The organism is Elusimicrobiota bacterium (assembly GCA_041658405.1).
Taxonomy (GTDB): Bacteria; Elusimicrobiota; UBA5214; order JBBAAG01; family JBBAAG01; genus JBBAAG01.
In genome coordinates this window covers 1-57671 of the sequence record JBBAAG010000007.1, presented here as the reverse complement: position 1 = coordinate 57671, position 57671 = coordinate 1, and the positions used below count along the sequence as shown (strand labels likewise).

At 43.1% G+C, this 57671-nt stretch carries 28 protein-coding genes and 1 riboswitch (1 of these 29 running past the window's edge); of the genes, 12 read left to right on the top strand and 16 right to left on the bottom strand.

All coding sequences use genetic code 11. The annotated features are described in order from the left end of the window. Nucleotides 1-159, bottom strand: partial view of a YggS family pyridoxal phosphate-dependent enzyme gene (locus WC955_02580; protein MFA5857931.1) — the start only. Its footprint begins 555 nt before the window's first position; 159 of the gene's 714 nt are visible here — the first part of the coding sequence; it begins with the start codon at nt 157-159; its stop codon lies beyond the left edge, outside the window. A 72-nt stretch (nt 160-231) separates the two neighbouring features. Here WC955_02580 and WC955_02575 point away from each other — a divergent pair, with 72 nt between their 5' ends. Together WC955_02575 and WC955_02570 are read left to right on the top strand one after the other, a co-directional pair. After that, complete coding sequence (locus WC955_02575) at nt 232-2352, top strand: transglycosylase domain-containing protein (protein ID MFA5857930.1); 2121 nt, start codon at nt 232-234, stop codon at nt 2350-2352. Nucleotides 2353-2362: 10 nt separating this feature from the next. Beyond that, entirely contained in the window at nt 2363-2893 is a 531-nt protein-coding gene (locus tag WC955_02570) for a DUF2148 domain-containing protein (protein MFA5857929.1), read from the top strand. 8 nt (nt 2894-2901) lie between these two features. Here the strand turns inward: WC955_02570 and thiE are convergent, their stop codons facing one another. From thiE to WC955_02545, 5 genes are read right to left on the bottom strand one after another with little or no spacing between them, the layout of a single operon-like run. Continuing rightward, nucleotides 2902-3513 (bottom strand): thiamine phosphate synthase, encoded by a 612-nt coding sequence (thiE, locus tag WC955_02565; protein ID MFA5857928.1) that lies wholly within the window; start codon nt 3511-3513, stop codon nt 2902-2904. Between the two features lie 4 nt (nt 3514-3517). Continuing rightward, a complete protein-coding gene (locus WC955_02560; protein ID MFA5857927.1) occupies nt 3518-4837 on the bottom strand; it encodes a response regulator in 1320 nt (439 codons plus the stop codon). Beyond that, on the bottom strand, nt 4830-6011 hold the full coding sequence (locus tag WC955_02555) for an ATP-binding protein (protein ID MFA5857926.1): 1182 nt from the start codon (nt 6009-6011) through the stop codon (nt 4830-4832). The genes WC955_02560 and WC955_02555 overlap by 8 nt, the downstream gene beginning before the upstream one ends. Nucleotides 6012-6024: 13 nt before the next feature. Next, nucleotides 6025-7416, bottom strand: coding sequence for a LysM peptidoglycan-binding domain-containing protein (locus WC955_02550; protein MFA5857925.1), 1392 nt, complete (start codon nt 7414-7416; stop codon nt 6025-6027). Next, nucleotides 7413-13718: a gliding motility-associated C-terminal domain-containing protein gene (locus WC955_02545; protein MFA5857924.1), complete on the bottom strand. Its 6306-nt coding sequence runs from the start codon at nt 13716-13718 to the stop codon at nt 7413-7415. Before WC955_02545 ends, WC955_02550 begins: the two co-directional genes overlap by 4 nt. A gap of 178 nt (nt 13719-13896) precedes the next feature. Here WC955_02545 and WC955_02540 point away from each other — a divergent pair, with 178 nt between their 5' ends. Genes WC955_02540 through WC955_02495 form a run of 10 tightly spaced genes read left to right on the top strand, consistent with a single transcriptional unit; the run spans nt 13897 to nt 23644 of the window. Next, nucleotides 13897-14886: a MoxR family ATPase gene (locus WC955_02540; protein MFA5857923.1), complete on the top strand. Its 990-nt coding sequence runs from the start codon at nt 13897-13899 to the stop codon at nt 14884-14886. Nucleotides 14887-14924: 38 nt separating this feature from the next. Then, nucleotides 14925-15803, top strand: coding sequence for a DUF58 domain-containing protein (locus WC955_02535; GenBank protein MFA5857922.1), 879 nt, complete (start codon nt 14925-14927; stop codon nt 15801-15803). 8 nt (nt 15804-15811) lie between these two features. Then, a complete protein-coding gene (locus tag WC955_02530; GenBank protein ID MFA5857921.1) occupies nt 15812-16735 on the top strand; it encodes a hypothetical protein in 924 nt (307 codons plus the stop codon). Beyond that, on the top strand, nt 16719-17675 hold the full coding sequence (locus WC955_02525; GenBank protein MFA5857920.1) for a hypothetical protein: 957 nt from the start codon (nt 16719-16721) through the stop codon (nt 17673-17675). The genes WC955_02530 and WC955_02525 overlap by 17 nt, the downstream gene beginning before the upstream one ends. A gap of 1 nt (nt 17676) precedes the next feature. After that, nucleotides 17677-18663, top strand: a complete 987-nt coding sequence (locus WC955_02520) for a VWA domain-containing protein (GenBank protein MFA5857919.1) — start codon at nt 17677-17679, stop codon at nt 18661-18663. A 27-nt stretch (nt 18664-18690) separates the two neighbouring features. Then, complete coding sequence (locus WC955_02515) at nt 18691-19710, top strand: VWA domain-containing protein (GenBank protein ID MFA5857918.1); 1020 nt, start codon at nt 18691-18693, stop codon at nt 19708-19710. Next, nucleotides 19707-20381 (top strand): tetratricopeptide repeat protein, encoded by a 675-nt coding sequence (locus WC955_02510; protein ID MFA5857917.1) that lies wholly within the window; start codon nt 19707-19709, stop codon nt 20379-20381. The genes WC955_02515 and WC955_02510 overlap by 4 nt, the downstream gene beginning before the upstream one ends. 10 nt (nt 20382-20391) lie before the next feature. After that, a complete protein-coding gene (locus WC955_02505; protein MFA5857916.1) occupies nt 20392-22221 on the top strand; it encodes a BatD family protein in 1830 nt (609 codons plus the stop codon). Continuing rightward, the gene (locus WC955_02500) at nt 22218-22859 is read left to right on the top strand and encodes a L,D-transpeptidase (protein MFA5857915.1); all 642 of its coding nucleotides are present in this window, start codon (nt 22218-22220) and stop codon (nt 22857-22859) included. The genes WC955_02505 and WC955_02500 overlap by 4 nt, the downstream gene beginning before the upstream one ends. Next, nucleotides 22856-23644: a tetratricopeptide repeat protein gene (locus tag WC955_02495; GenBank protein ID MFA5857914.1), complete on the top strand. Its 789-nt coding sequence runs from the start codon at nt 22856-22858 to the stop codon at nt 23642-23644. The genes WC955_02500 and WC955_02495 overlap by 4 nt, the downstream gene beginning before the upstream one ends. 7 nt (nt 23645-23651) lie before the next feature. Here WC955_02495 and WC955_02490 read toward each other — a convergent pair whose 3' ends face one another. The 10 genes from WC955_02490 to WC955_02445 all read right to left on the bottom strand — a co-directional run bounded on the left by WC955_02490 (nt 23652) and on the right by WC955_02445 (nt 57559). Continuing rightward, complete coding sequence (locus WC955_02490) at nt 23652-24623, bottom strand: hypothetical protein (protein MFA5857913.1); 972 nt, start codon at nt 24621-24623, stop codon at nt 23652-23654. 104 nt (nt 24624-24727) lie between these two features. Further along, nucleotides 24728-27517, bottom strand: a complete 2790-nt coding sequence (gene ppdK / locus WC955_02485) for a pyruvate, phosphate dikinase (GenBank protein MFA5857912.1) — start codon at nt 27515-27517, stop codon at nt 24728-24730. 46 nt (nt 27518-27563) lie between these two features. Further along, nucleotides 27564-28307: an OmpA family protein gene (locus WC955_02480; GenBank protein MFA5857911.1), complete on the bottom strand. Its 744-nt coding sequence runs from the start codon at nt 28305-28307 to the stop codon at nt 27564-27566. A gap of 34 nt (nt 28308-28341) precedes the next feature. After that, nucleotides 28342-29136 carry a MotA/TolQ/ExbB proton channel family protein gene (locus tag WC955_02475; GenBank protein ID MFA5857910.1) on the bottom strand — a complete coding sequence of 265 codons (795 nt, stop codon included), beginning with the start codon at nt 29134-29136 and terminating at the stop codon, nt 28342-28344. A gap of 37 nt (nt 29137-29173) precedes the next feature. After that, nucleotides 29174-29407, bottom strand: coding sequence for a flagellar FlbD family protein (locus WC955_02470; GenBank protein ID MFA5857909.1), 234 nt, complete (start codon nt 29405-29407; stop codon nt 29174-29176). An 88-nt stretch (nt 29408-29495) separates the two neighbouring features. Beyond that, nucleotides 29496-30518 (bottom strand): DUF1646 family protein, encoded by a 1023-nt coding sequence (locus WC955_02465; GenBank protein MFA5857908.1) that lies wholly within the window; start codon nt 30516-30518, stop codon nt 29496-29498. Nucleotides 30519-30572: 54 nt separating this feature from the next. After that, complete coding sequence (locus tag WC955_02460) at nt 30573-33845, bottom strand: hypothetical protein (protein MFA5857907.1); 3273 nt, start codon at nt 33843-33845, stop codon at nt 30573-30575. Between the two features lie 33 nt (nt 33846-33878). Next, nucleotides 33879-35804, bottom strand: coding sequence for a FliG C-terminal domain-containing protein (locus tag WC955_02455; protein ID MFA5857906.1), 1926 nt, complete (start codon nt 35802-35804; stop codon nt 33879-33881). Between the two features lie 32 nt (nt 35805-35836). Further along, nucleotides 35837-37528 (bottom strand): PorV/PorQ family protein, encoded by a 1692-nt coding sequence (locus WC955_02450; protein MFA5857905.1) that lies wholly within the window; start codon nt 37526-37528, stop codon nt 35837-35839. Between the two features lie 322 nt (nt 37529-37850). Further along, nucleotides 37851-37946, bottom strand: a riboswitch (cyclic di-GMP riboswitch). Nucleotides 37947-38038: 92 nt separating this feature from the next. Next, nucleotides 38039-57559: a hypothetical protein gene (locus WC955_02445; protein MFA5857904.1), complete on the bottom strand. Its 19521-nt coding sequence runs from the start codon at nt 57557-57559 to the stop codon at nt 38039-38041. Nucleotides 57560-57671 lie beyond the last annotated feature (112 nt).

Genomic DNA, 57671 nt, shown 5'->3' with positions numbered 1-57671 from the left:
TATTTCAGGACACGTCTCTGCGGTTACTTGAATTTCATCAATCCCCACAGTTTTAGTTACGACGACAAGTTTAACGGTATCAGGTTTACGCCCAACTTTTTCAGTTGCTGCATTAATACGTATATTAATATTTCTTAAATTATTCTTTATATTATTCATTATTAAACAATTATTATACAACAATTTTTCTTTACTAAACTATTTTTCAATAATATGATAATATAACTGTTTATGAACAATAACAGCAGGAGCAGTAAGCCATCAAAATATGCGCGTATCATCTATTCATCAATACTGATATTGATGATACTAACAGGCATATTTCTGCGGCACTTAATCTCTGAACTTCCTCCGATAGAAAACATGCAACAGTACAACCCTAACCTCACAACCCGGTTTTATGATGTTAACAACAAAATTATCAGCGAGTTATACATTGAACACAGAGTATACGTACCTTTAAGCGAAATCCCTGTAGATTTACAAAACGCAGTTATTGCAACAGAAGACCATTTGTTTTATAAACACTGGGGCTTAAATTTTTCAAGAATTATTAAGTCAGCAGTCTTAAACATAATATCCGGACGAGTTGGCCAAGGAGGGTCAACTATAACACAGCAACTCGCAAAAGTTATGTTTCTTACCCACAAACGCACAATGACACGTAAAATCAAAGAACTTTTCCTTGCAATACGGCTGGAAATCGCTTTTACAAAACAAGAAATCCTTGAGATGTACCTTAACCAAATATACTTTGGCGCTAACTCCTACGGCGTGGAATCCGCCTCACGTGCATACTTTGGTAAACCCGTACAATCATTAAACCTTGCGGAATGCGCATTACTTGCGGGCTTAATCCGCAGGCCGGGAAGTTATTCACCGTTTAGCAGCGTCGACCGCGCAACAAAACGACGGGAGACCGTTCTTTACCGAATGAAAACCCTGAACTTGATAGACAAAAAAATGCTGGAAGATTCCAAAGCTTACCCCATTCAAACAGTCAACCTCGGTAAAACAGGCGGTATCGGCGCATACTTTATTGAATACCTCCGCCAGCAACTTGATGAACGGTACGGTACTGATATGATAAACCGCGGCGGCTTAAAGGTATATACCACTCTCAATCTTGAAGCACAGATGCTTGCGGAAACTGTTATGGAAGAAAAACTTTTAGAATATGAAGTCACTCACGGTACCGGAACTTTACCTGTACAAGGCAGCCTAGTAGTAATTGACCCTGTGACAGGCCAAATCCGTGCGATGATCGGCGGGCGTTCATTCAAAAAATCACAGTTTAACCGCGCAACACAGGCACGGCGACAAGCAGGATCGGCATTTAAACTATTTGTCTTCACTGCAGCGATAGAAAACGGCATCACCCCTGCGGATACAATCGACGATTCAGCGGCAACCTACAAATTCAACGGCCATGACTGGGAACCATTAGATATGACTGTTATACAAGACACCACTACTGTTGTTGATGAACCAATCAACCCGTTACTTGAAAATTTACCAAAAGATTTACAGAAACCGTGGTCGCCTAAAAATTACAGACGAAAATATTACGGCAAAATTACCGTGAGAAAAGCATTGGAACAATCTTTGAATGTCAGTGCCGTAAAACTTACACGCCAGATTAGCCCGCAGAAAGTTGTACAGGCAGCGCGTAAACTCGGGATAAAAAGCCACCTACAGGCAAACCTTTCAATCGCACTGGGTACCAACGAAGTAACCCTGATTGAACTAACCAACGCGTTCGGTGTTATTGCCAACCACGGTATCCGCGCGGAACCGTACGGTATTACAAAAGTTGAAACCCACGACGGACGCGTACTTGAAGAAAACGTACCTATGGAAACTGAAGTTTTATCCGCACAAACATCCTTTATTGTAGGCAACATGCTGAAAGGCGTGATTGACCGCGGGACAGGATACAAAGCGCATTATATTGAACGCCCCGCTGCGGGAAAAACTGGCACCACAAACAATTATACTGACGCATGGTTTGTGGGATTCACCCCGGACCTTGTCTGCGGTATCTGGGTGGGCTATGACGACTGCAGGTCATTAGGTTCAGGGATGACAGGCGGTGAGCTCGCATGCCCGATTTGGACAAAGTTCATGAAAGACGTATTAAAAGATAAACCGATCCAGAACTTTACGGTACCTGACCGCATAGTATTTGCGAAAGTCGACCCAAAGACCGGCTTACTCGCGTTACCAAATACACCAAAAGCGCACCTTGAATCCTTCCTCCGCGGGACGGAACCAAAAATGTTTTCATTAAATACAGACTTATTACAGAGCACAACAGCAGAAGATGAAATAGACCAAGAATTGGGGTTTTAAAAAACAAATTATGAAAAATTCCGGAATTGAAAAAAATGCAGCATCAACCATAGCGGAACTAATGTGCGCGGCAGCGCGTACCGCACCAAAAGCGCGGGGACGGGATAACCTGTTATACGCAATAATTACTGAAGATACGGAGAAAGAGCAAATTGCGAAGGTTATGGAACAAATCGCGGCAGAAGAACCCAACCGCGTAAAAGTAATGACCCGCGACGCACAGGGTATACGTAAATGTATGGCACTACTTTTATTTGGAACAAAATTTGCGTATTATGACCTTAACTGCAGTTTCTGCGGGTGGCCTACCTGCGAACAAGCAAAGCAACACCGTGCACAGTGTATATACGCCGCGCATGATCTTGGCCTGGCAATAGGATCAGCCTGTGCGATTGCCGGGGTACACCACATAGATAATCGTGTAATGTACAGCGTCGGTTACGCTGCAAGAAAAATGAAACTCCTTGGCGACGATGCTGGGATTATCTTTGGCATACCTTTATCTATAACCGGTAAAAACATTTTTTTTGACAGGGCATAACAAGGTTGTTATTTAAACAACCTTTGAAACTTAATGATCTCCACAGCAACATCGTTGGAAGCAACCACTGCCGAGATCGCGCATATCGCATCCGCACCTGCAGCAATGACTTCACTGGCATTACCAATACTTATCCCGCCGATAGCAACAATTGGAACTTTAACTACCCGCCGGATAGATCTTACGAGTTCAACCCCACCCGGCTTCCCGGCATCAACTTTTGTGGTTGTAGGAAACACAGGAGATACTCCCAGATAATCAGCACCTGCAAGTTCAGCAGCAACAGCTTCCTCAAGATTATGAACGGTAACACCAACAACTTTGTTTTTACCCATCAACACCCTAACTTCGCTGTAAATCATATCCATTTGACCCACATGCACACCATCAGCACCGATTTTAACTGCTAGTTCAACATCGTCGTTGATAATAAACAAACACTTCCCTGAGCAGATATTCTGCAGTTTACGCGCTTCATCCAGTTTTATGGAATTTGTTAATCCCTTCTCGCGGTACTGTACGACTCTGACACCGGCACAAACTGCTGCCGTTACATCCTCAAGATTACCTTTTTTACTCAATCCAGTGTCAGTAATAAAGTAGTATCCCTTTATTTCCACTACCCTACTTCTTTCCGTTTCTGTTTTTCTTCAACTTCTTATTAGCTGTTACCTTACCTTGTTTTGTATTCTTATCATTACCAATTATTTTTATGAATGAAACATTACTTCTCACCCACCATTGTGATGCAAACTTCATATACTGCTGTATCAAATTAACATCATATTTTAACTGAAATAACTTACCAACACTTTCATAAGTTATCCATACACTGTTATTAAACACTGTAAACCCGGAGATCGGCTGCATTATAATTGGTATTTTTTCCAGCCCGATGGTTTTAATAATAGCCATACGCTTATTTACGTCATGGATATACACTCTTCTATTTCCCGCATCAACAGACCATATGTTTTCACCGTCCCATCCGACCCCCACAGGCATCTCACCCGGGCTGCGGTATGAACCTATAAGCGTAAGGTCACTATCAATCCTATGACGGAATAATGCTCTCATTGACGTATCACATGACCACAGATCTGTACCATCAAACCCTAACCCCGTCGGACTATATCCCGGCAGGACATACTCATTGATCTTAGTAAACACAGGTTTTATGGTGTACTGGAAAACACGTTTTGACCATGAATCACAGATCCACAAAGAATTACGTGTCACTACCAACCCAACAGGATGCACACCGGGAAGTTCATAAATTTCAACATTAGCAGATACCATGCGTTCAGTGATGGATGTAACTTTGTAGCGGTACACTTTTTGGTTATACCAATCCGCCAGCCAAAGATATCCCCTAACTCCGGGTTCATTTCTGGTATTATCCTCCGTAGTTTCCCAAAACATACCTGCAATGTGTGTAGTGTTCACATCAAAAACAAACAACTTCTCTTTTTGGTTCATCACAGACACCGTAAAGTATGATACTGCGAGGAGAAACACCAGTGAGGTTAACCAAAAAAATATCCCTAATCTCCTGGGAACAGACACTTCCTTAGGCAATTCCTGCGGTTTTCTCAAAATATCGTACACAATTTTTATCAGTTTTGCATTCTCAAACGGTTTATTAATATAATCACTCGCACCTTTTTTCAGTAGTTTAACCGCAGTTTCAGTATCCGGATATCCGGTAACCATGATTACAGGCACCGTTTTGTTTTTCTCACGTATTTTTTCGAGTATCTGTTCCCCATCCATTATTGGCAAACGAAAATCCAAAAGGATAAGATCCGGCCGTTCTTTAGTTACAAGTTCCAACCCTGCAATACCATCATTCGCGACAAGTGTGCGGTACCCTTCGGCTTGCAGCAGTTTAGAGATTGACCACGTAAAATCCGGCTCATCATCGATAATAAGTATCTTAGCCAATCTTAACCCCTTTAACCGGCAGGCTAACACTTACCGTAGTACCTTTTTCTTTGTTCAGTTCAACTTTAATCTCTCCATTATGAAGATCAACCACCCATTTTGCAATGAATAAACCTAACCCCAACCTGTTTTGTTTTGTAGAAAAAAACGGGTGAAACATATTCTCAACATCACGCATACCCGCACCGGAATCTATCACTTTTATTACAATAACATCCTCTTGTTTAACATACATCATCATTACCGTAAGTTCGCCGGTATTATCAACTATCGCCTCCCGAGCGTTGAGTACAATATTTTCTACAAGTTTACGTATCATTTCAGGTATTGCACAGATAAGAGGCAAATCATCAGCGTTGTAGAGCTTGAATACCCGTATACCGGTATCCTTAACACTATCTTCCATATCCCTAACTATATCCTCAACTATTTTTGAGAGGTTACACTCCCGGAATGCAGGGATTGTTTTCGGCAGAATGTTATCAAGGTTAGAAAATAAACCCGCGATAGTTTCAGATTGCCGGACAACAGTTTTCCATGGTTCTGAATGTTTCTTCTCACGTACACTTTTTACCTCGCTCTGGCCAATAGTAAGTATAACCCCCAGGAAATTGCGCAACCTATGCTCTATCCCTTTCATATAGTCGCGGAGCAGTGTTACAGTCTCAACGTTTCGTTTATAGATAAGCTTCGCAAAACCATCCTTAATTGCAACATTTTTTGCTTCCATTGCCTGTGTCTGAGAATTCAATTCATTAACAATCTTTTCAAGTTCATTTTTCTGTACCTCAAAACGTAACGCATCCTTCTCCTTCTCTACCACCTTTGATTCCACCCTCTGTTCTACCAAACGTTCCATCTCAGAAAGTTTAGACTCCCACCACCGGCGTTCACGTTTGATAACTTCTTCTTCCAGTTTTTTTAATTCCTGCTCTACTTCCTCCTGTGTTCTCAACTTCCGTGTTTCAAGATATTTTAACTGGTGTTCCATTTCCAGCATACGAATTCGGATAGAAGCAAGTTCACCCTTAAGTTTTGCGTTTTCTCTATCTTTCTCCTGTATATCGAGCATAAAACGCATCTCCAGCCGTTTACGTTCTTCCCGTAATTCGGAAATAAGTTTTTCAGATCTTTCAACCTGCCTTGCGTTTATAGAATCCTTATCATCAACCATTTACATCCTATTTCTATGGTAATATCAAAACATCACCGGGCGTGATGTTCCCCTTAATAATCTTATCTTTATTCAATTCGTATATCTCCATCCACTTTTGCGGGTTATTATACAATTCTTCTGCTATTGACTGCAAAGTATCACCTTGCCGGACAACATACGTCCTTGGCCCGGAATCTGTTTCTCTAGGCCGTTCCACCTGCAAAACTTTAACCTTCCCCATTTGCTCCGCCTGTCTCTGCGCTTCCTCCGCCGCACGGGTAGCATCCTCAGCTGACTGCCTCGCTTTCTCTAACGCTTCCTTCAGGAACTGTTCACTTTCACGCATTTTAGCGTGGGCTGAAGATATCCCTTCCTCCGCGACTTTATTCCACGGATCAAGCTGTAAAACCCTGCGGTATTCAACAATTGCAAGTTCATACTCCTGGTTTTTGATATACTCTGACGCCATACCAAAATGATATTTTATCCGTTCTTCTATAGGTAAACGGTACCCGAAACTCAAAGTTACTGACAACAAATGTGTACCCATAACACCCTGTATACCGGCTAGCGGATAAGTAAACGCATAGTCGAACGACATAAGCGACGTGATATACCCGATCCCAGCGCTTACCTCGCGGTAATCACGGTTACCAATCCCCAATCCGGTACGTACCGCAAAATTATTGCCAATCCAGTTTTCGAACCCTGCGTTAAGCTGATAATTTCCCTGACGAACAACGACATCCGCACATGCGGTAATTATCATATTACGGTACGAAACACCTCCACGTATAGTCAACGGTACGCCAACAGTTTCTATAATTCCGATATTCGGCTGGTTAACATCAAGCAAGGATAAACCAAAACTAAAATTACTATCCATCCTGGACAATATCCCGAGATCCACCCCTACATTCCCGGCACCCATTCTTGTGTTACTATTAAACACAGGATCCCTTAACGTATAACCATCCTGTGCATAATCCACCCGTAAATACTTTAATGAGGCACCTGCAAAAAACGACGACCCTAACTTACGGCCATAAGAAAGTATAACCGTATTTTCCTGATACGCATCGGCTAACCCCAAATTTGCCCAGCCAACACCGTATGTACCTATATCTTCAAGATACTGTACATAACTTACCATCCCATGCCCGATCGAACTTCCCAACTGTGTCAATCCTGTATGCAACTGCCCATAAAATACCGTTATTTCCTTACGATGCATTTGCCCTAACCCCGCAGGATTTAACATCAACGAATTAATATCATCCCCTACTGCGCTATAAGCATTCCCCATTGCGCGTACACGCGCATTACTGCACGGATCCTCAAACGCAGCGTACACCAGTATTTTACCCGCTATTAAAACACTAAATGTTATTAATAATATAAAACTACTGTTTCTAAACCTCATCTCGCAATTACCATACTCCCATTAAAATTCTTATCTTCCCCTTGTACCTGATAAATATAAATCCCGGGTATCATAGGTTTGTTCTCAGAATCCCGCCCGTCCCACACAAGCGTATCCCCGATATTGTTAAAAGTTGCGATGAACCTGCTGTTTAGATCATAAACTTTCCCTGTGATTATCACCTGCCGCGGATTATTAACGTTAATACGGAACTCATCATTCCAGCCATCACCGTTTGGTGTAAACACTTTTCTTGGCTCAACTGACGCTATTGCAAAATCACTCCCGCGTTCCGCATACTTTAACTGGTACGTCCCAAGACGGTCAGTCTGCCAGGATACCAGCTGCAATACACGATCCAGTTTACTCCCCAGTTTGACATACTCAACACCATTGTTATAAAAGATTGACAACCAGTTTTCGACATCACTGTTACTATTCCCCAGGCTTGACGCAATTGTTATTACCCGGCGCAGGTTGTTGGTATACGAAAAATCTATTCTTGCCGGAGAAGTTTTTTCATTAAATATATAGTTCTCAAGTTTCCCGCCGTCTTGTTTAAAAATAATAAAATCGTAGGAATACAAAACCAATCCGACTTCATCCATCAACCTTTTCGATACTCTTATCCCCATATCCTGCTGATACGCATTATTTTCTTTGTACAACTTTTCAGCCATAGTCTTCGGCAATCGCAGTACTGCTACGTTATCATCGCTGACTGCAAGAAGGTTTATCTCAAAAGTTACTTCAATCACCAGTGACTTTTCACTGGGATTACCCCAGATATCCCATGCTGTGATATAGTAATATAAACTCTGGCCCGGCTGATAACTATCTGCTGTATTAAACACCAGTGTCCCGGAAGATACTGCCGCAATTTCGGTATAATGGCCTTTCAAAGAATTACTTCTGTAAATCTTGTACCTTCCTAGATCCGATATTACCGACCCGTCTATGTTATGTGTAACATTCTCCCATGCAATGATAAACCTCCCATCATTGGATGTTACCCTCAACCCCAGTGGAGGCAAAGGTTCTAATGACGGTGAACCGTATACAATATCAGAAAATACGCTCTCATTCCCTGCGGTATCTACCGCCGATATTTTGTAATACTGTGTAACCTCTTCAGCTATATTTTCATCATAGAACTCAACCTTATCTATCACAACTCCTATCATAACATACCCGTCAGCCGCATCTGTTGAACGGTACACACGAAAATATGACATATCCCATGCCGTATTATGCTGCCAAACAAGACTTCCATCATTTTGATTTATAGTTAAGACCGGCCCTTGTACTTTTGGGGGAGCGAAGATATTTGCGAGATAATATGACGTAGACACACCAACTGAATAATTACCTGAATCATCAAAAACAAAAACGTTGAAGTAATACCGCGCTTCTTCTCCCGGGTCAAACATAAAATAAGCGGTCCCTGTCCCTATGTATAACAACATACCGTCAGATGGATTACGCGGTACCCTTGTCTTATTATAACACAACCAATATCCTTCCATATCATCCACCCCGCGCTGCCATTCTACTTTCAGAGAGCGTTCCACAACCATCGGTGTGCATGACAACCAATCAACCCCCTGAGGAGGAACTGTATCGTATGCAACTGCGTACACTGTATCAGTCCTCATACTTTCATTCGGAACTTCATCAACTGCAGTAATGTAATAATAATAGGTCACTCTATTAAAAACCGAAAGATCGATAAAATGATTTATAGTAGACACCGCTACAACACCAAATTCCAAATTATTACTGGAACGATAAAGTTTGTACTCCTGAAAATCCCTTGCTGTTGACGAAGACCACTCTAATCTTAACTCACGGCCGGTAGGTATAACCGTAACTTTAAGCCCTGACACTGTTTCCGGAGGCATGATATCACGGGGATACGCAGCGGTTGACACTCCATCAGTATAAACAAAACTTGTATTATAACTTATAGCAGTGTAGTAGTACGTAACATTATCCTCAAGGTTCGTATGCACAAAATCCGTGCGTTTACCGTCGTAAATTATACCTCCACTGAAAAGGTTTGTTATATATCCTTGAGTACTGCATACAATTGACGTCTTCAAAAAATCAATATCCCCTGGATTAATCCAAGTGAGCACAAGTGTATTCCCTGCTGATGATTTAACAACAGTAAAGTTAGACACATCACCCGGCGGAACTACTTTCTCAGGATGGTCATAAATAATATCCGAGGGCATACTATCGTTTGGAACCTCATCTCTTGCGCGAATGATGTAGTAGTATGTCACGCCGTTAGTTAACCCGCTATCAGTATAAACCGTATACGGTGTTGAGAGAACCGGCCTGAACAGTCCTGTATCAACAATATCCGTACTCCTCCATAACGTATACTCCACAAAATCAGCGGCAGTTGATGAACTCCATGAAATCTTAAAAGCATAACCCAACGCTAATCTTTCTATTATTACATTTGAAACCTTTTCTGGAGCAGCAGTATCCTGCGGCGCAGCTCCCTGTATCATACTCTGCATACTCTCATTCCCCGCCTCATCTATTGCAGTTATATAATAGTGATACATCCTACCGTCAATTAACCTCTGATCGCTATACACTGTCACTGTAGCTGATACTGTTGTATAAAGATCAAAAATATCATTATCAGTTGACCTAAATATTTTATAGGCTACAACATCATCTGCCGCGTTTTTGCTCCATGAAAGCATAAGTTCGTTCCCTTGCGGATTTTGAATCATACCAAATCCCATTACACGTTCGGGAGCAATTGTGTCATAGGAATATGAAGATCCAATTGTCATACCATAATTCGGCACCTCGTCATAGCTGTAGACACGGTAATAATATGTCGTGTAATCAATAACATCAGTATCCACAAAACTAGTTTCTGTGCCTATATAAATAATAAAACTTTCCTGATATACTCCGGTAGAGTACCGTACTTCATTATGTATAGGCGCTGAAGGAGAATATCCTGCACGCCGCTGAATGAGTACTCCCTGATAATCCAAATCTCCCGGAGGCGTCCATGAAAGCAGAATTTTACTACCCGCAGCTAACCCTGTAACCACAAGGCTTCCTACAGGCGAAGGCGGAATATCATCAAATTGTGCCCACGAACTTGCGCGGTTTGATATACCTGACCAATTATATCCTTCATCTGCAACTCGTATCCAAAAGTAGTACGTAGATTTTGGTTCAAGCCCGGTGATAACCTTTTTTTGCGATGAACCTGAAACGCATGAAGTAGTGATAAGCATTGTGTATTCAGCATCGTACCATGCAGCAGTTGATGACTTACTGTATTTAAATTCATACCATCCAAACTCAAGGTCATTTGAATAATAATCATCACCCGTAAATACCCAGGACAGGTTCACCTGATTTTGATCAATCCCAGGCAATGCCTGCAAAGTATCAAACCCCATCGGCGCTTCACCGGATAATGCCAGCGCGGTAGAAATATTTGACCCATATGACCAATTCGGAGTATCATCCCCCACCCATAACCGTATGTAATAGGTGGTACCGCTCTTAAGCAGTCTCCTTATCCTCAACTCCTGTTGTTCACCAAGTACTGCGGAAGTTGCAAGCTCAAGATTGTATTCGTTATGTGTCCAAAGATATCCTTCCGGCGCCGTAGAACATGTTATTCTCCAATAACCAGCAGACAGGTCTCCGTAAGTACCGTCATCACCGGGAGCGGTCCAACGTAAGACGACTTCCCCCTCTTCAGTTCCCGTCAGTGCCTGAAGGTCAGTAACACTTCCTGGAAATATAAGGTCAGCGGTTGCAAGCGCAGAAACCGCTGTATCCGGAGGAGAACCTGTATTCTCGCGTTCATCCAGGGTTACAATCCGTATGTAATACATAAAATTCATTGTTAAACCAGTTAAGTTATATATCACAGTCATACCCTGCGAAACACTAGTTGGGACATATAAAACATAATTCTCCCCGCTATTCCACGTTGCAGCGGATAATGACGAGTACTTTATAATATACTTCCCGCCGTTAATATTATTCTCATAATCATCATCCCCCGGCGCGGTCCAGCGCAACATTATAGACCCTGACCTGCTCCCGCTCTCAGCATACAAGTTGGTAATCACTCCGGGAGGGGTTACATCGAGATATATATAGAAAGTAGTACACGGAGGAATATCTGAAGAATTAGCGTGTTCATCCAGCACACGTACCCAGAAGTAATAACTCGTAGAATTCCTCAACCCTGAAATCAATTGTGAACCCATAGCTCCTGACAAAACTGTTGTTGCCCGGTCAATTTCGTAACGGCTCCAATTAACTGCAGGGTTTGATGAATACTTTATGCGATACTTTCCCCCGACAATAGAACCGGTGGTACCATCATCTCCGGGATAAGTCCAACCTAAAACCACTGTGCGTTCACTTTTATAATCCTCAACTATCTTAAGTGAAAGTGCCTCCACAACTTTTGGAGGAGTAATATCCACCTGCACCCAACCGGACACCTTATTCGATTTAGGCGCCATGTTCTGGCGTTCATCCAGGGTTTTCACCCAAAAATAATATGTTGTCCCCGGCAACAAATTCTTCAGTTTTACCATTTGCACAGTCCCAGGCACAACCCCTGTAGTTGTTAAACTAACCGTATACGCAGCAAAATCGTAGTCATACCAGGATTGAGTGGAATACTTTAACTCATATTTACCATTGACATTCCCTTCATACCCGCTATCTCCGACAGAAACCCAGGTAAGATTGATCTCACCTTCGATACACCCAGCCCGGTCAACAGCCAGTGAAGTAACTGCCGCAGGCGGAGTTATATCAAACTGTGCCCACGCAGTTGCTCTATTTGATAATCCTGACAAATTACCAACACGGTCAATCACCCTTATCCATAAATAATAAGTAACACCGGATTCAAGATTTTCAATAATTTTATAACTTTGCACACCAGGAGCAGTAGTAGTAGACCACGTAACACGGTTGGAATAAGGAATATTATCCCAGGCAACCTCAGGCGCAGTAGTATACCTCACCTGATACTGCCCGCCAAGAATTTTATTAATCTTACCATCATCACCGGTTGAATTCCATCTCAGTAACAACTGTCCTTCGTATTTCGCATTCAAGCCATCTAAAGTATCAATCGCACCAGGCGGCGTTTCGTCATTATGCAAATACATCAACGTTTTTGTACTGATAGAATAATCATACCCGCTGAGATGCGCACGCCCAAGGCTGTCAAGCGCCAACGATGGATACGCCCCCATCGGGCGGGTAAGGTTTTCTATGCCATACTTCTGCCAGGCTGCACCATCATAATAGTTATACCTAAAATTATTAAAATCACGGTTCCAACAGATAATATGCGGGTGCCCATCTGCATCAACATCAATATCCGTAGCATTATACTGTTCGTTTTGTTCCATATTCAACCCGGCATCGAGTGTATAAGTTGACCATATAACACCATTCCATTTTGCATATTTTAACGCATCAGCAGCACCAACACCTAATCCGCTATCAGTATAACTGATATACACATTCCCTGTATTAGAACTTATTTTTATGGAGGTAGATTTCCCTACATTTGATCCAGTTCCGTCGACAATATTTAACTGCCAGGCAGAACCATTCCACCGTGCTACTTTAAGATTTGTATTAACATCATCATAATACGATATGCATGGATACGAGTTTGTATCTACGGCAATACTTGAATACTTCCCAGCACCTGTATCATTATCTACCACCGCAGGTATCCATTCAGCACCGTTGTAATAAGAATACTTCAACTTCTTATTTGTAGCATCATAGTAAGATATATGAGGAGAACCGTTGGAATCAATTGCTAAGGACGGATAATCCCCGACATTATTAGTAGTGCTATCCACAGAACCATCAATAATCCATATTCCACTGTTAAACGTCGCGTATTTTATATCATTGCTTGTTAAATCTTTATAGACGACATGAGGAATATCATAACTATCGAGTACAAGAGAACAGTAATACGCGGATGCCGGATTTGTAGACCCGTCAACCGCATAAGTTAACCATCCATCGTCAGTAAGTTTTGCATATTTAATAAAATAATAACCCGTTTGCGTGCTCTGATAAAAATATGCAATATGCGGATACCCTAGAGAGTCAAGCTGTATTGACGTATTCTGCCCGGTTTGAGCGACAATATCAATTGACTCATACCCCCAAGTACCCGCGCTGTAAACCCAGCCGTTCCACCAGAATATCACCGATACTATAAAAAGTAAAACAAACCATTTCTTATATGTCATAACAATAAACATTATAACGAAAAAAACCGTTTTTTTGTTAAACTTTATAAGTTTTATGCTAAGATATTAAAAATTTAACACAATTATTTTTGAAACTTTTATTGGTGTTCATGCATCAATAATATAAGATGTTTTGAGTCAACAAAATTATGATTATATTTGGGAGGTATGTAAATTTATGGAACAAGGAATCCGCGAACTTAACGACAAAGTAAAAAAAGAAAGCGTATTTGTCGAAGAACTATTAACTGAAATCGGCAAAGTAATCGTCGGGCAAAGGTACACGCTTGAACGTTTACTCATTGGCTTACTTGGTAACGGGCATGTATTACTTGAAGGCGTCCCGGGCTTAGCGAAAACATTAGCGGTAAAAACTTTATCCGATTGTATACAGACAAAATTTCAGCGGATACAGTTCACTCCAGACCTTCTCCCTGCTGATCTTATAGGAACAAACATTTATAACCCGCAGAACGGCAATTTTACCGTTAAAAAAGGCCCTGTGTTTTCAAACCTTATCCTTGCGGATGAAATCAACCGTGCACCCGCAAAAGTACAAAGCGCATTACTTGAATGCATGCAAGAACGACAGGTAACTATAGGGGACAGCACACATAAACTTGACGACCCTTTTCTTGTCTTAGCCACCCAAAACCCTATTGAACAAGAAGGAACATATCCCTTACCTGAAGCGCAGGTAGACAGGTTTATGTTAAAACTAAAAGTATCCTACCCCTCCCGGGACGAAGAAAAGGTTATACTTGAACGCATGACAGGCAGCAGTGTACCAAAAGTTTCAAAAATAATTTCTCCAGCAGATATACTCAAAGCACGTCAAGTAGTGGAATCCATTTACGTAGACGAAAAAATCAAGAATTACATCCTCGACATCGTGTTTGCAACAAGATACCCTGAAAAATACAAACTTGACGAACTAAAACCACTAATTTCCTATGGCGCATCACCACGCGCAACTATTTATCTTACAATCACAGCGAAAGCACACGCATTCCTCCGTGGGCGCGGGTATGTCACACCGGAAGACGTTAAATCCATAGGCCTTGATGTTTTACGCCATCGCGTAATTGTAAGTTACGAGGCTGAAGCTGAAGAACTCACCAGCGATGAGATAGTCAAACGCGTATTTGATACTGTAGAAGTACCATAAGCCATTCAGGTGATCATACAGGAGTTATAAAATACACTATGATACCACGCGAAGTAATGAATCAAATACGTAAGATTGAGATTCGCACCAAACGCCTTGTTAACGACACCTTTGCCGGGCAGTACAGCAGCGTATTCAAAGGACATGGCATGGAATTCAGTGATGTACGCGAATACCAACCGGGTGATGATATCCGCAGCATTGACTGGAACGTCACCGCACGGTTTGGACATCCATATATAAAAAAGTTTGTTGAAGAACGCGAACTAACATTAATCTTTCTTGTTGACATGAGCGGCTCAACAGATTTCGGTACAAAACTAAAAACTAAAGCAGCAGTTGCAGCGGAGATCACAGCGGCATTATCATTCTCCGCAGTAAGGAACAATGACAAAGTAGGCCTCCTGGTTTTTACGGATAAAATCGAAAAATATATACCCCCAAAAAAATCAAGGGCTCATATTCTAAGGCTAATCCGCGAAATCTTGTTCTACAAACCACAAAGCACGGGAACTAATATCCGTCAAGCTTTAGAGTATATCAACGATGTACAGAAACGTAAATCAATAATCTTCCTGATCTCCGACTTTAACGATGACGGGTTTGAGAAAGCACTGAAAGTAACAAGCTACCGCCATGACGTCATAGCAATCCGTATTTTTGACGAGAAAGAAGAATCCATCCCAAGTATCGGAAATATTGAACTAAAAGATAACGAATCCGGTGAAGTTTTGGTCATCAACACCAACGATGCTGTTTTGATGTCAAAGTTTAAAGAAAAAAAGGACAACCGCGCTGCGTACATAAAAGATTTATTCAAAACAGCAGAAGTTGACGTTATTCCGTTAAACGCCGGAGAGTCTTATGTCAAACCGTTATTAAACTTTTTTAAGGTCAGGGAACGAAGGTATAGGTGAAACAAATTATGAAGAACAACATTTTTGGTTACATCATTCTGGCTTTTCTATTACTCTCAGGTACAGGATACATTATTGTCTCAAACAATAAATCCTCAAACTTATTAACAATTAAAAAAAGGTATATCTCAAAACTAATCGAAACCGGTTTATACAAACAAGCAGTTGAGGAATACAAAACATTAGCTGATTCCGGTAAGGCTGGGCGCAATGAAACCGCTAACATATACTATCTTGCCGCAAATATTCAAGCGGATAATCTTGCGGATAACGAATCCGCTCTAGCATTATATCTTCATGCAAAAGTTTATGCACATGATGTTAAACTAACAAGCGATATAGATTACAAAATAGTTGGATGCATGGAAAAACTCGGCAAGTCTTATGATGCTGCACGTTTTCTTGAACAAAATGTTACACTGAACACCCGCACACAAAAACCATCCTCCGCAGTAATAGCAAAAGTTGGTAAACGCACTATTACAAAGACTGACTTAGACGAATATATCCGTCTTTTACCCCCGCAGTTACAACAACAAGCAGGGCGTTATTCCAAAGATAAACTAACAGAATTATTAAAACAACTTATCGCAGAAGATTTACTCCTATCTTCGGGTAAACGTAAAGGCTACGACCGTGATACTGACCTTAACAAACAACTGGAATACTGGAAACGTCAAGTAATACTTCAGCGTGTACTATCAGACGAGATCGGCGATAAAGGCAAACCAACGGAAAAAGAAATTGAATTATACTACCAGGCGCATAAAAACGAGTTAAAAAATAAGGATAACAAAATTCAATCTTTTGAAGAATCACGTGCCGGTATCATCTCAAAACTAACCGAAGAAAAGTACCGTGTACTCCAACAAGAACTGTTTAACCGGTTAATTCAAGCGGAAAAAGTTGAAATCTATGAAAACGGCCTATAATTATTTATTAATATCACTTATTTCAATATTCCCCGCATTTTTTACGGGGACAGTTACCGCAAATAAGTTACCTGATGTTTTAATTCAAGGAAAGATTGACCGTAACAGAATAACGATCGGGGATAAGTTTAATTACGAACTAAAATACAACTACAGCAATGACATAAAGTTTTTTATCCCCCCTCCGGGTGCACACCTTGGCGTGTTTGAGATAAAAGATTTTCAAGTAAAACCCATTAAAAAATCAGGCGGCATATTTTCTCCGCACCGCAATATTGCGGAACAAAAGTTTGTACTATCAACTTTCACTACAGGACAATATGTTATCCCTTCAATGACAATTGAATACCTCGATGTCAGCGATAGCACAAAAACGGTCTCCACCGGCGAGATATACATTTTAGTAGAAAGTGTAATTGATAAAGAAGGGTTGGAAGATGATATCCGCGATATCAAACCACCCGTAAATATTCCTATGGGAAAGATCTGGAAAATCCTGTTTTCTATCATCCCGTTATTGACCCTGATCTTATTATTCTGGTACTTCTACTACAACCGCCCTGTTATTCAAAACATTATAGAAGAAACCACTCCTGGTTTACCCCCGCATGAACTTGCGTTATCGCAATTACGCAAATTAAACGAGTCTGATTTATTATCCACCGGCAATTACCGCCAATATTATACCCTGCTCTCCGACATTATCCGTAAATACATTGAAGGACGGTATAATATCGCAGCGATCGAACGTACAACATGGGAAATATTCCAGGAACTCCGCGCTGTAGATAAAAAGTATTGCTCCAAATACAAAGAACTCCTTGATGACTGTGACCTTGTCAAATTTGCGAAGTACATTCCTGATGGCGATATTGTAAATACCGATTATAATACTGCTGTATCTCTAGTGGAAAACACAAAACATGGAGTACCGATTTAATATGCGATTTGCCAATACTTGGGTTTTATCACTCTTAATCCTACTTCCTCTGCTTTACTGGTATTACAATAAATACTATCGTTCCGCATCAATAAAATATTCGTCGTTATATTTATGGAAAGAACTCTTAAAAAGCCAACAATTACCTCCCCGTATGATATTATTTTTACTAAAACTCACCGCTGTGGTATTAATAATCTTAGCGCTTGCACGCCCGCAGGCAGGGATAAAGACTGAAGAAATCACTACCCGCGGGGTAGACATCATCCTCTGCCTCGACACATCGACAAGTATGCGCGCATTAGACTTCAAACCGCTCAACCGCCTTGACGCTGCCAAACAAGCAGCAAAAGAGTTTGTTAAAGGACGCAAACATGACCGTATAGGAATCGTTGTGTTTTCCGCTTTAGCATTTACGCAATGCCCGCTTACCGTTGACTACGGCGCAATCGTAGATTTTATTGATAAAGTTGAGATCGGGATGACACAGATGGACGGTACGGCAGTAGGAACTGCTATAGTAACTGCATTAAACCGTTTAAAAGACAGCCAGGCGAAGAGTAAAATCATCATTCTTCTCACCGACGGGCGAAGTAACATGGGCGAGATTGACCCGTTAACCGCCGCAAAAGCCGCACAGGCACTAGACGTAAAAATATACACCATCGGTTGTGGCGCACGGGGCGGGTCGTTATATCCTGTTGACCACCCTGTTTTTGGCAGGCAGTACGTAACCATCCAGGAAGACCTTGACGAAAACACCTTAAGCCAGATTGCGGAACTAACTTCCGGCTCATACTTCCGCGCAACTACCGCAAAAAAACTTGTGGAAGTTTATAAACAGATCGATAAACTTGAGAAAACCGAGATTAAAGTACAGGAATATACTGAATACCGTGAATTATTTACCTACTTCCTACTACCCGCATTGATACTTTTACTCAGCGCAATTGTTACAGGCAACACGGTACTAAGTAAAATACCATAACATAAAAGGAGATTAACGGAACTATATATGCATTTTCATTACCCCGGATACTTAATACTATTGGTATTAATACCTATATTGGTTATCTTCTATGTTTATGTTAATCGTAACCGCAAGAAAATGCTTAACCTGTTTGCAAGCACAACAATGTTATCAAGACTGGTTAATTACGCAGTAACTGAAAGGTTTATAATAAAAGCGGTACTGCTAACCACCACAACGTTCTTCCTGATATTTTCCCTCGCAGGCCCGCAGATCGGTAGCAGGCTGGTCAATATCAAACGCCACGGTGTGGACATAATAATCGCCATAGACTGCTCGACAAGCATGCTGGCAGAAGACATTGCGCCAAACCGTATGCGTAAAGCAAAGGATAACCTTTCAATGTTTGTTAACCAGTTACAGGGCGACAGAATCGGTATCATAGCGTTCTCCGGTACTGCATTCATGCAATGCCCGTTAACACTGGACTATAACGCTGCGAAGATGTTATTATCCCTGATTGACCCATCCCTGATCCCGCGGGCCGGGACATCCATTGGTGAAGCTATACAACTTGCAACAAAATCTTTCTCCCAGAAAGAAAGGAAATACAAAGTACTGGTACTCCTAACCGACGGTGAAGATCATCAAGGCGACCCGCTAGCAGCAGCGGAAGCTGCTAAACGTGAAGGGGTTAAGATATACACCATAGGCTTTGGCAACCCTGAAGGCGAAGTCATACCCATACGCGATACTGCCGGTAATTTGTTAGAATATAAAAAAGATAAATCAGGTAGTACTGTAGTAAGCAAACTCGATGAAACTACACTACAAAAAATTGCGATGCTCACCGGAGGCAAGTACTACCGTGCTACCGGCGGAGACATTGAAGTTCAGCGCATATACGACGATATATCCTCGATGGAAAAAAAGGAATTACAAAGCAAATTGTTCAGTAAATACGAAGACCGTTACCAGTACTTCTTAGGCATTGCGTTACTATTATTATTATTAGAACTCATATTACCTGAAACAAAACCCGAAAAAAAGGAGGCGAACGTATGACAAACAAAATCCTCGCCTTTTTATTAATCAGTTTATTGATACTCACCCCTTCAATACTTAACGCATCCGCAACGGGAAAGATCAACCGCGGGAATTATCATTACAACAACAAAGACTATGACCGCGCATTAGAATCATACCGTGACGCACAGATCAGCGCACCTGACTCTGCGGAGGTAAGTTTCAACCTCGGCAATGCGTTATATAAAAAGGAACAATACGACGACGCGAAGGTAGAATACCAAAAAGCTATAAACTCAAAAGACATCAAACTTCAATCACAAGCGTATTACAATACTGGCAACTGTCTATTCCGCCAGAACAACCTGGTTGACGCCATACAATACTACACTAAATCCCTGGAATTAAACCCCAACGATAAAGACGCGAAATACAACCTTGAATTTGCGCAACGCAAACTCAAAGAAAACGCGAAACAACAAAATAAACAGCAACAACAACAGCAAAAACAGAAACAGAAACAGGATAATAAAGAAAAAAAACAAAATGAACAGCAACAGGAACAACAGCAGCCAGAACAAAAAAAGAAGGATATGAGCGAAGAAGACGCTAAACGTTTGTTAGAAGCACTAGAAAACCAGGAGAAAGACGCACAGGATAAACGCAAAATGTCAACCCCCCAGCTACCTTCTATTGGGAATGATTGGTAATGCCATGCGTATGACGACAAAAAACATTATTGCTATACTACTCACATTACTTCTATCAACAACAATTATTACCACAATTTATGCGGCGGATATCACAATCACCGCGGAAGTAGACAAAACAACAGTCCCTCTTGACGGACAGCTTACTTTGCAAGTGACAGTCTCGGGCAACACACAAAACCTTCCCCGCCCGGCAATACCCGCAATGAATGATTTTAATATAGTACAGTCTTACAGTTCACAAAACTTTTCGTTTATAAACGGTGCGGTCTCAGCATCAGCAAACCATTCTTACGTATTAACACCGAAATCAGCCGGAAAGTTTATGATCCCGCAGTTTAGTATTAATCACCAGAACCAAATTATACAATCACAACAGATTACCATTGAAGTCACACAACCTTCTTCACAAAATCAAATAGGAACCGCGCAAAACACTACCCGTGCAAATCCTTCCGGCAAAGACGAGCCTGTATTCATAACATCTTCTATTGACAAAAACAGAGTGTATGTCAATGAACAACTGACGCTTACATTTAAGTTCTATACCCGCATCCGGGTACTACAACAACAATCATTTCAGCCGCCGGTTACCAACGGCTTTTGGGCAGAAGAATTATCCCCGCGGAAGGAATACCAAACCGTATATAACGGCAAACGTTATATGGTAACCGAATTCCGCACTGCACTCTTTCCTACTACAGCAGGTAAGTTTAATATAGGACAGGCACAGTTGAAGATAGCGGTTGAAGACACTTCGAACGACCCCTTTGGCGATGACTTTTTCCGCGGCTTTTTCTCCGGCGGGAAAGTGCTGACATTGAATTCCGAACCCGTCTCCGTAACAGTTTTACCGTTACCGGACAACAAACCCGCTGGGTTCAACGGTACGGTCGGTAATTACTCATTAACCGCAAAAACTGATAAAACCGAAATAAAACTCGGCGACGCAGTAAATCTTATACTCACTGTCGCGGGAACCGGTAATATCAAAACAATCACTGAACCTTCACTACCTCAGATGCTTAACTTTAGAAAATACGATACTCTTTCTAATGTAACCACCACCAAAGATAACGGTATTGTCCATGGTTCAAAAACTTTTAAAACAGTTATTATCCCTCAAACAGTAGGGAAACATGTTATCCCTTCTATTTCATACTCATACTTCAATCCTTCACAGGGTAATTATGTTACAAAAAACACAAACCCCATATCTGTTACGGTAACACCGGGCATAGACGGAGTTAAGACTTTAGCCGGTACAACCGGAGCTTCTCAGATACCCGGTACCACAGGTACTGATAGTGTAAACAATGATATTAAACTACTCTCTACGGATATCAGGCATATAAAAACCGGGAATAATACCACATTTGCCATGCCAATACGGTTCAACCCGTTCTTAATGTTATTATTTATACTACCCATCTTTGCCCCACTTGGAACCCTTGGGTATCAACGATACCGGGATGTTATCGGGAAAGACGTAAACAAGGTACGTCACAGCCGCGCAGGTAATACTGCGAGAAAACAATTAAGACGTCTTTCAAATAAATGTAAAACATTATCCTGTGAAACAGTTAGCGCTGAACTTACCGGTATTTTCTATCAATACCTTGCGGATAAGTTTGGCTTATACTCCGCCGGGCTTACCCTGACACAGATTGAAACTTTATTATTAGAAAAACACATCGCTGAGGATACTGTCAAACAAACCGTAAACGTATGCGAAGACCTGGATTTATTAAGGTTCGCACCCGGCAAAACTACCGGTGAAAACAACGAGTTATGTGTCAGAGTAGAAGAAATGATAAAAAAACTGGAGAAACACCTATGAACTTTGCCAAACCTGTATTTTATATATCAATAACACTTTTTTTCTTTACATTTCCGGAGTTAACTCACACGCAACAGGATGTATATATCAGAGTCAATAAATCACAGTATAAACTTTCATTGATGTCCGATGATAATACCGTTATCTCCACATACCCAGTATCCATTGGCTTGAATCCTGATTTAAAACCCAAACGTTACCAGGGTGACAACCGCACACCGGAAGGTACTTATCGCATAACAGAAATTATGACCAGGGACATGCCCGTGAAGTCGCAGGAATACAAAAAACTTGCGACATTAAATAAACGTAATTACCTCGCAAAAAACGGGTATCATAAGTATGGACAACCCGGAGTTGACCTCGGAACAAACGCATATGGCTATGCGTATATCGGCATAAATTATCCTAATAAAACCGATCTCCGTAGTTATGAAACCGCCTGTATAGCCGGACAAGTACCCAAAAAAGCCGGTAAGTACGTAGGCCCCGGCAGCGGGATTGCCATTCACGGTAATAATGACCCTGCATCAATACAGCATCCAGCCTCACAAGGATGCGTGCGAATGTTGAACACTGATATAAAACAATTAGTGAAGAATATTAAGACAGGAACCAAGGTAGTGATATTACCATGAAAAAAACACACAAATTTATGTCATTAATCATAATGATCACAGTTCAACTCATTGTTTTCTGCGGACACGCAATATCTGCACAGCCTACACCCTTGATTTCCACCCCAACCGCTGTGACACCATGGCAATTATATGATGAGATGAATAAAGCATATGAACGCATGGATTTTGCAGCAGCAATAATGCATGGCGAAAAATTAACAGGGCAATCAAAAATTAACGCTTCAGTATACTATAACCTAGGTAATGCATACTACCGCAATAACGAATTCGGCAAAGCTATCCTCAACTACCGCCGTGGGCTACGCCTCTCCCCGCGGGATGAAGATATCCGCCATAACTTAAACTTTACATGCCGGATAAGAAATGAAAAAGTGTGGACCAACTTTTTTGAACGCACCTTAAGCTACTTCAAAACTACTGAATTACTGGCAGCATTAATAGTATGTTCACTCATATTTTCCATCCTATGGATGTTATACATACTAACAACCTCACGTTCATACTATTGGCTGACATTAGCAAGTGCTGCAGTATTGATAATTTCAGGAACATTATTCTTTACACGCTGGCAAATATTTGAGAACAATACATGGGCAACGGTTATTGTTGATCAAACGCCTGTGTACTCCGGCCCTGGACAGGAATACGTAACAAGTTTTAACATCCCAGAAGGTAAACACGTTATAATACTTGGTGCTGATAACCATTGGTATGCCATTAACTTACCTTCGGAACACCTTAAAGGATGGCTGGAGAAAAGTAATACCGGAATTGAGAATTAACGTATTCTCAATACGCCATATCCGAAATAATACGTTTCGCGTAGAATAACCCTGCCGGCAATAAAACTGCATACAACGGTATCAATGTCACGATTTCATTCCACGGCGAGAAAAACACATAACCTATTACGATAAACGGTATGACAAGAAATAAACGTTTAACAAAATATTCTGAGTACCGGTACCCTTTATACGCAAGGAATATAAAAACGTTGAACAATAACGTTATGGTAGCCAAATTTTTTACTATCAATACAGGCGACGCGATATTTTCCTTAAACTGCATAACCGCGAACTCAAATATACCCGGGATATTAAATGATTTCAAAACTATCACCGAAACAAGATACGCAGCAATCAACCCGCCTATTCTTAACGCTTTTACACTGGGACTAATATTATGGTCAAAAGATAACTGAAAATAATATGCTAATATCAGGAACACCGCGGTTTCACGGTTAAATGCGGATACAAGAGTGCATAAAAACAGAGGCACATACTGTTTCTTGAACATAAACAGCACACCCGCTACAAAGACTACAGTTTCCAACAACATCCATGAACCATAGCTTATAGTACGTAAAGCAAGCACCAGAGATAACGCAGTCCATAATGTTCCGAATAGTTTCAGGTAAAAGTCAGTAAAAAACTTATTCAACAACCGGTAAATAAGATATAGCAGTAAAAATATACAGATAAAATCGTACGTTAAAAATGTTAATTTAAACGCAAAATCATGTGAACAAAATTTTGACAACACCTTTGTCGAAACATCAAAGATGTATGGCATAAGCACGCGATGGTTATACGGCTCCGCAGCAGTATGGTTAATAATTTCCGCATGACGGTACAGAGCGATATCAAAAAACCGTTTCTCAACCTTACTATAGAAATTATACGCAATAATTATTGATGCTGCGATCAACAAAAACACGAATAAACTGCGTTTCTCACCTTTAAACTCGTCAGTTATAAACATTATTACTATTACTCCATCAACACCCACGACGCCAGAGGCCGGATGACAGAAAGATTACTCCCCCTGATTTCCGGCGTCTGTATCATCGTAGACAATAATTCCAACTATTTTTTCTTATCTTCAAGAGCCGCATGCGCTGCCGCTAAGCGCGCTATCGGTACTCTGAACGGTGAACACGATACGTAGTTCATACCAACTCTATGGCAGAACTTTACGGAATCCGCATCCCCGCCATGTTCCCCGCAAATACCAACCTTCAAATCCTTCCTTACTGACCTTCCGCGGGTGATACCGAACTTAATAAGTTCACCAACCGCCGGCTGGTCTATTGTCTGGAAGGGATCTGCGGGTAATATTTTGTGTTCAAGATAATCCGGCAAGAAACTCCCGATATCATCACGGCTAAAACCAAACGTCATTTGTGTAAGGTCATTAGTACCAAACGAGAAAAACTCGGCAGCTTCCGCCATTTTTGCCGCTTGTAACGCTGCCCGCGGGATTTCTATCATCGTACCATACATAAAACTCAGTTTCTTCATCCCGAACTTCGCAAGGACTTCTTTATAAACCTTATCAACCAGCACTTTTTGGTTAACCAGTTCGTTTTGCGTGCATGTAACGGGAATCATAATTTCTGGAATCGCTTTTTTCCCGGCCTTAATGATCTCCGCTGCAGCTTCAAGAATTGCGCGTACCTGCATTTCGGTTATCTCCGGATATGTCACTCCTAACCTCACCCCGCGATGGCCAAGCATCGGGTTAGATTCGCGTAATGAATCCGCGCGCTTGTTTAGTTCGGACATATCAACACCAAGTTCCGTGGCTAATGCCTGAAGTTTATCTTCGCTATGAGGAACAAACTCGTGTAACGGCGGGTCAAGCAACCTTATCGTTACAGGATAACCATCCATAGTTTCTAACGTAGCTTTTACATCGTTCTTTACGAACGGGAACAACTGTTCCAGTGCTTTCTTTCGTTCCTCCAATGTCTTTGACATAATCATCTTACGCAGCAAGAACAACGGTTTATCGCTTCCTTCACCATAGAACATATGTTCCGTACGGAACAAACCAATACCCTGTGCGCCAAACTTAATTGCCTGTGCCGCATCCTTCGGAGTATCCGCATTTGTACGAACTTTTAACACACGTACTTTATCCACCATTTTCATAAGATCAGTATACGAGAGGTTATTATCGAGATCAATATCCACTAACGGCAGTTTGCCTTGATAAACCAGCCCTTTTGTACCATTAAGGCTCAACCAGTCACCTTCTTTGATGACAGTACCTTTTTTTGTTTTAAAACTCTTACCATCATCCAGGATCTCGACTTCGCCGCAACCTACTATACAACACTTACCCCAGCCACGTGCAACTAATGCCGCGTGGCTTGTCATCCCGCCTTTACTCGTAAGTATCGCCTGCGCTTTATGCATCCCGCCCACATCTTCCGGCGATGTTTCTTCACGTACAAGAATAACCTTTTCCCCTTTTGCTGCCCATTCTATCGCATCCGCTGAGTTAAATACCGCACGCCCTATCGCCCCGCCGGGACCTGCGGGTAATCCTTTTGCAATCGCGCTGTTTGCAGCTTCCGCCTTAGGATCTATCATCGGGAGAAGAAGTTCAACTAACTGGTTAGGCCCTACACGCATGATAGCAGTCTTTGCGTCAATCATTTTTTCTTTCACCATCTCAACTGCCATACGTACCGCCGCAACGCCGTTACGTTTACCAACGCGGCACTGCAACATAAACAGTTTACCTTTCTCTATGGTAAACTCAATATCCTGCATATCATGATAATGCTGTTCCAGCCTTAACTGTATATCATCCAGTTCCTTATAAATTACCGGCATAAACTGCTGCAATGTCTTAAGATGCTTACTCTGATCATTCTTTGAATATTCATTAATCGGTGATGGCGTGCGTGTACCCGCAACAACATCTTCACCCTGAGCATTTACGAGATACTCACCATAAAACTGGTTTTCACCTGAACCGGGATTACGGCTGAACGCAACACCGGTCGCGGAATCGTTACCCATATTACCAAACACCATAGACTGTACATTAACCGCGGTACCCCATTCATCAGGAATACGTTCAATCCTGCGGTAATCAATTGCGCGTTTACCGTTCCAACTCGAAAATACCGCACCGATACCGCCCCACAACTGTTCCTGCGCGTCATCCGGGAATTCTTTCCCTAATACCTGTTTGATGGTAACCTTAAAATCAGCAACTAACGCCTTTAATTCATCCGCTGTGATTTCAGTATCCGACTGGTACCCTTTTGAAGCTTTTAGCGCTCCAATTTTTTCATCTAAAACTTTACGGATACCTTTACCTTCCTGAGGTTCTATTCCAGACGCTTTTTCCATCACAACATCTGAATACATCATTATCAACCGGCGGTACGCGTCGTACACAAACCGTTCATTCCCCGTTTGTTTGATAAGGCCGGGGATAGTTTTCATATTCAACCCAACATTTAAAACAGTTTCCATCATACCCGGCATAGATTTTCTCGCACCGGAACGGACAGAAACAAGCAACGGGTTTTCCGAATCACCAAACTTTTTACCCATTAACACTTCAACTCTTGCCATTGAGTCATTCACCTGCTGGCTCAAAACACCGGGATACTTCTTCCCGTTCTGATAATAATATGTACACACTTCTGTAGTTATAGTAAAACCCGGGGGAACCGGTAACCGTAATTTAGGATGCCCTGCCATCTCAGCAAGGTTTGCACCTTTCCCGCCGAGAAGATCTTTCATACTTTCTTTCCCGTCTGCTTTCCCGCCGCCAAAAAAGTATACGTACTTCTTATTCCCAACTTTTTTCCCAATTTTCTTAGCTACCATTTTTTTCTTCTTAACAACCATTTTCTCTACTTTACTCCTTTCAAACCTCATGACCTATATAAAATTATTACTGACTCACTGCTGTGGATGTATCCTGACTTACTTCCACCTGCGTATTTTCCTGGGTATTAACTCCCGTAGTTTGTTCTCCTGCCGTTCCTTCTTCCGCATTTTCTTCTGCCTGCAATTCCGACTTATACGATTCGGTTTTAATCAAAAACACAACCCTACGGTTTTTTTGCATATTCTCCTCAGAATCATTCACCGCGACAGGGCGAAACTCGCCGTATCCTATGGCAGATAAACGTTTAGGCGCCATACCTTTTGAGTTAATCAAATATTTGATGATACTCGTAGCGCGTGCAGTTGAAAGCTCCCAGTTTGACGGAAACTGCGGGCTGTTAATCGGGCGGTTATCCGTATGCCCTTCCACCAAAATATCGTTTTTTAGGTCATCGAATACCGGCGCAAGTTTGTCAAGCATAGCGTTCATATCAGGAGTTACATCCGCTTTCCCGCTTTCAAAAAACGCGATCTTCCCTTGTTCTTCGAGAGTCAACTTCAACCCTTCCTTAGTCATCTCCGCCTTACCCTGGATTGTACCTTCTTTTAACAATTCCTGAATTTTTTCCTGTGCGTTCTGCATATCCTTATTCAATGCCGCGCCAAGTGCATAAAGTATAACAAAAAAACATACGAGTTCTGTCATTAGATCCGCATAGTTCACCATCCATGGCGGCGCAGGATGCCCAAATTGGGACACCCGCGGGTCATTTGCATCAATCATATTCCTGGATTTACGTAACGGCATATATTTTTTTTATATTCCCAACTTTTTCTTTAATCTACCGCCCACCGGCACGCGTACTCTTGATCAGCATACGTTTCGCAGGTTCAAGGTACGCCTTAAGGTTTTCTTCAATCATCATAGGGCTCGCTCCACCTTGTAACAACAACACACCACGGATAATAATTTCTTTTACAAATAACTCTTCTTCCGACCTACGCCTTAACTTCCCTGATATCGGCAGGAACAATAAGTAACCTGAACCTAACCCGAAAAACGCGGATGCCAGAGCGAGACCCATCCTCCGCGGCACTTCTTTTACATCATCAATAGTGTTTAACATCAAAATCATACCCAGTACCGTCCCGATGATACCAAACGCCGGTGCATAGGTTCCCAAAGCAGTAAATATTTCCTGCCCAACCTTATGGCGTTCACGTATAAAATCAAGTTCTGTCTCTAACATACTGCGTATAAATTCCTTATCATGCCCGTCAACTACCATCTGCACTCCGCGTTTAAGGAAATCATTATCAATCGTTGCGATGTCTGACTGTAACGCCAGAAAACCTTCTGTCCTTGCGCGTTTTGTGAGCTCCACGAAAATGTTCACTATTTGAGTAGTATCCTCACCGTATGCCCTCATAACTTTTCTTAACACACGGAATACGCCTATAACCTGGCTCATAGGATAGTTTACCATTAACGCACAGAATGTACCGCCCATAACCACGAGGAACGCTTCTGCGTTAAGAAAATACTGAAAAGCCGAACCTCCGCCTTCCGACATAAAGATGGCTAAAACTACAAGCCCTAATCCAGCAAATATACCTAGTATCGTTGCTATATCCATATGTTCCTAAACTCCTTATAAATAATATATACCTTTATCAAACCCTATTCTTGTTTAACAACTGCAAATCTTTATGTACCAAAGACTGGTACTCTACCATCTTTACTGCAATATCTTCCGCTGATTCTTTGACGATATACTTGTTCCCTGATATAAGATTAACCATAGTATTACCTTTAACTTCTACCGTCTCAATCAATTCAGGGTTCAACCAAAACTCCTGGTTATCCAGCCTATGCAGTTTTATCATAAACTCTTTCAAATTGTCCATACATCAATTCATTTCAAAAATAAAAGTATATTATAATAAAAAAACGCGGATATTTGAAGTAATATTATAACGATATTATTCCTGAGTATTATTTAATAAACATAAGCACAATAAAATACACAACCATTAATACTAAACCAACAGGCACGCCGAACATCGCCCATTCACGGCTGCCGATCTTAAGCTTATTTGCTGAGATAATGTTAGGAATATTCCCAGGTATCAGCATCCCTCCGGAAATAATCAATGCCATCACAGCATCCTTTATTTGTTCTATCTCCATCCCAGGGCTTATCTCAGCAGCTACTAATGTCGCGTTATCCAGTATCGCAGAGATCATATTGACCCAGTAAAGTACTGCGCTTGGTAATTTTATTATATACAAATCAATCACCGGCCGGAACCCTGTCCCCAAAAAGATAAGTGCCATCACAAACAGGTAAACTTTCGCCGTACGCAGCAATACATCCTTAAACCCTTCCGGTGGTTCATCTTCATGCAATGTCGCAGCCTCATCCCGAACTTTACGTTCAGTGATGAACCAGCTGAATGCACCGATTACCAGTATCCCGGGAAGTATGTATACCGCAAAATGTGTAAAAGGAAACCAAAAATTTGCGTAATACGGCGCGTCCTTAAGTTTTGCAACCAAAATTGTTGATAACGGCTCGCCAATAGGCGTCAATGCTGCTCCTATGCCAATAGAAAAACATGCAAGTACAACAATTTTTACCTCTGATTTGCGGTCTAGTTTAATAACATTAATGATTTCCACTAAAAACAATGCCGCTATGATTGCTGTAATCACGCTGGAAAGTATCCCCAGCAAAATAATCAATAACAGTACGAACAGTTTTATCCCGAGAATTTCCTCAAAATAATCCACACCGCTTTTAACTAACGGCTGAAGCCGCTGAAACAAAATCCCGGCAATAAAAACTGCAACTGCTATTTTTATGGGCTCCACCAGCGCTTCATGAACAATCTTCAAATTCCACGCTGACGATACCGTCATAGCAATACAGCCCATAACAAACAAAAATATTTCCAGGTTGTGCTCAACTTTTTTTATTAAAAACGGCAACACCAACACCATCGCAGTTACCGCTATTAAACCCCAAATAACTATAATAATACTCCTTCCAAAATAATGAAATCCCTTTACTCAATGCTTAGGATTCCCGTTTTTTGCCTGCCCACTCTGTTTTTTATTAATATCAATCATAGGCTTATTCAACCATTCAAACATTTTCCGCGTTGACTTTTTCTTCCCGAATATACGCTCAACATCAGCCAGGCGTTTTTCAAGTTCAGCAATGACCTGATCTTTTTGCTCCACATCCTTCTTCATCCAAACATTCTGAGCTTCCAGATTCAAAGTCCTTTCCTTTTCCTGCATCACAAGTTCCTGCATTTGTTTTTTAGTATCAATAAATTCTTTACCTTTAACCTCCAACTGCGCCTTCAAATCCGCGATCCGCGCTTCCAACCTCTTCTGTTCCACTTCATCCAATACCGTCTTATCTTTCATCTCCTGCCATGTATTCTTAAGCTCTTCGGCATGGCGTTTATAATCCTGTTTTTCCTTCAGTAATGCTTCATACCCTTTTTGCAGTTCCGCAAGACGGGTTTTGTAGTACGCAAGTTCATCAGTCCCGCTTACTTCCGAGGCAGGCCGTTGTTTCTGCTGTGTTTCAAGTTCCCCAATACGTTTCTTATACCCATCAATAATCTGTGCAACCTGTTTTTCATATTCCCCGCGGATATTATCTTTCATACTATCGCGTTCAACCACCATACTGTCAAACTTTTCTTTCATTTCAGTGATCTTATTCTCTAACTGATGATTAATTTCCAGGACACCTTCATTTTCGTCGATAAGTTTTTGGTACGCAATCTCCAAATCCTTATACTGTTTTTCTTCAACTACCGACGGAGCTAATCCTTTAATATCCCGCTGGATTGAAAGAAGATCCTTTTTCGATGCAAGTTCCGTCTCCAACCGTTTAACCTTGGTATTAAACATCATAACTTCATCTTCAAACCGCGCAAGCTGGCGTTTAGACTCAATAATTTCAGTTTCAAGATCCGCTGCGCGTTTAATTGCGATATTACGTTCAGCTGCGGTTTTTTTGTAGACCGCTTCGAGTTCAGGATTACCTGCTAATGAAGACAGTTTTGCCTTCAACTGCACAAGTTCAGCTTCATGCTGTTTCTTAATATCTTCTTCCTTATTTTTCCAGCTTTCCTGAAGCGCAGCAATATCATTTTGTTTAAAAATAAGTTTATGCTTTAACTCCTCCTGCTGCTGTTTCAATCCACCTGCTTCGGAAACCAGCGCATCAATCTGCTTTTGCTTTGCTGTAACAGACGCGGTACTATCCTGAAGTTCAGCCTTCAATATTTCTATTTCAGTTCTCAGGGTTTCAACATTTTTCTCCTGTTCCTCTTTTATACCGGTCAAATACGCAACTTTCTGACGTAATTCCTCATTCCCTGATGCAGACTCAAGCCCGTGCTGAGCTTCAACCAAGTTTTTCTTAGTTTTTGCAAGCTCCTGTTGAAGGTTCAGCACTTCGAGTTCGAGCTCGTCTATATATGCCTCACGCGCTTTTGCTTTCTCCAGGGCATTACCCGCGGAAACAAGCTGGGCATTAACTCCTGCGAGTTCCTGTTTCAAGCCGAATATCTGGGTTTCCAGTTCACGTATATTTTTATCCTTCTCCTGCACAACTTCAATTCCCGGAACCGAGGCAAACCATTTCTTACGTTCATTTGAGAACGAATCCTGCAGTTTTACTATCTCACCGTCTTTTTCATCAATTCTTTCCTGCCAGGCAGTGCGGTCACGCTCATAACGTTTCTCAAGCTCAGACGTCCTTAGCTGCAACGACGGCAAATCAGCAAGTTTTTCCCGTGCTTCACGCATCATCGTCTCATAAGTCTCAGAAGTTTTTCTTATCTTCTCCTCATAATCCTGCACTAACCGCGTTTTCTCCTGTTCAACTTCGCGTAACCTCAGATCTTTTTCTTTAGATTTTTGTGTTACTTGTTCATCAACCGTATTCTTAGATTCAGCGAGACGGCGTGAAATTTCAACATCCTTCTCTGCGAGTTTACCTACAAATTCCGCTTCAATTTTCTGGCGGATAGAAGATATCTCGTAGAAGTACCGTTCCTGTGCCTGTTGCGCCAAACGCAGCTCATTCTCCAGGTTCCTAATATTTCCGGTTAACTGATGCTTCTCATCTTCCATCTGCTGAATACGGAACCTGTATTCGGCAGTAACTTCCTCAGCGCGCCCTTCAACATGCTTCTTTAATGCCGCAATTTCTTCATCTTTAATCCTGATCTTTTCCTGCCAGAGTTCAACATTTTTGTCATACCCTTTTTCGCGGTTAAGCAGTTCCTTTTCATAACTCTTTTTATCTGACAGCAATTCACGGAGTTTGGAATCATACTCACCCTGTGTTTGTGTCTCACGGATAATATATTCATTTTTATATGACAAAATTTCTTCTTCTTTTGCATGCAGGCGCTGGTTATACAACCGCTGTTCTTCACGCAATAAGCGTTCTTTCTCCTTAAGCTCTTCCTTCAACTGTTTAACAAGCTCATCCTGCGCGGTAAGTTTTGTTTCGTACTCCTGCCGCGTATGGAACAATTGTTCTACCATCTTGCGTTCCATCCGTTCACGGAGTTCGGATATTTCACGGTCCTTTTGTTCTCTAACCGCGCGGATCTGAGAATCCTTAATCGCCATCTCAACCCGTACCGCGGTCATCTCTTCCTCCCGCGATTTCATTGCCTGCTGCCACGATTTTTCGCGGATATCCACGAGTTTATGTTCCAGCCCCTTAATTTCATTCTCCAACTTATCACGCGTATCCTTAAGTTCACGGTCTTTAGTATCGCGCAGAACGCGTTCACGGTTCTTGATAGACTCAAGATCCTGTTTTGCAGACCAAAGTTCCTGTTGTTTATCCTTAACCCTGGTTTCCCAGACATTGCGTTCAGTATTAAACTTTTTTTCAGTATCAACCAGGACATCTTTCAACTTTTCACTACTGGATTCCATCTCCATAACCTTTTTTTCATACTTAATTTTTTCGGATGATCCCATAGCAGCTGGCGCACCACTTCCTGGCATATTAAAAAGGTCAATTCCATCCATCGCAGGTAATCCTGGCATCGGCATATTTGAAATATCAGGCATAGCAGGTGTTGATGCTGATGCTGACATTAAATCTTTTATACTGATAGTACCCTGCCTAACATTTTCTGCAGTTGGAGCCGGGGGAACCGTACCATCATTTTCTTCCTGAAATACCGGCGCAGGGTTGACTTCAACATTGGAATCATGCGGCATAAGCGGAACCTCACCACTGCTGTTCAGCTTTCCCATCAAATTTTGTTTTTCATCTTTTTTGTTTTCCATAACATTCTCCTGATATACTATTTTATAAATTATTTACGCTTTTTGTTCCGGCATCCGCGTTTTTTGTGAATTAACCCAGTTCCGTAACTGCACGTTATTCGGGTTTACCGCCAACGATTTCTCGTATGCGGAAACTGCCTGCTGAAGCAACCCGCGGGATACGTAGCAGTTACCCAGCAACTGTGCAACCTGCCAGAGGTTGGGGTTATAATTTAAACTTTCTTCAAACTCCTTTATTGCCAAATCAATATTCCCTGCTTGATACGCGCGCATACCTTTTTGGTAATGCTCCGCAGCTTTTTGCGGATCCGCAAAACTACCCGCGCTTCCTGCCGGGCCGATCTTAAGCCTCTCCAACCGCCCTTCAATGATGATAGCCTTTTTTGCATCACCTTCCGGACGAACCGCTATTTTATTTTCTTTATCCAAACGTTCAACCAGTTTCTCAATTTTTCTGCGTTCTTCCTCGATCTCCGCTGTAGTCACTGGCCGGCCAAACTCAATTTCTTCCTTCAACATCGCACGCCCGTTTTCCGACAAGTTTTTCATAACCTTATCCATAACCTGCGGTATCACCTGCCCGCGTAACGCCACACCCAACTGTGCCGGTGTTAATTCACGGAGGATAACCTGTGTAGCCTGATCCGTAAGATTTGAAAGATCTTCAAATAAGAAAATAAACTCTTTCACTCTTTGCGCCAACCGCGGCGATTGTTCTTCCAACGACGCCAACATTTCATTTCTTGTCCGGGTATCCACCTGGTCAAGGATTCTTATGAACGAATCAATCCCGCCAACCAGGAAATCAATTTTTTTCTTTATATCAGAATCCAGTTTGCGTATATCCTCTTCCGAAGTAAGCCTTACCGTCGCCATTGCCAGCGCTGCGCGCATCTGAAGTTCCAACGGCAGGCTACTTATAACTTCCGCTGATAATTCCGGTGTAATGTACCCCAGTATTGTCGCAATAATTTCAGGAGGTTCTTCAAGCAACAGATAGATCAGGTTCTTTATATTATCCTTTGTGACAAACAGGAAAGGAACAAACTTTTCTTCCGCCTTCTTCTCCTCATCCTGCTTAACAAGTTTACCTTCTTTCAAAAAATATCCGCCTGCGCCACCACCCTGGCCATCCTGACCTTCATTCTTACCTTGAGATTCATTCTCATTCTTTGATTGTATAGAAATCTCAGAACCGCGCCCGCCTCCTTCTTTTATAGCATCCGCAATCGCCTGTACAGCCGCGGGAAGAACAAAGTACAGGAACAGTATTAGCAATAACCCAAGGATTGTAGGAATTAACACTCCCGGCCGTAAGAACCCATCAAGCCTACCCGTATCCTGAATAAAAGGAACAAGCGTGATGGATATACTAACCTTATTCTTAATCTCTTCAGGAGTCTGTCCACCAACACTTGTCTCAATCGCTGAAGATATTATGCCAATAACATCATTCATAAGCTTCTCACTGACTTTGTTTTTGTCAAGTATGATAGTAACCTTAATCTTATCAATTAAGGACGGGATAGTAACTCTGGACGATTGAGACCCTGTAGCCTGTGAATCAGCTTTTGTAGGTTTATCCGGTGTGGAAGGCGCCACAGGCATCGGGACACCGGGAAGCAGGTATCTGGTATCACCGATCTCAATATTTTTTTCTTCGGTATTCGTAGCATTACTACTTTCAGCACTTTGCTTTACCTGCTCAATCCTCAGTTCCACCATCAAACCGGTAATCTCAGAATTACCTTTTCCCACTATACGATTAAGAATATCCTGAACCTTTGCCTCTATTTCTTTCTCATACTTTAGTTTGAGATTAAGGATATCCACACTACTTGCAGTAATCTGTCCTTCATTCTGCGCAAAAATCGTTGGGATTGATAAGGTTGTTATATTAATAGTTAATAATAATATAACAACTACTGTCTTTACCGCTTTTTCCATCATACTCTTCATTTTAACATTTTCTCCTTATTTCCCTTTATCAATTATTTATTAAGCTGGCTATAAAACTTCAATATAACCTTATTCCCGGGATCGAGTTCCAACACTTTATCCCAAACCTTCTTTGCCTTATCCCGCTGGTTCATCATCAAGAATGCTGACCCCAACCGTTCAAGCGCAGTAATGTTATTCGGTTCGAGGTTCAACACTTCCTGGCACTCAAACGCTGCTTTGTCATATTCACGGCTGAGTATTGACTGATACGCCTGGTACAACTTCTGGTCGATGACAGTCATCTTAGGAGTATCAGACCGTGAAACCTTATCCGCTCCAGTAGGCACTTCACCGCTCTGCTGTTCAATCTTGTTCAATAACCGTAATAACGGATCATTCTGCGGCTGTTTGCTATAAACATATCTTAACCCGTTAATCGCAGTCTTAAGATCACCATCGATATAGGTTGTCAACGCGTTACGCATAATTTCAGGTTCCTGCCCAACACCCTGCTGTTCTTCAATTTCAGACGATATTGTCTGTAACTTATCCAGCGTTGACTTAGCTTCGATTCTGGTAGGATCGATATCCAGCGCTTTCGCATACTGGCTCACCGCGAGTAAATAGTTACCTTGACGATACGCTTCAGAACCTTCTTCAAGCAGTTTGCGTACTGCTGCGTGACGCGGTTCTGTAATCTGTGCACCAAAACGCCAGCTGCCCGAAAATCTATGGCTTGCACCGAGTGAGTGGAACGCAAAAGCATAATCTACGCCAAAATCTTTATACTTCAACCCAAATCCCGCGGTAGTCTCGCGTAAACCAGTACCTAAATCGCCTTCAAATCCAAGCCGTAACGCCACGAAGTTTAGTAACCAATACTCTGCACCGCCATGCCAGTTAAAGTTTGAATTCCCGCTTTTGTCCAAATCCGCGGATATTGTTAACCGGTCTCTTAAGAAGTTATAAGCCGCGCCCAACCGGATACTTACCGGCAGCTTATCATTTGTATCGCCAAAAGATAACGGTAATAAGTTAGAAACGCTGAGCCCTAAGCGTAACGGCAAATTCTTAATATTCTTCGCAAGAAGGTATGCATCAAGGGTTAAATGATAATCCGAAGAAGTATCCAGTGTCCGACCAACCATCTTTGTGGTAACGCCGACTGATATAAACTCCCACACTGCACGGCCGTATGATAATGACAACGCCTGTTGTGTATCGCTGAACTTGTAAACATTACCATTCGTATCACGGACGGGTTCACACACAACCGCTTCGTTATTATTGTCATACTGCACAATCCATTTCTCGAATCCATCAGAATTTAACCGCACATAGTTTATACCGAACACGCCGAGGTTGCTGGTCGGATAGATGAACGACAAAAAGTCGTATGATGTCTCGGACCAAAGGGTTGCGTGTAACGCCGTAATTTCTTTACGATCAAGCTGTGTCATCCCCGCCGGATTCCAGTAGGCCGCGCTAGCATCATCCGCGATTGCGATAAACGCTTTCCCCATGGACAACGACCGCGCACCTGCACCCCAGGAAAGAAACGCACCAGCCTGCCCGCCGGTTGCTGCTGCGTACGAATCAACAGTGAAGGTTATTAAACTAAATAAAGAAACAAGCACAGTAAATAAAAAAACCGACACGCAGCGCGATGCGGCTGCATACCGGTTATTTAATTTACACTTATTAACTGCAACTCTTGTGCCAGTTCCTAATAAACTTTTCATTTTCTTGTTCCTTCGGCAACCCAGCCGCCCTATCGTTCCAACCTTGCGCAAGGTTGTACTTAACTTAGGACCCGTACTCGCAGTCACCCTAACTGCGAGCTCCGAAACTTTCGGAGGCTTTGCCTGAGCTACAGTCTAACTACCTGCCACTCAGTTCCCGTATTACCGGGAAGTCACCAGGTTTCCCTGGTTTTGCCATTTATCGGTGAACTCAAAAAAACAGAAACCAAACTGCCAGACTCTAGATTTCCTACACTTACTTCACACATACTCTTCTGTTCAGCTTGGTTAACACTAACCATAACACTTATCCACTTCTTTCTTCGGCAACCCAGCTACCTTATCCCGCAACCTTTGCGGGACTTAGGCCTGAAGCTTTGCGACTCCGCGTTTTCACGCGGGATAGCCTTTATCGCTTCTCTGAAATACTCTTAGTTGCGCTTTCCCATTAATATTAATAGCAACAAAACATTTTTTTGTCAACAACAAAAAAAATATATTTCCACCGCATTAATGCACCAACCCGATCTTAATCATTTGTGTGACGGTACCTTTAGCGGCTTTTACTTCAATTTTGGCAATATATCCGCCTTTTGACACGAACTCACCGGTTTCATTCTTACAATCCCAGAGTATAGTATTTGCCCCAACCTTAGCGCCATCATCCCCCGGGTTTATCTGCCACTGGCGGACTACATATCCCAATAAGTCATACAATGTAATAGTAACCCCCGCGTTTTCGTTGAGTATATACGCAATCCTAGCTTTCCCTTCTTCCCCGCCTTTTCTTGAATCTACAGGGTTAGGATACACATGCGCATCAGATATAGGCTCTTTTGGCAAGCCCGTAGATGCAGGATCTGACGCTTCCGACCAATCACTCCAGCTACCTGCGTTATTCAACGCTCTTACACGATAGTAATAGAAATGCCCTTGAGGCCGCGGGTCATCGACTAAAACATTACCGTTTACATCAAACGCTGTATAGTTACCCACAGTGATATTCTCACTCTGCCCATCAACTACTTCTATGGTTTTCCATACAGGATTCGTATCCGACCGTTCCTGTATTTCATATAGTTTTATCCCTGAACCAGTCTCATTAACCGCGATTTCTGCGGGGGTTGGGTCGAACGCGCTAACCCAGTTAACCACGAATGAGCCACTTTCAATAACTTTTAACTGCCTGGTATAATGCTCCGGTACAGGCTTCACAGGCCTCAACGGCGGGGTTAAGTCAATCTTAATAGTACAATGCTTCGCTTCACTATCTTTTGTTTCAACTTTCATTATAGAAGCCTTCCCGATACTCGAACTTAAGTATGTAACATACCTGGCGGATGCTTTTAAGTGGAAATAATACGTTTTCCCGTGCTTAAACGATACCGCCATATTAGCAGTGGTTTCAATATTAGTATCTGCTGTAATATTGGACATATCGAGCTTCTTCCAGCTTTGCGAGTTAGAACTAAACTCCCCTGACGCGGTACTATCCAATACTGCAATAGACGACGTCCCGACTGCGTAGTACACCTGGGTAAGTTCAACGTTCCCAACACCAGTAGGCAATACAACTCTCCACGCGGTCTTAACTTCCGATGTTTTGTTAATCCACGCAAAAGTTTGTATTCCGGGTGTCTTAGTATCAGCGTCAATATACTGAACTTCCGGCGTTGCCAAATGCTTGATCATCACCTTTAACGACCTTATAGGATACACAGAACTCGAACTACCTACTGACGATTTTGGCGTCCTGATAAACTGATCAATACCCGGGATTTCGATTTGCACCTCATGTTTTTCAGTATTAATATATTCCGTCTTATCATTCGCATTTTCATTATACGCCCCGAGCGTCCCTGTGATGAACAACGAATTCCCCGCGGAAGTAATATAAATCTCAGTTGCCGTACTAAAAATAATATTTGCCGACCCTTTTTTGAAATTAATAGAATTGTTAATAACATAACCTATCAAGCCGGTAGGATCAAGAGTATCCGTCGAGGTAAACAAATTATCATTATCAACATCACGATACACTTTTAGTTCGGTAAGATCCCCTTCACCATAATATTCCGGATAATAATTGGTTGAACCCGCTTTTTCAATAGAACCATTCTGCCGTAACGTAAACCCAGTTAACTTAACCTTGTTTTTATTAGTTTTTAACCTAATCTGCAACAACGGTACAGTCCGACCCTGTATTTCCGCTGCCGGAGCAAGGTTATCGCCGGTAGCTATGATCTGAATCGGGTCAATCTTGGATTTAGCCAGTGTCTCAAACGGCATATTCGTACTGGCGACAGTATTCGGCTGATTCACTACGATTCTTACGGTATCCGGTATTTTTAAACCAAGCGTATCCCCCGCCTGCGCATCATCCGCAATGTCGTACAACACAAAATACTTTTTTGCCGCCTGAGTAATAATCTGCGGTGAAGTAAGCGTTAATGTCAAATTCGGCCCGATATTATCATCTACCGGGAACTTATCAATCCCCGAAGTAATAAGTTTGTCATTAACCTCCCAGAATCCGCTGTCATCATCATCGAGATATATTTTTACATTTCCGACATCCTTATTAGTCCCGGTCATCGGCGTCGTTGTCCCGTTACCTGTCCCGATACGCTGTACCTGCAACGCGGTCCACACTGCATCAGCCTTATCGGTTTTCATCGTAAACGCGCACATAACAATATCCTTATCCCCCTGTGTCACCACTGGCGCGGGATAATCCTGTATATCAACAGGCGTGAACGTTACGCGGTCAGGATAATCACCGATAGATGCTAACGCACTTTCTATCGGTAAATCCGCGGGGTTAACATAATCCGGCGTATCAATAATAAAATAACTTGTATCCGCGAGAGACACTCCGAACTTTTTATTTACCCCACCCATATCATAAATATCGTACGCAATAAAGTAATTCTGCCCTCCGATATTGCTGTATATCGCCTGAGGTTCAAGGAATGTCAGTACACTGGTTTTGCTGACGTACTGTTCAAGCCCTTTTGAGATCAAGCCCGGAGCATACCCGGCATCATCCGTAACAACATCAGAATTGATACCATAAACTTTCGCATCAACGTCATGCTCATACACAGGAGACTTCATCAATCCTCTGGTAATCCCGGTAAAGATATACCTGTTCACCATACCATGTGTAGTTGACTCCAGCGTCATGGTTGAACTCTTATACCCGACTATCTCATGGTTTATTAACAAGAACCCATTGTTTGTCTGGAACATAGCAGTAGTATCTACGATAAGCGGCACTAAATCCTTATCGGTTAACTCATACTTTTCTTTCACCACGCCGATAGGTGTCACCCCTTTATTCTCAAACTTACCGTTATTGTTCATATCACGATAGACTTTAATAACAGAGACATCATTATCAATAACATCGCCGATACAATCCAGCTTTAACCCTCTCCAGATAACAGCGTTATCACTCGCCTGGAGGTTAAGTTTCATCACCGCAACATTTTTCTCGCCCTGAGTAGCAGTTGCCGGCAGAATAGTCTCCGCTTTAACTATCAATTTATCAACCGTTGACAACACACCCGGCGTACCGCTTCTGATATTATTGTCTAACTTAACGGAATGAGGCACATCAATCCCCAAATGCTGCTGGCTTGTATTAAAATTATCCTTACTGTTGACTGCCACACCGAAGAAATGCCCTTCAACGGCAGTTGGGCTGATATCCGCAGCGATAAAGTATACCGTCGGAGTGGTAGTGATCAACACATACCGTTTTCCGTTACCATCAAGAGTATCCAGCGAATAATTCATATCTTCCAATGTAACTTCCGCAGTATTAACCCCGGAAGTACCGCCCGGGACAGCTTCACCGACTTTAGTATCCGCACGGTTTTCACCGTATTCATTACGGTCAAATATTCCTTTATTATCATTATCTTTGTACACATATACACGTTCGACATCAGAATCAACAAATTTATCAATCCCGGTCGTGAACAAGTTTACTTTCAATCCATACAACATAACATAATATTTATCGCAGGATAACGTCATCTTCAACAACGGAACGTTGCGCATACCCTGCGAGATCGACCCGGCAATAACACTACCGGAAGAATGCGCTACTGTTGTGGTCTCGAACTGCGCACGTAATATACCGTACAAACTCGTAGGTGTCATCGAGGAATACAGCATAACTTCATTATCAACAACCACATATCCCGACGATGGGAAGCCGGACGTGGAATTAACGCTGACCGCCGTCATGTTTTCATCCACAATCTCGTTCAATACCATGCAATTAACAGGTTCAGATTTTATAGTTACTTCTCTCGGGCTCGGGATAACCTTACGCAAATTCGTGGTAAACTGCGAATGTACCGTCGTACTGGATATATAGTTCGGTTTTGACACAAAGAATGATTCATGGTTATAATAAATCCCCAATGATTCACCCGGAGTAGCAGCCTCGCTGAGGTCCATCGTAACAATATACGTATTACTTATATTATCATCAGCTTGTTTCTTCCGTGAATACACAGTCTGTACCGCGTTGGATGAAAATTCTATATAACAATCATTTTCTCTCCCGCGATTATAGAACGTTCCTGTCCCTACCATGATATCACTATCATCCAATGACTTATTATTGTTAGTATCATGCCAGATAGTTACTCTTTCAACATCAGTATCCTTTGAATCAACCGACCCTACACGCTTAAAGTTAACACCTTTCCATAACGCATCACCATTAGATGCCTCCGCACTAATTGTCATGATCTCATTATTTTTCGAACCCTGCATCAAATTAGTATACGGGTTATATTTAACCCCGCGCTCAGTTTTTGTTGAAGTAGTATGTTCATATGCGCTGAACACAACTTCATCAGCAAACTCATTAATCTGAGATAAGGTTGCAGGGAACGGTATATTCTCCGTAGAAACAAGATCCGGAGCGCCTACTTCGAAGTAAGATGTTGAATTAACCTTCAACCCTAACCGTGTTGACCCGACCTTTGCGAGATAATCAATATTAAACGTAACAAAATATGAAACCCCCTCCATAGTTATCTCGTTCCATTTAGCTTCTTCGGTTATCTTAACCTCAGCTGTAGCATTAGCGAACTTAGCAGTATCGTATCTGGTTATAGACGCCAACCCAGCCTTACCTGCAGTTTCAAATTCTGTCAGCATACCATCCGGCCGGCCTACTACCTCAGAATCCACTTTATGAACCTGCGCGGTTGTATTCTCAACCCCGCGCCCGTTTGCAGCCACTAAGAACCCGGCCATAGAATTACTACTTACTTTAGACATATAATTAATTTTTTCAGTCCCGATAGCCAGCGTTCCATTATCAAGGAATCCTCTTGTCGAGTTTACCCATATAACAGTATCCGTCACCTCAATCTGCTGCACAACACTGGTCTTGGGTGTTAAATCTTTATATATATTAATCTCTTTGATATCACTATCCCCGCCTCCGCCAGTGCGATCTAACTTTAACGATTTCCATATGACGGTATGCGACAACGCGTTCATATCCAGCCTTACCATCACAAAATCCTTATCCCCCTGAGTCGCAGAACCCTGACCGACAAAGACCGGTTTAACAACCATCGTATCCTTTGTTGCGGTAACAGTCACCTTACCGCTTGTCATCGGCCATATAGATTCCGCATTTTCGGTATTAATAGTACAATCAATAGGAACGATATCCGGATGGAACAATATCTCCGCCGCGTGTTTTGAACCAAGCACAGCAGAATCATTGAATCCAAAAGTGATGAAATAATAATTAGTCGCCGGCGTTATCTGGTCATACTCAGTATTATTTATTATATCCAGATACGCGGCATTACTCTCAAATGATATAGGTTTGGATACAGGCACGTCAAGGTTCGGGTCAAATGTCTTATTTCTATTACTATCAAGCCACAACTTTACGTCTTTAATATCAGTATCCGATCCTTGATCACCAACGATATGCATAACCTTAATTTTATCCAACCTACCTGGGAACTGCTTAGTCCAGAATCCAAGCATCAACATTGCAGCATTCGGCGTTCCCTGAGGCACATCTGAGGCCGTAATCACCGGCTTATCATCCTGGCTTAGGTCAATATAAGTTGCTGAAACACTCTTTGACAGTGCACTAACCTTTTCCGGCGGGACTGATATTATTGACTCATATGACAACGCCGGGAAATTATTCTTCGCTGTTTTGGCAGTAGATTCTGGTGTCATAAACAAATGCCCGGAATCCCTGACCTCAACCCCTAATGTCTTATCCCGGTCGGCATCCACAGGTATACGAACTGTTATGAATAATACAATTTCTTCATCTGCTATTTTCTCCACTGAAGGCAGTTCTAAGTCAGCATAATCCTGAACATTAAATTTAGCAGAACATAAATAAGTATCCGATGCACTACCACGGTCATTAAGTGTTTTATCACCCTCAAAAGTACCGTTACCATTCTTATCTTTGTATAATGCAACTTCTGTCACCTGATTATACGGCAACGTTCCTTTCTTATATATTCTGACTCTAGTTAAATTCGCATAGTTAGTTGCAGCTTTTGCCAAAGGAGCAACAGCTAACCTCATGAACATCATAGCTGCAGGGCTTGGAGTATCCGTCATAGTTCCCTGGCCCTGGTATAACGCTTTTGCAATACCCTTATCCGCCTTATCCTGATCACCATCTTCCGGCGCAATATCTGTAGGAATCATTAGAACCCCGACGGTATCCAAATCAGCAGAAGAATGCGCCCCGTCATTAGTAACACCGTGTATTGAATGATCATCATAATCCGTTGCACCGATGATCAACTTTTCCTGCATAACATCCTGAAGCAGGAACGTTGATACACCGCTATCTTCCTTCGTAAATCTATACATCGGCGGATTTGCTGTTGCCGTCGTTGAGATAGTCCAGTACATCACTTTCCCGGTATAATACTGCCCGTTTATAGGATCCCCTGTAGCTATATTCTGATTCTTATCCCGCGCGGTAACTCTAATAATCCCGGGGGTATCAACACTAAGCCCGGTTGTTTCATAATTATGGTTGATAGAGAAATATGTTGCAGCATTCGGTGTAATAACCTGCTGTTGCTGGGCATCTTCCCAACCCTGACCAGGAAATTCCGTGCCTGTGACAGTCGGGGAAGCAACCATAGTATCTTGATAATAGAACGACGCAACGCTTTGCCCGGTCTGGATTATAAGATCCTTATCTTCCGACCAGCCGGTTTCCGTAGCAGTAGCATTAAACCTCTTATTCTTGGAAGTTGAATATAACTTAATTGTTTTATCTTCAGTAACCGGCGATTCATTATCATACCTATCACGTGTCTGCAACTGCATCACGGTATCAATCTGTGAACCTGTTTCATAATCCGGGAAATATTCTATAGTAGTCCCCGCAATCAAACGCCGTGGCAGTGTAGTAAAGACAATCTTAGACACTATTTCTGGTGTTACAGTAACCACCTGTTTCGCCTGACCCCACCCTCGCCCTTTATTATCCAAAGCATAAATATTATGCTGTCCCGCTTTAGTATCTGAATGCCATACAGTTGCGTCATAAGAATCCGATGCTATCTGCAATTGATATGTAGTATTACGCCAATCCCGTGCGCTACCCGATGAGAACCTAACCTGCCCAGACGAATCCGACCACAAGTTTACCCGTACAAAAGGTTCATCTATAGCATCAAAATCCGTCATCTTAACCGGTGACGGGTTTTCATACTTATCCTGCAGCTGCACGTTATGATACGAAGTTGCCCCTGCCTTCAAAGTCTGCAGTGCATTGGTAAAATTCAACTGTGTAATATAATCCGCTTTAATCACCTGCAACTGTGTACCGGGCACCCATGAGGAGTTAAACCCGCGCGCATCCGCTGTGACTGTCGGTTTTGTACCCTTAGGGTTATACCGATCTGATGCGCGAGTGTCACGATAATAGAAGTCGGAATAATAATTATTCGCTTCAATCGTCACTGATGTAGTATGTACCCACGGATTTGAAGACAATGAGAACGAGTACGGGTATCGAATAGAGAAATCATCAATAAGATAATTCGCTAACGAATCCGATAACAGGTTCACAATTACGGTTTGTGTTGCCACCCGCGGGTTACCATACTGATCCTGCAACTCTATCTGCAACTTCTGTGTAACATTGGTATTAGCATCACGGAATAACCCTGCACGCAGCGTACGTGACGGTGTGTCAAACCCAACCTTGGCAACCTGGTTTGGATGCACGGTGATAGGATAATTTTCCACCCAGTTACCTACATTAGACATAGTGATAATCCACTTACCTGTGGAGGGCCGCACAAACTCACCCACTGCGCCTTTACCGGGGTACAGGTCATCATTTGCCGGGTACGATGCCCATTTATCGGAATACCTGAACTGCACCTGTGTCTGTCCTTCAAAGATCTCCACAAAAGTTATTGGAATGTTATCCTCTGCCTCTGGTAAATAGAAACTATGATCGCTAATATTATCCCCCGGTGCATTTGTAACCAACGGAATATTACTTTTCGTCAGCCACGTAGCATTATTAAAATAATCCCGGCGTTCAACCGTAAACGGTGTACTTATGATCCCAGCTAATATCTCATCCGGTTCATCGACAACTACTATCTTGTACGGCACACCGCCTATCGTAGTCATCACACCGCTCACACCGTACACGCTGCTGGAAACAGAAACCTTAACCTGACAATAATCCCCTGCTTTTGTTGATATAAACAGGTAATAAGGAATACTAAAACCGGCACGCCCTAACGTATCAGTAACCGTAGAAATCACAACCTCTGCCGGCAACCCTCCCACCACAGTTTTAATAGTCCCCGTTGCCCCGCGCACGTTGAACACCTCAAAACTAACCGTTGTTGTTGTAGCGACTGTGTTATCAAACAAGTCAGACAACTGCCCGGTGATCTGCCTACGCCCGATCTCTGCAGGGCTACCTGCAGACACTTGTTCGTTTATGACAGGATCTACGATAACATTCGCAAGTTCACCCGGCCGCACGGTAATATTACTAAGCAACCCATCGCGTATACCTGTAGGTTTGGTTATTTCGTTATACCCATCAAACCCTGCGATTGCGCGGATCCACTGCGTGCCCGCTTTTCTGAGGATTGCGGTATTATTAAACATATGCGTCCCGTTATCTGCCTCAACAAATGTTTGCCAGAAATTGATATGTTTTACTAACGTATCACCAGTAAGTATCTTTGTCCCCATCAATGTAGGATTTTGTTTATGCAACGGATCAGAACTATACGTCTGCGCATCAAGATACACCTGCCCCTTAAATATCTTAGGCCCGGTACCGACTATATTCTCATATTGGTCATACGCAGTTACACGGACATTAACCGCCTCACCTGCAGTCATAATTGACGGTACATCGCTTATACCCAAACGATAAGCATCTGACGGATACATTGTAAACTCCGACGACGTTCCTGATGCATACAACGTTGGTGTACTCGCATCTACAGCGGTTACGGTCCACGATGTCCCTGCTGTTTTGAAATTAACAGTTAACAGATTCGACCCGTTCTGTAATTCAGCAGAATCCATGGTATTATTTGGATGCGGGTTATTTGTCTGTAACCTCACCATCGGGCCGGTAGGAACGCTTTCCACAATGTTATTATACGCGTCAACAAGATTTACGCGCACACTAACCCCGTTCCCTGCTATTTGAGTCGTACGATAAACCTCATACCTCCCATAACTTGACCCATACACCGCTTGTTCCCCTGGCAACAGGACCAATAACTTCACCGGTGCGGAAGAGTTCACCACAAACTGCGGGCTAGTATTCTGTAAGTACATCTGTGCATCATCCAAAGCCGTAACCGTATTATTACTCGCCTTTGACCGTAATGTAACAACAAATTCGCGGGTACCAAGGTTCAACGGCTGCCCGCTAGGTTCTTCTGTATCATACGGATCAGATGTTTGAATTTTAACATTCGGCTGGCCCACTGTATTTGCGAGGTTATAGAATGAATCCACAAGATTTGCGGTAACCAGGAATGGCACCCCCGCGGTTTGAGCACGCGGCGCACCTGTACGCCCGTCACCATAATCATCACTGCTGCGGTACCACAACGATTCAGGAGCATTAGTCACTTTTCCAGGTACCCTTGTCATCCCGGGAACGAGTACCTGTAAATGAGTTATAGACATATTATGCCTGACCGTAAATACAGAAGTATTATACCCCGTATAACTAGGGCTTGACCGCGTGTTAAATGTAAGATAATGCGAAGTTGATGCCACGATTAACTGCGGCACAAAAATCACCTGCCCGCTGGTGGTAACCTGTTGAGCGGTCTCCAGGGTATCATAATTATCAAGCGGTGAGCTAAAATCAACCGTTGCTTCACTATTATCATTCGATGATAAATCCTTAAGATCATTGATCCAGTTCCAGTTAGAATCAACCACCCGGACAGTAGCATTGAAAGTAGTCCCCGCAGTTTGTGTTGCAGGAGTTCCGGTTTTCCCGCTTGAACTTCCCGGGACAAAGGTTTGCCCAGGCAGTATCGCCACGAGTTTTGCAGGGCTGTTGTGATAAACATTTACTACTGCACTTGTATTATTATCGAGATCCGGTACAAATCCTGTATCCGCCACCGTTACTGTTGAAGTTGACGCTGTGACTAATGACACAGAAAATACTCCATAACCATTCACCAATGCCTGCGGTGCGGGTTCTGTGTCATACAAGTCAGCTGTGGTCAATACCACGGTCGGTGTTGCCGGGGTGAGGTTCCAATACTCATCCGCAGCGTTTACGGTAACATTAAACGGCACACCCGCTATCTGCTGAGTTGGCAATGCTGATGTCTTCCCGGAAGGAGAACCCGGTAACCCGACTTCACCAGGGAGTAATACTTGCAAACGTTTAACCTCACCAGGATATACCCAGGTTAATGAACTCGTAGAATATGCTAACACAGGCTCCGCTGGATTACCATCATACGCTTCAACCCTGCGGTTCTGGTTCGCGGTAGTAAACGTAATCGTAGCAATCGCAATACCGTTATACATATCAGCATTTGTGTATGATACTGGAGAAATCCCTGGAATTCCATAAGGATCAGTGGTACGCATTTCAATAATATGATTAACCGTACTCACGAGGTTATAATAATCATCAGTCGCAGCAACAGTCGCGTGGAATTTAACCCCGGCATACTGTGATGCCACGGTACCGGTTCTACCTTCCGGCTGTGTGTTCTTACCATTAACCAGTGTTTGATTCGGTAATAATGTAACCAACTTCTTCACTGTATTCGGTACAACAGTAATGTATGGCGACTGGTCAGAAGCAAGCCCCGCACCGGTTGTAGCGGTAACAGTAGCTGTGCTTGACGCTGAAACCAGCGCTGTTAAGAACGACGAGTTTTTACCATACAATAACGCGTTAGCAATACTTTCCTTATCATACGGGTCAGAGGTCTGTACGGTTACCAACTGGCTCCACGTATTATCACGGTTCCACCAGGTATCCACTGCATTAACTGTGGTATAGAATCCCACTCCGGCGGTGATAGTACTTGGCGTCCCTGACTTTCCGTATGGCGCAGAATTGTTACCGTTATCATATTTTCCAGGGACTGCGGTTTCACCCGCAACCAATACTTGCAACTTAACCGCGCTGTTGGGATATACCGCCACCTGCGGGCTTGTGTATGACGCATACCCTGAATTACTTAACGCAGTTAAAGTTGATGTAGCGTAGTATACCGTCCCAGTCTGCCCCATATCAGCAGTTACGAGCGTTACGGTAAACTGCGTAGTCCCCGCGATTAAGGATTTTGTTGATAATACAGCTTCATCGTCGTATAAATCACTTGTCTGCATGTTTACCAGCGTAGTATTATTCGCTATACGGTTCCAATAATTATCTACAGCATTAACTGTTACGGTAAACGCCACACCGGCACGCTGATTACTTGGCGTACCCGTTTTCCCGCCGGTAGTATCTGTATAAACAGGTTTTCCAGGGACTGCGGTTTCACCCGGGAGTAAGAGCTGCAGCTTCGACGCGGTATTATAGGTTACAGTCGTAATGTTTGACGTGTATGCGTACAAACTCCCGCCCATACGTATACCTTCCGGATTCGATGCGGTGAAGGTTACTGTGCTTGCAGTAACCATTGTAAACGTGAACCCGGTTGTCCCTGCCATAAGCACTTCGTTAATGGGTTCCACATCCCACGGATCGGACGACACGACGTTTACTTCCGAGTACTCACTTGATACGAGGTTCCAGTAATCATCACATGCGGTCACTGTAACAGTGAACGGCACCCCCGCGGCCTGTAACGACGTAGACCCTGTTTTTCCGCCATATACTGAATCATAACTCCCGTTAAACGGCTTCCCTGAGATAATACTTTCACCGGGGACAAGAACCTGTAATTTCCGAACGGTGTTAGGTATAACAACAACTTTTGTGGATGTATATGCAGCATACGCACCACCGGGCCTACTTTCATAATTTTGATCTGTCGCGGTAATCGTAAACCCGCCGGTAGTAGCTGTGACAAGTGTATACGCAAATGTGGTAGAACCATTAGACAAACTTCTGGTTGACGGTTCAATATCCCAGTTATCCTGTGATGTAGTCAATACCGCCGGCGCAGAGCTTGTAATATTCCAGAAATCGTCAACGCACCGGACGGTAACATTGAACGCCACCCCCGCGGTTTGAGTTGTAGGCGTCCCGGTTTTACCAAACGGTGCGGAGTTATGTTTACCATTAACAGCAGTTTCACCCGGGACTAGAACGATTAACTTATTCGGTGCATTCGGGTTAACATTGATACTCTGTGTCACGTTTGACGTATACGAATTCGCAGTTGCTGTGATAACAGTTTGTTTTTCTGTAACTAAAGTCACTGTTGATACACCGATCCCGTTGGAGAGCCCAAACGCTGAAGGTTCAGTATCATAATTATCATCCGTCGCTAATGTCACCACCGGGGTCTCTGATACAGTATTAAAATACGCGTCACATGATTTTACGGTAACGTTAAACGCAACACCCGCGGTTTGAGTAACAGGCGTCCCTGTTTTACCGTATGGTGAAGAAGCAGTTGGTGCAGTAGCACCCCATTCCCCGGGCTCCTGAACCTCACCCGGAGCGAGGACTAACAACCTTGACTTTGTTGAGGGTTGTATATAAACATTTGCAGTACCGGTACTAACCCCCGCAGCGCTTGTCTGCGCGGTAATTGTTTGTGTATCAGCAGTAACCATTACTAAGTTAAAGTTAGCAACACCGAAACTCAACCCAGCCTGCGCTGTTACAGGATCATCATACTTATCCGTAGTTGTAACAGAAACTATCTTATCAGCTCCTGTGTTCAGGTTATAATAATTATCCGTAGCGTATACCGTTATAGAACACATTGACCCGGCAGTCTGAATATTCGGCGTTCCGCTTTTTCCGCCAGTACCATCATATGGCGGCTTACCAGGTATCCAGGTTTCACCGGGTAACATTACGAACAACCGTGTCCATGTAGACTTTTGAACTGTAAACATCGTGGATGTCCCTGTTGAATACACCAACCCTGTATCATAAGCCCACATACTATGCGACGTATTTGCTGTGATGAGAGTAATCCCAAACGCCCCTTCCCCGTCTTGTAAAGGATAAGCCGCGGGTTCGGTATCGTATACATCATTAGTTTCAATCCTAACTGTTGGATTAGCACCTGTAACTACGTTCCACAGTACATCCGTGCATTTTACGGTAGTATCAAACCTAGTCCCTGCGGTTTGAATTGCGGGCGTCCCGATTTTCCCTGACGCAGTATTCGGTTTCGCGGTTTCACCCGGGAGAACGACTTGTAGTTTAACTGGCGTGCCCGGTGTGGTATAAATACTCGGTGAAAGAACAGAACCAAAATATGTCCCGCTTTCATCCGAATCCCAGGCGGTAAGTACATGCGAAGTGTTCGCAGTAACAAGATTCGCCATAAACACAGTTGACCCATTCACTAGCGGCTGTTCCGTAATATCCCACCCAATACCGGTTTCTGAATCTGTCCCGTCATTAGGATCGGTAGAGGTTAAGGATACTCTCGGTTGCGCGCCGGGTTCTATATTATTAAACGAATCCACAGCATGAACGGTTACTGCAAACGGCTGCCCTGCGGTTTGCTGCACAACACTTCCCGTCTTTCCAGTAACTGATCCAGGTACATGAACCTGATTGGGAACTAACATCAACAATATCCTAATCCCCTGCCCATCGGGTTCCGGAGTAACATTAAATCCTGGCGAAAAATACGGAGTATATTGTTGAGGATCGTTATCATGCTGCGCGTAGGCAGTAACCTTCTCGGTTAATCCCTGAGATAACGTTGCGCGATGCAGCTTAATAGCAAAAGTATTCGAACCCTGAATAAGCTGAGTAGACAAAGGATCGGTATCATAAACGTCTGTGGTGTACACCTTTGCCAGCGGCTGCGCTGAAGGATTTATATTCCAATACTTATCACACGCGTTGACGGTAACATAATACGTTGTCCCCGCGTTAAGCGTTGCAGGCGTCCCTGTTTTGCCACCTGTACCTGGATACCACGGTGTCTTCCCGGGAATATGCGTTTCACCAGGCATAAGCAACTGCAGATATGAAGCTGTAGCAGGTGACAGCTGAACAGCAGCATTTCCGGCTATTAACTTATCAACATCCGGGATCGGGCTGACATCAGAACTGAAAATAGTAGTATATTTATTCACCGTACTTTGCGTGCCGTTATTAGCCGTAACAAGTTCAATATAGAATATGGTTGTCCCCATCACCAGGCTCTGTGTTGACGGCTCAATGTCATATAAATCATTGGTTGTAATCTTCACAATTGACGTTGATTCACAGAGGTTCCATTTACGGTCAGTCGCGTATACAGTAACAGGGAACGCAACTCCTGCGGTCTGTAATGCCGGTGTCCCTTCCTTCCCTGTGGAAGAACCCGGTAGTGACTGTTCACCCGGTAATACTACAAGTAAGTTCGACGGCGCACCGGCTAAGACTTTGATATTAGGTGATGTATTATTCTGCAGATGGCCGTTAGTTGCACCCGTTGCAGTAGAAGCTGTGAGTGTCCATCCTGTGGTGGTCGCAGTAACCAGTGTAGGCCAGATATTCGTAAACCCTAAACCAGTAGGTTTATTACTGGGCGCTACAAAGAACGGATCGCTTGAGCGTAACATAACAGTTGTGTCAGTACTCACCAGGTTCCAATATTTATCTACGACATTAACCGTAACATTAAACATTTCATCCGCCACCTGCGTATTTGGCGCCCCGGTTTTACCAGTGGAAGACCCTGCATCTGCGGATTCACCCGGAACTAATAATTGTAATTTAACAGAATTCCCCGGTTGTGACTCTATAGGCACAGTTTGATAACTTGTAAGCGGATTCCCGTAAGCCGTTGATAACGTAATACGATAACTTGTTGAACCAAGTATTGCGCGGTGGAATTCCATATCAAACGACAGCACACCGCTGGATGTCGGCGCAGTGGTAGGATGAATATCATACGGATCCTCGGTCTCAACCATCAAGCTAGCGCTGGTAGACGGCACAACGTTCCACTGATTATCTGTGATCAACGCAGTAACAGTAAACGGAATCCCTGCGCGCTGTGCGATAACAGTTCCAGTCTTACCCGTCGCACTCCCCGGCTTATATGTTTCATTAGGCACTATGCACAACAACCGTGTCGGCGGTGCCGGATTTACTATAACCTTGGGTGAAGTATACGCACTATAACTTCCCACTAGAGGAGAACTAATAACCCATCCTGTCTCCGTTGCAGTAAGGAAGGTAACATCAACACTCGCGCGTCCCTGTGTCAACCCAACAGTCCCGGGGTCAGTATCATTTGTATCATCAGTGTTTACAGTAACAACAGGATTATCATTTCTTACATTCCAGTAATCATCGCATGCCTGGACTGTAACGGTAAACGTTGTCCCTGCAACCTGTGCAGTCGGCGAACTTGATTCCGACTTCCCAAGCTGCCCAGTATTTTTTCCAGCAACCCAGGTTTCACCCGGCACAATTATTTGCAATTTCTTAGCAAGGCCAGGATTAACCGTAATCTTAGGGCTTGTACTAAGAGAATACTCCGGCGTATCTGTATCCGCATCCTGTACTGTAATAGACCAGCTTGACGGTTGTATTGCCCACCCGCTGGTGTAGTATGTAATACTAAACGTTGTTGTCCCATTCTGTAATGTCTTATTTGACGGCTCGGTATCATAGGGATCTTCAGAGAGAATACTCACTAACGGCGCATTACGCGATACACGGTTCCAGTATTTATCCACTAAATTAACAGTAATAGTAAACGGTACACCGGCAGTCTGCTGGCTGGGTGTCCCAAGTTTACCAAACGGTAAGGTATTGATACTGTTATCCCATTTACCCGGCTCCGCAGTTTCACCAGGAACGATTACCTGTAATTTAAGTTCACCGTCAATATTAGTTTTGGGTATAACAGTAACCACAGTACTTGTACTGGTGGTAAGAGCCGGCGCTGTGGTATCGACTGCAGAGATAACATGATCTGTCCGTGCAGAGACAAGTGTGACTGTAAACTGCGTTGTCCCGGAAACCAGCTGCGATGTTGAAGGATGGATATCCCAATTATCCGAAGTATCAATCCGCACATACGACGCATCATCCACAAGGTTCCAGTACGCGTCAGTGGCGTTGACGGTAACAGTGAATTCCACACCGGCAGTCTGTGCCTGGACAGTCCCTGACTTACCGGCAGGCGATCCCGGTAACGCGGTTTGGTTCGGTACCAACACCTGCAACCTATCCGGTACGGCCGCTAATGTAGTGAACGTATCTGACACATTTGCCGTCATAATCGGTGCGGATGTGTCTGTGACAGTAATATAATTCCCATTACCCGCAGTTACACAAGTTACCATAAACACTGTTGTCCCGCTGGCCAGCGTTCTTGTCGCAGGATGAGTGTCATAGAGGTCAGATGTCTCAAGCCGCACACCAGAATTCGGTGACGGACTTTCTATAGGCTGATAGTTAAACCAATTATCACAAGCATAGACGGTAACCTGGAACGCCGTCCCCGCGGTTTGAGTTGTTGAACCAGTAGTTTCACGCCCATCATCAGTCCCAGGGTCGAGCACCTGGTTCGGCATGAGTACCAACAATTTTGATGCTGTATTAGGTATCACCACAATATTTGGTGTAGTAAATCCGGTATATCCCGCAGCTGAACCTGTCAGAGTCCACCCGGAATCCGTCTTTGTAACAAGGGTAACTGAATATATTGTAGTACCGCTAACCAGTACCTGGTTAAGCGCTGTCGGAACATTAGGATCGTTACGGACAAGATTTACCGCCGGATTAAAGCTTGTATACCGGTTCCACCAGTAATCACATGCGTTGACAGTAACATCAAACGCCGTCCCCGCAGTCTGAGTTGTAACACTACTATTCTTCCCTCCGGTATTATCAGTATATGGCGCTTTACCCTGCTGCGCAGTTTCACCGGGGACTAATACCTGTAACCGTCTTGCGGTAGCCGTAGTATCCGGATTCGGTGTAACAGCAACTGCAGCGGAAGTTGAACTATACATTGTTGTCCGCCCGTATGCATAGATTCTCCACCCTGAATTATTCCAGTTTGCCGCATCAGTTGCGGAGACTAACGTCATCCTGAACCCTGTAGTACCCTGTATCAACGTCTGGCTTGACGGATGAATATCAAAACTATCCGAACTTGTCACCCAGACAAGTGTGGAAGTTGATGTGCGGTTATACCAGTTATCTACACCATAAACTGTTACATCAAACGCTATCCCCGCGGTCTGTACCGTTGCGGAACCAAGTTTCCCACCCGTCCCGTCATACGGCGGTTTACCTTGCTCCAGAGTTTCACCAGGTACGATCACATGCAACCGCGCTGAAGCATTCGCAGCAACTGTTACCGCAGTTGAAGTACTCTTTGCTAACGGCGACGCATCGCTATCCACTGCATAAATTGTATGATTCATATTACCCGTGACAAGTGTCAGAGAAACAACTGTCGTTCCACCGAGTAATGACATTGCTGAAGGTGTTGAATAATACACGTCGTCAGCAGTAACCTGTACCAACGCAGTAGCGTCATTCCTTATATTCCAATAATTATCTGTCCCGCGAACTGTAACATTAAACGCCACCCCGGCAGTTTGTGTAGCCGGAGAACCATTTTTCCCGCCGGTATAACTATCATACGGCGCTTTCCCAGGCGCTGCGGTTTCACCAGGTAATAACACCTGTAGTTTAACCGCGCTATTTGCCTGAACCGTTGAAAGTATGGTTGAATACGATTCAAACGCCACACCGGAATCGTCGGTATCCGCTGCAGTGACAGTATGCGATCCAGCGGTAACCATCATCATGCTGAACGTCCCAACACCATCTTCTAAAGCCTCTGAATCCACTGCGCTGTTGTTATCATCATCATCCGACATAGATACCAGCGGAATACCCTGCGTTGGGCTTATACCGTACAACGTATCATTAATTCTGTTCCAATATTTATCAGTCGCGTATGCAGTAACATTGAACGCCACACCTGCGGTCTGTAATGAAGACGCGCCCGACTTCCCGGTTAACGTCCCCGGTTGCACAGCCTGTCCCGGCAGGACAACTAATAATTTCTGCTGATTTGTTGTATACGGCTTAACCGGTATACTTGCACTGGTATCAATAGTATAACTATTCGGTGCGATATCATCAGCAGTAATAGTCCATCCTGTTGTAGAAGCAGTAATCAGTATCCAACCCGGTTGTGCAACACCATTGGTAAGCGTTGAATCTGCGAACGCGCCGCCCTCATACGCGCCATACGGTGCCTCACCATCATTCCCATCGGTAGAAGTCAACCTCGCGGTCGGCATAGAATACCCTGTTTCTACAAGGTTGAAATAACTATCCACTAACCGCAGAGTCAACTGGAATTCCGTACCCGCTACCTGAACACTCGGCGTCCCGGTCTTCCCGGTGGAAGAACCAAGATCCAAGGATTCACCGGGAACCAATATCTGCACCTTCGTTGCTGCATTATTCCCTACCGCCACAGGGCCATTTGTATACGGCGGATTGTAAAGATAGTTAACTAAAGTCACTCCTCCGTCGTGGTAAGTCCGGATAAACGTGTTTTGTTCACGTTTAAGCGTCACAGTATAGGTCGAGCTTATCACTAGAGTCGAAGTTGACGGCGAATATGACGCATAATAATCCGCGCTATTACTGGAACCCAACCAAACATTAACGTTTGTACTTATCAAATTGTAATACGCATCACAGGAGTAGACTGTAACCGTAAACGCCGTCCCGGCAACCTGCGCTGCAGGCGACCCTTGTTTACCATACGGCGTCTCGTTATACTTCCCCTGTACTCTGGTTTCACCAGGGTGCAGCACAAGCAATTTACTTGCTGCCCGCGGGCTTACTGTGAACCGTATTGTGGTGGTAGAAGTATAGAACGTTCCCGTACCGTCAACATCATCTACAGTAATCTGATGCGTATTCGCAGTGAATAATGTTACGTTAAACGTATTTTCTCCTGCAGATAACTGTTTTTGCGCATTATAAGGCAACACGCTATCTACAAGCCCGTAGGTATCGGTTATTGTCAACTGTACTGTCGGTTCGTTGACCAACACTTTATTCCAGTAACCATCAGTCACACGTGCAGTAACAACGAACGATGTCCCTGCCTGCTGTGTATCCGGTGTAACAGTCTTCCCATTAGGATGCCCATCCAACGCTGATTCTCCGGGTAACAATACCTGTAGTTTCACAGCGTCATCACGGTTGATGGTAACCCCAGCGATTGTCTGTGATGACCATAGCACAGCTTCCCCGCTATTATCTTCCGCGATAATATCCCATGAACCGTATTTAACCATCCTCACGGTAAACGTTTCCTGCCCGTCACTCAAACCCTTAACCGCTGGCTCATAACCCCAAATTTCATCATAAGGATCTGTCGTACGTACACGGACAGAACGGTTAGATGAGGCTCCGCTATTACGGTTCCAATACTCATCACAT

What these genes read in the sequence shown, in the direction of transcription:
- WC955_02520 (MFA5857919.1), top strand. Translation starts at nt 17,677, where the DNA reads ATGCGATTTGCCAATACTTGGGTTTTATCACTCTTAATCCTACTTCCT.
- WC955_02540 (MFA5857923.1), top strand. Translation starts at nt 13,897, where the DNA reads ATGGAACAAGGAATCCGCGAACTTAACGACAAAGTAAAAAAAGAAAGC.
- WC955_02545 (MFA5857924.1), bottom strand. Translation starts at nt 13,718, where the DNA reads ATGACATATAAGAAATGGTTTGTTTTACTTTTTATAGTATCGGTGATA.
- WC955_02480 (MFA5857911.1), bottom strand. Translation starts at nt 28,307, where the DNA reads ATGCCGTTACGTAAATCCAGGAATATGATTGATGCAAATGACCCGCGG.
- WC955_02505 (MFA5857916.1), top strand. Translation starts at nt 20,392, where the DNA reads ATGACGACAAAAAACATTATTGCTATACTACTCACATTACTTCTATCA.
- WC955_02450 (MFA5857905.1), bottom strand. Translation starts at nt 37,528, where the DNA reads ATGAAAAGTTTATTAGGAACTGGCACAAGAGTTGCAGTTAATAAGTGT.
- ppdK (MFA5857912.1), bottom strand. Translation starts at nt 27,517, where the DNA reads ATGGTTGTTAAGAAGAAAAAAATGGTAGCTAAGAAAATTGGGAAAAAA.
- WC955_02570 (MFA5857929.1), top strand. Translation starts at nt 2,363, where the DNA reads ATGAAAAATTCCGGAATTGAAAAAAATGCAGCATCAACCATAGCGGAA.
- WC955_02475 (MFA5857910.1), bottom strand. Translation starts at nt 29,136, where the DNA reads ATGGATATAGCAACGATACTAGGTATATTTGCTGGATTAGGGCTTGTA.
- WC955_02530 (MFA5857921.1), top strand. Translation starts at nt 15,812, where the DNA reads ATGAAGAACAACATTTTTGGTTACATCATTCTGGCTTTTCTATTACTC.
- WC955_02460 (MFA5857907.1), bottom strand. Translation starts at nt 33,845, where the DNA reads ATGGAAAACAAAAAAGATGAAAAACAAAATTTGATGGGAAAGCTGAAC.
- WC955_02525 (MFA5857920.1), top strand. Translation starts at nt 16,719, where the DNA reads ATGAAAACGGCCTATAATTATTTATTAATATCACTTATTTCAATATTC.
- WC955_02550 (MFA5857925.1), bottom strand. Translation starts at nt 7,416, where the DNA reads ATGAGGTTTAGAAACAGTAGTTTTATATTATTAATAACATTTAGTGTT.
- WC955_02510 (MFA5857917.1), top strand. Translation starts at nt 19,707, where the DNA reads ATGACAAACAAAATCCTCGCCTTTTTATTAATCAGTTTATTGATACTC.
- WC955_02495 (MFA5857914.1), top strand. Translation starts at nt 22,856, where the DNA reads ATGAAAAAAACACACAAATTTATGTCATTAATCATAATGATCACAGTT.
- WC955_02500 (MFA5857915.1), top strand. Translation starts at nt 22,218, where the DNA reads ATGAACTTTGCCAAACCTGTATTTTATATATCAATAACACTTTTTTTC.
- WC955_02455 (MFA5857906.1), bottom strand. Translation starts at nt 35,804, where the DNA reads ATGAAGAGTATGATGGAAAAAGCGGTAAAGACAGTAGTTGTTATATTA.
- WC955_02515 (MFA5857918.1), top strand. Translation starts at nt 18,691, where the DNA reads ATGCATTTTCATTACCCCGGATACTTAATACTATTGGTATTAATACCT.
- WC955_02575 (MFA5857930.1), top strand. Translation starts at nt 232, where the DNA reads ATGAACAATAACAGCAGGAGCAGTAAGCCATCAAAATATGCGCGTATC.
- WC955_02490 (MFA5857913.1), bottom strand. Translation starts at nt 24,623, where the DNA reads ATGTTTATAACTGACGAGTTTAAAGGTGAGAAACGCAGTTTATTCGTG.
- WC955_02470 (MFA5857909.1), bottom strand. Translation starts at nt 29,407, where the DNA reads ATGGACAATTTGAAAGAGTTTATGATAAAACTGCATAGGCTGGATAAC.
- WC955_02555 (MFA5857926.1), bottom strand. Translation starts at nt 6,011, where the DNA reads ATGGTTGATGATAAGGATTCTATAAACGCAAGGCAGGTTGAAAGATCT.
- WC955_02535 (MFA5857922.1), top strand. Translation starts at nt 14,925, where the DNA reads ATGATACCACGCGAAGTAATGAATCAAATACGTAAGATTGAGATTCGC.